At 64.4% G+C, this 48,345-nt stretch carries 45 protein-coding genes and 1 tRNA gene; 38 read left to right on the plus strand and 8 right to left on the minus strand.

What is annotated here, in order from left to right:
- The first annotated feature begins 528 nt into the window (after window positions 1-528).
- The 3 genes from ACZLZY_RS23380 (at window position 529) to ACZLZY_RS23390 (ending at window position 4,308) form a co-directional block, all read left to right on the plus strand.
- Window positions 529-2,292 (plus strand): sensor domain-containing phosphodiesterase, encoded by a 1,764-nt coding sequence (locus ACZLZY_RS23380; protein WP_472935177.1) that lies wholly within the window; start codon window positions 529-531, stop codon window positions 2,290-2,292.
- Between the two features lie 306 nt (window positions 2,293-2,598).
- Window positions 2,599-3,138: a hypothetical protein gene (locus ACZLZY_RS23385; protein ID WP_472935176.1), complete on the plus strand. Its 540-nt coding sequence runs from the start codon at window positions 2,599-2,601 to the stop codon at window positions 3,136-3,138.
- Window positions 3,139-3,594: 456 nt separating this feature from the next.
- On the plus strand, window positions 3,595-4,308 hold the full coding sequence (locus ACZLZY_RS23390) for a maleate cis-trans isomerase family protein (RefSeq protein WP_472935175.1): 714 nt from the start codon (window positions 3,595-3,597) through the stop codon (window positions 4,306-4,308).
- An 86-nt stretch (window positions 4,309-4,394) separates the two neighbouring features.
- Here ACZLZY_RS23390 and ACZLZY_RS23395 read toward each other — a convergent pair whose 3' ends face one another.
- From ACZLZY_RS23395 to ACZLZY_RS23405, 3 genes are read right to left on the minus strand one after another with little or no spacing between them, the layout of a single operon-like run.
- Window positions 4,395-5,087 (minus strand): aspartate/glutamate racemase family protein, encoded by a 693-nt coding sequence (locus tag ACZLZY_RS23395; RefSeq protein WP_472935174.1) that lies wholly within the window; start codon window positions 5,085-5,087, stop codon window positions 4,395-4,397.
- A 49-nt stretch (window positions 5,088-5,136) separates the two neighbouring features.
- Window positions 5,137-5,553: a DUF3830 family protein gene (locus ACZLZY_RS23400; protein WP_472935173.1), complete on the minus strand. Its 417-nt coding sequence runs from the start codon at window positions 5,551-5,553 to the stop codon at window positions 5,137-5,139.
- Window positions 5,462-6,289: a GntR family transcriptional regulator gene (locus ACZLZY_RS23405; protein WP_472935172.1), complete on the minus strand. Its 828-nt coding sequence runs from the start codon at window positions 6,287-6,289 to the stop codon at window positions 5,462-5,464. The genes ACZLZY_RS23400 and ACZLZY_RS23405 overlap by 92 nt, the downstream gene beginning before the upstream one ends.
- A 352-nt stretch (window positions 6,290-6,641) precedes the next feature.
- Between ACZLZY_RS23405 and ACZLZY_RS23410 the strand changes: the two genes are divergently transcribed.
- The 8 genes from ACZLZY_RS23410 to ACZLZY_RS23445 all read left to right on the plus strand — a co-directional run bounded on the left by ACZLZY_RS23410 (window position 6,642) and on the right by ACZLZY_RS23445 (window position 15,350).
- A complete protein-coding gene (locus ACZLZY_RS23410; RefSeq protein ID WP_472935171.1) occupies window positions 6,642-7,385 on the plus strand; it encodes an aspartate/glutamate racemase family protein in 744 nt (247 codons plus the stop codon).
- A complete protein-coding gene (locus ACZLZY_RS23415; protein WP_496253603.1) occupies window positions 7,378-8,739 on the plus strand; it encodes an amidase family protein in 1,362 nt (453 codons plus the stop codon). The genes ACZLZY_RS23410 and ACZLZY_RS23415 overlap by 8 nt, the downstream gene beginning before the upstream one ends.
- A gap of 142 nt (window positions 8,740-8,881) precedes the next feature.
- Window positions 8,882-9,931 carry an ABC transporter substrate-binding protein gene (locus ACZLZY_RS23420; RefSeq protein WP_472935169.1) on the plus strand — a complete coding sequence of 350 codons (1,050 nt, stop codon included), beginning with the start codon at window positions 8,882-8,884 and terminating at the stop codon, window positions 9,929-9,931.
- Window positions 9,932-10,008: 77 nt separating this feature from the next.
- Window positions 10,009-10,887: an ABC transporter permease gene (locus ACZLZY_RS23425; protein WP_472935168.1), complete on the plus strand. Its 879-nt coding sequence runs from the start codon at window positions 10,009-10,011 to the stop codon at window positions 10,885-10,887.
- On the plus strand, window positions 10,884-11,678 hold the full coding sequence (locus ACZLZY_RS23430; protein ID WP_472935167.1) for an ABC transporter ATP-binding protein: 795 nt from the start codon (window positions 10,884-10,886) through the stop codon (window positions 11,676-11,678). Before ACZLZY_RS23425 ends, ACZLZY_RS23430 begins: the two co-directional genes overlap by 4 nt.
- Complete coding sequence (locus tag ACZLZY_RS23435; RefSeq protein WP_472935166.1) at window positions 11,675-12,517, plus strand: carbon-nitrogen hydrolase family protein; 843 nt, start codon at window positions 11,675-11,677, stop codon at window positions 12,515-12,517. The genes ACZLZY_RS23430 and ACZLZY_RS23435 overlap by 4 nt, the downstream gene beginning before the upstream one ends.
- Window positions 12,514-14,055 carry an amidohydrolase family protein gene (locus tag ACZLZY_RS23440; RefSeq protein WP_472935165.1) on the plus strand — a complete coding sequence of 514 codons (1,542 nt, stop codon included), beginning with the start codon at window positions 12,514-12,516 and terminating at the stop codon, window positions 14,053-14,055. Before ACZLZY_RS23435 ends, ACZLZY_RS23440 begins: the two co-directional genes overlap by 4 nt.
- On the plus strand, window positions 14,052-15,350 hold the full coding sequence (locus tag ACZLZY_RS23445; RefSeq protein WP_472935164.1) for an allantoate amidohydrolase: 1,299 nt from the start codon (window positions 14,052-14,054) through the stop codon (window positions 15,348-15,350). The genes ACZLZY_RS23440 and ACZLZY_RS23445 overlap by 4 nt, the downstream gene beginning before the upstream one ends.
- A 73-nt stretch (window positions 15,351-15,423) precedes the next feature.
- On the opposite strand, the gene ACZLZY_RS23450 is transcribed toward ACZLZY_RS23445, so the two are convergent.
- A complete protein-coding gene (locus ACZLZY_RS23450) occupies window positions 15,424-16,218 on the minus strand; it encodes a BtpA/SgcQ family protein (RefSeq protein WP_472935163.1) in 795 nt (264 codons plus the stop codon).
- On the opposite strand from ACZLZY_RS23450, the gene ACZLZY_RS23455 reads away from it, so the two are divergent.
- The 11 genes from ACZLZY_RS23455 to ACZLZY_RS23505 all read left to right on the plus strand — a co-directional run bounded on the left by ACZLZY_RS23455 (window position 16,193) and on the right by ACZLZY_RS23505 (window position 28,475).
- Window positions 16,193-17,110, plus strand: coding sequence for a DeoR family transcriptional regulator (locus ACZLZY_RS23455; protein WP_496253602.1), 918 nt, complete (start codon window positions 16,193-16,195; stop codon window positions 17,108-17,110). The genes ACZLZY_RS23450 and ACZLZY_RS23455 overlap by 26 nt on opposite strands.
- 147 nt (window positions 17,111-17,257) lie before the next feature.
- Complete coding sequence (locus ACZLZY_RS23460) at window positions 17,258-18,346, plus strand: SIS domain-containing protein (protein WP_472935161.1); 1,089 nt, start codon at window positions 17,258-17,260, stop codon at window positions 18,344-18,346.
- 11 nt (window positions 18,347-18,357) lie between these two features.
- Window positions 18,358-19,191, plus strand: coding sequence for a carbohydrate kinase family protein (locus tag ACZLZY_RS23465; protein ID WP_472935160.1), 834 nt, complete (start codon window positions 18,358-18,360; stop codon window positions 19,189-19,191).
- A gap of 280 nt (window positions 19,192-19,471) precedes the next feature.
- Window positions 19,472-20,941 (plus strand): chlorohydrolase family protein, encoded by a 1,470-nt coding sequence (locus ACZLZY_RS23470; RefSeq protein ID WP_472935159.1) that lies wholly within the window; start codon window positions 19,472-19,474, stop codon window positions 20,939-20,941.
- A gap of 23 nt (window positions 20,942-20,964) precedes the next feature.
- Window positions 20,965-22,491: an ABC transporter substrate-binding protein gene (locus ACZLZY_RS23475; protein WP_472935158.1), complete on the plus strand. Its 1,527-nt coding sequence runs from the start codon at window positions 20,965-20,967 to the stop codon at window positions 22,489-22,491.
- Between the two features lie 64 nt (window positions 22,492-22,555).
- Window positions 22,556-23,473, plus strand: a complete 918-nt coding sequence (locus ACZLZY_RS23480; protein ID WP_472935157.1) for an ABC transporter permease — start codon at window positions 22,556-22,558, stop codon at window positions 23,471-23,473.
- On the plus strand, window positions 23,470-24,327 hold the full coding sequence (locus tag ACZLZY_RS23485; RefSeq protein WP_472935156.1) for an ABC transporter permease: 858 nt from the start codon (window positions 23,470-23,472) through the stop codon (window positions 24,325-24,327). Before ACZLZY_RS23480 ends, ACZLZY_RS23485 begins: the two co-directional genes overlap by 4 nt.
- Window positions 24,324-25,304 carry an ABC transporter ATP-binding protein gene (locus ACZLZY_RS23490; RefSeq protein WP_472935155.1) on the plus strand — a complete coding sequence of 327 codons (981 nt, stop codon included), beginning with the start codon at window positions 24,324-24,326 and terminating at the stop codon, window positions 25,302-25,304. Before ACZLZY_RS23485 ends, ACZLZY_RS23490 begins: the two co-directional genes overlap by 4 nt.
- Entirely contained in the window at window positions 25,301-26,329 is a 1,029-nt protein-coding gene (locus ACZLZY_RS23495) for an ABC transporter ATP-binding protein (RefSeq protein ID WP_472935154.1), read from the plus strand. The genes ACZLZY_RS23490 and ACZLZY_RS23495 overlap by 4 nt, the downstream gene beginning before the upstream one ends.
- A gap of 20 nt (window positions 26,330-26,349) precedes the next feature.
- On the plus strand, window positions 26,350-27,525 hold the full coding sequence (locus ACZLZY_RS23500) for an SIS domain-containing protein (RefSeq protein ID WP_472935153.1): 1,176 nt from the start codon (window positions 26,350-26,352) through the stop codon (window positions 27,523-27,525).
- Window positions 27,525-28,475 (plus strand): carbohydrate kinase family protein, encoded by a 951-nt coding sequence (locus ACZLZY_RS23505; RefSeq protein WP_472935152.1) that lies wholly within the window; start codon window positions 27,525-27,527, stop codon window positions 28,473-28,475. The genes ACZLZY_RS23500 and ACZLZY_RS23505 overlap by 1 nt, the downstream gene beginning before the upstream one ends.
- Here ACZLZY_RS23505 and ACZLZY_RS23510 read toward each other — a convergent pair.
- A complete protein-coding gene (locus ACZLZY_RS23510; RefSeq protein WP_472935151.1) occupies window positions 28,467-29,741 on the minus strand; it encodes a hypothetical protein in 1,275 nt (424 codons plus the stop codon). The two genes, ACZLZY_RS23505 and ACZLZY_RS23510, sit on opposite strands and share 9 nt — an antisense overlap.
- Here ACZLZY_RS23510 and ACZLZY_RS23515 point away from each other — a divergent pair.
- From ACZLZY_RS23515 to ACZLZY_RS23530, 4 genes are read left to right on the plus strand one after another with little or no spacing between them, the layout of a single operon-like run.
- Window positions 29,740-31,236 carry an amidohydrolase family protein gene (locus ACZLZY_RS23515; RefSeq protein ID WP_472935150.1) on the plus strand — a complete coding sequence of 499 codons (1,497 nt, stop codon included), beginning with the start codon at window positions 29,740-29,742 and terminating at the stop codon, window positions 31,234-31,236. The genes ACZLZY_RS23510 and ACZLZY_RS23515 overlap by 2 nt on opposite strands.
- The gene (locus ACZLZY_RS23520) at window positions 31,233-32,138 is read left to right on the plus strand and encodes a polysaccharide deacetylase family protein (RefSeq protein ID WP_472935149.1); all 906 of its coding nucleotides are present in this window, start codon (window positions 31,233-31,235) and stop codon (window positions 32,136-32,138) included. Before ACZLZY_RS23515 ends, ACZLZY_RS23520 begins: the two co-directional genes overlap by 4 nt.
- Window positions 32,139-32,166: 28 nt before the next feature.
- Window positions 32,167-32,919, plus strand: coding sequence for an aspartate/glutamate racemase family protein (locus tag ACZLZY_RS23525; protein WP_472935148.1), 753 nt, complete (start codon window positions 32,167-32,169; stop codon window positions 32,917-32,919).
- A gap of 11 nt (window positions 32,920-32,930) precedes the next feature.
- Window positions 32,931-33,812, plus strand: coding sequence for a polysaccharide deacetylase family protein (locus ACZLZY_RS23530; RefSeq protein WP_472935147.1), 882 nt, complete (start codon window positions 32,931-32,933; stop codon window positions 33,810-33,812).
- A gap of 527 nt (window positions 33,813-34,339) precedes the next feature.
- Here the strand turns inward: ACZLZY_RS23530 and ACZLZY_RS23535 are convergent.
- Entirely contained in the window at window positions 34,340-35,260 is a 921-nt protein-coding gene (locus ACZLZY_RS23535) for a LysR family transcriptional regulator (protein ID WP_472935146.1), read from the minus strand.
- Between the two features lie 144 nt (window positions 35,261-35,404).
- Here ACZLZY_RS23535 and ACZLZY_RS23540 point away from each other — a divergent pair, with 144 nt between their 5' ends.
- The 10 genes from ACZLZY_RS23540 to ACZLZY_RS23585 are packed head-to-tail and all read left to right on the plus strand — an operon-like array spanning window position 35,405 to window position 43,056.
- Window positions 35,405-36,379, plus strand: coding sequence for an agmatinase (locus tag ACZLZY_RS23540; RefSeq protein ID WP_472935145.1), 975 nt, complete (start codon window positions 35,405-35,407; stop codon window positions 36,377-36,379).
- 58 nt (window positions 36,380-36,437) lie between these two features.
- A complete protein-coding gene (locus tag ACZLZY_RS23545; RefSeq protein ID WP_472935144.1) occupies window positions 36,438-37,295 on the plus strand; it encodes a transporter substrate-binding domain-containing protein in 858 nt (285 codons plus the stop codon).
- Window positions 37,296-37,314: 19 nt separating this feature from the next.
- Window positions 37,315-37,974, plus strand: a complete 660-nt coding sequence (locus ACZLZY_RS23550; RefSeq protein ID WP_472935143.1) for an amino acid ABC transporter permease — start codon at window positions 37,315-37,317, stop codon at window positions 37,972-37,974.
- 5 nt (window positions 37,975-37,979) lie between these two features.
- The gene (locus tag ACZLZY_RS23555) at window positions 37,980-38,699 is read left to right on the plus strand and encodes an amino acid ABC transporter permease (protein WP_472935142.1); all 720 of its coding nucleotides are present in this window, start codon (window positions 37,980-37,982) and stop codon (window positions 38,697-38,699) included.
- Window positions 38,696-39,481: an amino acid ABC transporter ATP-binding protein gene (locus tag ACZLZY_RS23560; RefSeq protein WP_472935141.1), complete on the plus strand. Its 786-nt coding sequence runs from the start codon at window positions 38,696-38,698 to the stop codon at window positions 39,479-39,481. Before ACZLZY_RS23555 ends, ACZLZY_RS23560 begins: the two co-directional genes overlap by 4 nt.
- A gap of 42 nt (window positions 39,482-39,523) precedes the next feature.
- Window positions 39,524-40,474, plus strand: coding sequence for an arginase family protein (locus ACZLZY_RS23565; protein WP_472935140.1), 951 nt, complete (start codon window positions 39,524-39,526; stop codon window positions 40,472-40,474).
- Window positions 40,467-41,099 carry a DUF1989 domain-containing protein gene (locus ACZLZY_RS23570; protein WP_472935139.1) on the plus strand — a complete coding sequence of 211 codons (633 nt, stop codon included), beginning with the start codon at window positions 40,467-40,469 and terminating at the stop codon, window positions 41,097-41,099. Before ACZLZY_RS23565 ends, ACZLZY_RS23570 begins: the two co-directional genes overlap by 8 nt.
- Window positions 41,096-41,752 (plus strand): DUF1989 domain-containing protein, encoded by a 657-nt coding sequence (locus ACZLZY_RS23575; protein ID WP_472935138.1) that lies wholly within the window; start codon window positions 41,096-41,098, stop codon window positions 41,750-41,752. The genes ACZLZY_RS23570 and ACZLZY_RS23575 overlap by 4 nt, the downstream gene beginning before the upstream one ends.
- A gap of 3 nt (window positions 41,753-41,755) precedes the next feature.
- Entirely contained in the window at window positions 41,756-42,382 is a 627-nt protein-coding gene (locus ACZLZY_RS23580; protein WP_472935137.1) for an urea carboxylase-associated family protein, read from the plus strand.
- A 26-nt stretch (window positions 42,383-42,408) separates the two neighbouring features.
- Window positions 42,409-43,056: a DUF1989 domain-containing protein gene (locus ACZLZY_RS23585; RefSeq protein ID WP_472935136.1), complete on the plus strand. Its 648-nt coding sequence runs from the start codon at window positions 42,409-42,411 to the stop codon at window positions 43,054-43,056.
- A 1,554-nt stretch (window positions 43,057-44,610) separates the two neighbouring features.
- Here the strand turns inward: ACZLZY_RS23585 and ACZLZY_RS23590 are convergent.
- Together ACZLZY_RS23590 and ACZLZY_RS23595 are read right to left on the minus strand one after the other, a co-directional pair.
- Window positions 44,611-44,686: transfer RNA gene (locus ACZLZY_RS23590), tRNA-Trp, on the minus strand.
- 105 nt (window positions 44,687-44,791) lie between these two features.
- A complete protein-coding gene (locus tag ACZLZY_RS23595) occupies window positions 44,792-45,577 on the minus strand; it encodes a 3-deoxy-manno-octulosonate cytidylyltransferase (RefSeq protein ID WP_472935135.1) in 786 nt (261 codons plus the stop codon).
- 206 nt (window positions 45,578-45,783) lie between these two features.
- Here ACZLZY_RS23595 and ACZLZY_RS23600 point away from each other — a divergent pair, with 206 nt between their 5' ends.
- Together ACZLZY_RS23600 and ACZLZY_RS23605 are read left to right on the plus strand one after the other, a co-directional pair.
- Window positions 45,784-46,815, plus strand: a complete 1,032-nt coding sequence (locus tag ACZLZY_RS23600) for a glycosyltransferase family 2 protein (protein WP_472935134.1) — start codon at window positions 45,784-45,786, stop codon at window positions 46,813-46,815.
- Between the two features lie 152 nt (window positions 46,816-46,967).
- Window positions 46,968-48,116: a glycosyltransferase gene (locus ACZLZY_RS23605; protein ID WP_472935133.1), complete on the plus strand. Its 1,149-nt coding sequence runs from the start codon at window positions 46,968-46,970 to the stop codon at window positions 48,114-48,116.
- Window positions 48,117-48,345: the final 229 nt, after the last annotated feature.

Here is a 48,345-nt window from a genome sequence, read left to right on the forward strand (position 1 = left end):
AATCCCCGTCGGATCGAGCATGTAGATCGCGTAGTCCGTGACCGAGTCGACGAGAAGCTCGAAGCGGCCTTCCGCAGCCGAGCTGATTTCGTCGTTCATACAGAATTACCCCAGCTCACACTTAAGACATCGGAGTAACGAGTAACGGAGTTGTGCTCTCCGATCCATACTGTTGACGTACGAGGGCTCTCGCTTCTGGAGTGAGTCGTGTCACTTAAGGATTTCTATCAGGCATCCAGAAACGCAATAAAGCCCCGTCCCAGGTTAGGGCGTCCGTGTGCCGATTTCTCTGCGAACGATCGTCGACCACTCGGCAGGCAGCCCAAAGCTCAAAATCGGTCGCTCCTTCTTCATCGAAGCTCATGACCGACATCCGGCGCGACTACTGACGTTGACGGCAATGAGATAATGTTGTCGCCGGTGTCCGCCGAGCGGACGGCCGTCAGCTCTCGACGACAGACTTACAACATCTAGTCGACAAGCATGCAAGGCATCGTCATCATGGGCCCCACGTCGAAAGGAACATCCATGTCTTCATCGACGGAAAGCTCGCGCCTCGATGCGCTGCGGCAGCTCGATCTGCTCGATACGATGCCGAGCCGAGGCTTCGACCGCGTCACTCGCCTCGCTGCGCAGATCTTCGGTCTGCCGATGTCTCTAATCTCACTCACAGATGCGGACCGGCAGTGGTTCAAGTCTCGGGTCGGTGTCACCGCGGAGTCGGTTCCGAGAAGGGCTGCGCCGTGTGCCGACGTCGTCCGGACCGGGACCGTGATCGTCGTCGAGGATCTTCTGGAGAGCGAGGCGTATCGCGGCGGCGCCTTCGCCCGGACTGGTATCCGCTTCTATGCCGGCGCGCCGCTGGTGACGCCGCAAGGACATGGCATCGGTTCTCTCTGCGTCCTCGGCAACGAGCCTCGGACTGCATCCGAACAGGAAATCGGTGCTCTCCAAGACCTCGCGGAGATCGTGATGGCGCAGGCCGAGATGCTGCATGCGGTCGGCCGCGTCGACGCGATCAGCGGCATGCCGAACCGCAATCAATTCCTCGACGACCTGGCGGACCAGGCACTCGATCAGCCGGGAACTACCCGGATGGTCGTACTGGTGGAGATCGCGAGCAGTTTGGAAATGGATCAGGCGGCCCGCGTGATGGGGACAAGCTACTTCGACGAAGTCGTACAGGCCGCCGCGGCGACGATACAAGCCATCATCGGCCCGCATCGTCCGCTCTACCACGTGGGATCGACGCAGTTTGCGTTCATGGCGCCGATCGGCGTGGAGAAGGCGGGATATGCGACATTGCTTCGGAGCAGGACACAAGCGCAGCATCGTACACTGAGATCTGGGTTTCTGCTCAGTCCCCGTATTGGCGTAACCGAGTTCCGCCTTGGCGAAATCGAGCCCCGTGAGGTTCTTCGAACCGCACATGTCGCGTCCCAGGGTGCACGTATCGCAGGCGAGACAGTCAATTTCTATTCCAGGGACGTGGACCAGGCTGACACCCGCCGCTACTGGATCCTGAGTGAATTCAAGTCGGCGATAGCACTCGGACAGCTGCATCTGGTCTACCAGCCGCGGGTCGACCTCTGGAGCGGCGAATGCAAGGGCATCGAGGCCCTTGTCCGTTGGACACACCCCGAAGCCGGGGCCATCTCGCCGGCGGAGTTCGTCCCCATCGTCGAATCCACCGGCGACATCCGGACGCTAACGTCGTGGGTCGTCGATGCCAGTCTCGCGCAGATGGCCGAATGGCAACGCACGAAGACCACGGTTCGAATGTCGGTCAACATCTCGCCGAGCAATCTCGAAGACCCGGAATTCCTGCCCATGCTCGAAGCGAAGCTGTCAGGTCACGGGATTCCGTCGCATCGGATAGAGCTCGAGCTCACCGAAGGAGCCGTCATGCGCGAGGGGGGCAAGGGTCTCGACAAACTCGGGGCCATCTCGTCCATGGGCATGACACTCGCCATCGACGATTTCGGAACGGGCTACAGCAGCCTTTCGTATCTCCAGAAGCTGCCGGTGGACGTCGTGAAGATCGACCGGTCCTTCCTCTTGAACATCGCGAAGGACGAGAAGGCGCTAACGCTCGTCCGGGCGATGATCACGCTGTGTCACGACCTTGGATACCGCGTCGTCGCCGAAGGCATCGAGGACAAGGCTACCAGCGATCTGCTCGTCAGAGCCGGTTGCGACGAGGGACAGGGCTACTATTTTGGTAGGCCGATGCTGCCCGAGGCATTCGTCGAATGGCTCGGCGAGCGGCAGGAATTAATTGCGGTGGGCTAAGGTTCTTGGCGTTGATCTCCGGCCGACTTAAACACTCGGACCGAACACACGGCCCGCATTGCCATCCCCAAAGACTTCCCTAAAACTCCGACGAATATGGTCGCGACAAATTCCGAGACGCCGCTGAAGTGGTGCACGTCAGCATATGCTGAGGAAGTGCGGGTTCCTTGGCGCGTGAGAATACTTCAGGCCACTCTGACAGGTTTTCGTTCATTCGTTGCCTTGCCAGATATGTCAACTGGTTGGCATCGTCGAGCAGCTGATCTGAAGTCGTTTGCATCGTGGCTAGAGCCGCCCAATCATTTAATGTCCGCTTTTGAGGAGAAGCAAGAAGGACTTCGAATGGCCGGGGCGGGCGCAAAGCGGAAACCCTTTCCAATAAGCGGCCCTGCCCAAACGTGCGCCATCGCGATAAAGGGCGGAGGCTCGAAAAGGCCTCGCTGCTTCCGTCACCAACGAGGCAGTCACCGAAAATTTCTGCGCATCCTTCGTGTCGATGGAAGGCTAGAACATCTGGCTGCCTGTTCCGCCCTCGATCTACTCACACCACAACATACAGGCTTCGATGCCGCGATCCTCGCCATCTCCTACGACACCGGCGCATTTCCCGCCCGGACACTTCTGCTGCTCCCAGTCATCGGCATGACGGAAACGGCGGTCCATACCGCCTGCCTTCTGAAGTGCCGGTTCGGCCTGATCGTTCACGTCGGGGTAAGCCTTCCGCTCTACGAAATTTTTGATCGCGCGGATCGGCCTTACCGGTGGCTCGGCGGCATCGAGACCGTCGATGTGACGGCAGCAGCCGACTATCTCGAACGCTCGGCGACTGATCAGCGCATTGGGTAAGCGGTGCAAAGGCTTGACCATCGCGGGATCGACGTCGCGGTTGTCTCTGGCGCGGCGGTTGCCGTCATCGCACACCGTCTTTGCAGCCGTTCGCCGATCCTCGTCCTCGATGGGGTCGCACCGGCGATCGCGAAGGCGCGGGTCGTGGCTGGATTACGCGTGGGAGCGCCGCGTCGCGTGGCCCGGCTTGCGGCGGGTACGGACACGACCGAAATTGGCCCGGAACCTGCTAGGCTTCCGGAAGGCTGGTCCTGAGCCAACCTCTTCGCAATCGACCGTTCAAGAAGTTCGGAGCCCGTGTACCGCCATCCTTCTCTCGCCGCCGCCGCCGTTGCCCTGTCTTTCTTCCCGCAGCAGAGCAGTGTCAGCGTCGGATATTGGCACGCATCGGAAGCCCCACACGCAATCGTTTAAACTACGCACGGTAGGCATGTCGCAGACATAGGGACAGCAGGCATGGCGCGGATCGGAGTTCTCGTTCCCTCCTCCAACACGGCGCTGGAGCCACTGGTCCAGTCGATGCTAGCGGGTCTTCCTGACGTCTCCGCGCATTTCAGCCGTCTCCCCGTCACCCGCATCGACCTGTCGCCCTCTGGGCTCGAGCAGTTCAACGTGCAGCCCGTCGTCGATGCATCCAAAATGCTGGCGGACGCGCTGGTCGACGTCATCTGCTGGAACGGGACTTCTTCCGGCTGGCTCGGCTTCGACACCGACAGGGGCCTTGCCGAAGCGGTGACTGCGGAGACCGGCATTCCCTTCGTCACGTCCGTTCTGGGGCTGAACGAGGCGATGGTAAAGGCCGGGATCATTAACTTCGGCCTCGTCACGCCCTATACCGAAGACGTCCAGGAGAAGATCGTCGAGAACTATGCACGTGCCGGGTTCGAATGCCGCGCAGAGCGGCATATCGGCATTTCGCGCAACTTCGACTTCGCGACCGTTACGTCTTCCGATATCGAGAGACTGGTCGGGGAGGTTGCGGCAAGCCGGCCGGCGGCCATCACCACCTTCTGCACCAATCTGAGGGCCGCCCATCTCGCCGAGAAATTGGAAGCGGGCCACGGGATCCCGCTCTACGACAGCGTGTCTACTAGCGTCTGGAAATCGCTGTCGGTCGCCGGCGTGAATGCCAGGCGAGTCACCGGCTGGGGATCGCTCTTCAAATTATAAGGCAACCGGACCGGCGTGCGACCGTCAAGGCACTCACGACCTAGATCTTGCGTGCCGAGGCACGCCGTCCGCCCGTGGCCAAAGCTTTAGCCCTGTCGAGATCGATTTTCGCAACGCGCAATGGCCAGCATCATAGCCTCGGGAATTGGCTCGACCAGTAGCACGGGCAAGCGTTTGGCTAGGGCGCGTGCCGCAGCGGCGAGTGGGCCGCCGCCGATAACGATCGCCTCGACGCGATGGCGAGCAAGGACGGTTTCACAGGTTTGAAAGAGCTGATGCTCAAGATGTACGGGGTCGCGCATCAGGTTCGCCGGATTACCCGGCGTACAGAAGGTGCCAACGAAATTCGTCCCGTGCCCGTAGCGCCAAGCGGCTGCGGCAATTGTTTCGGCAAGAGCGGGCGTCGTCGTGACAACGCAGAAACGCCGGCCGTTCTCGGCCGCACGGGCCATGGAGGCCTCGGCGAGGCCCGTCACCGGGCAGCCGAGAACAGAGCGCAGCTCCTCAAGACCAGGATCACCAAAGGCAGATACCACGACGCCATCGCACGCCCTGTCCGCAAGGCTCGAAGCCAGCGATGCCACGGCCCGAGAGGCCACCGACAGGCCTTCCGCGTTTACAATCAGGCGGCTGCCGAAAGGCGCGGTCACGCCGTTGAGCGAGACATGAGCCGGAAGCTGGCTGCGTGCAATTGATAGCATCGTCGCGGTGACGACCGGATCAGTGTTCGGGTTGACGAGCACAAGCCGGATGGGCGTGGGGCAGGAGATCAAGGGCAAGCTCGCATCCACGCCGCGCGGTCGATCGACCAACGCGGCCCTCCGTCGGCTACGGACCCTTTCGAAACAAGACTGGCTTTGCGCCAGACCAAAGGGTGTCGCGCCCGAGTTCAGCCAACCGATCGAGTTTCCCGGTAATGGACATGAAATGATTTCCTGCAAGCGGACCGGCCTTGGAGGCAAAGGACGTCGGGCCGTACGCCAGAAGGATTTCGGTTTCCGACACACCACCGGGATAGAGGATCACCTCCCCTGGCGCCGGATGGCTGGTGGCGTTCTCGTACCCGACACCGAAATCCATGCTGCCGAGCGGTATCCAGCAGGCCTCGCCGCTCCACCGCACATGGATGATCCGCTCTGAGTAGGGCAGGACCTTAAGGAAGGCCGCCACCGTCCTCGGGGCCCGGGCGGTTTCCAGAATTGCGGGGAAGGCTTCCCCGTCGATCTCGATGACGAACTCGGTCATGACTGTCCTTTTCTTTGGAAGGCATGGGCTGCCCGATAGCGGGGCACAGTCCCGTTTCTGCGTCTTGTCGCTCGAGCTCGCCGCGGATCAACGAGTCGATGTCCACCGCCTCGCAGCGAGGACGCATGTGTAGCCGTGTTTCCACCAAAGACAGATGCGCGCACATCGCGTCGCGCACTTCTAGGGGATCACGAGTCAGCAAGGCGGCGATGATCGTGCCGTGCTCGCGGCAGCTGCAGGCGGGCCCATCATGGGGACCGAAGAAGGACAGAAGGGTCGACGTCCGATCCACCATCGAGCGAAGCATGCCGACGATCAGCGCGTTTCCGGTATGCTCCGCAAGCCGTATGTGCAGAGCGCCGCCGAGCACGAGCGCCGTATCCGTGTCGTCCCGGGCGATGGCTTCCCGCTCCCGCTCTTGCTGGTCGCAGAGGGTATCCAGTTCGCTACGTGTGAGGCCTCGCGTGACAGATAGCGCTATGCCGCCCTCCAGAACCCGTCGCGCCCCGTAGACGACGCGCGCATCGGCAAGTCCCGGATCGATCGTGCGCGCACCGCGATTTGGAACGAGTTCCAGTTTTCGCTCGTGGCCAAGGCGGTGAAGGATGCGCCGCATACGGTCGCGCGAAATGCCGAACAGTTCTGACAGTTGTCGCTCGCCGAGCTTTGTGCCGGGCTCCGCGATGCCGGAGGCAAGCACACGCGTCAGGATGGCGTGAACGTCTGTGTCATCCATAGTCGCTCGTGCGTCTCCGATCCCTCCCAACCATAAATCAGACAGGTGGGAACTTTCCAGCGCCGAGCCGCGAAAATTTTGTGCACAATTTCAGGTTTTTATGCACAATCTTCGGGCGCTTTGCAGCGGAGAGACGCTGCAACTGGCGGACTGCCGGTTTTTGGCGTTTGGCACACAGATTGCACCATGCCCCTTGAACACAGGGAAAAGTCCATGGCGCTCTCCGTCCGTGCTGCCTTCGCGAACCGCCGCGCGCCAATCAAAGCGCCATGCGTTGCGGCAGGCTTCTTCCTTAAGCGATCTAAGAGGGCTGGCATTTGCCGGCCGGCGCACTGAAAGCCAGGCCGACCGCATGCGCATCCTCCTGATCAATCCCAACGTCTCGGAAACGATCACTGACCGGCTTCGCGTGGTGGCGGAAACTTCGGCCCTGCCCGGCACCGTGATCACGGCGCTGACCGCGCCGCGCGGCGTTTCCTATATCTCGTGCCGGGCGGAAGCGCAGGTCGCGGGCGCCGTGGTGCTCGAAATGCTGGCCGAGCACGCGCAGGGTTACGATGCGGCTGTCATCGCAGCCTTCGGCGATCCGGGCCTGCTGGCGGCGCGCGAACTCTTCGATATTCCAGTGGTCGGCATGGCAGAGGCGGCCATGCACACCGCCTCGATGCTTGGGGAGCGCTTTTCCATCGTAACCTTCGCGCCAGCGCTCGCCCAATGGTACCGCGATTGCGTCCGCCAATACGGCCTGTCCTCACGGCTTGCCGCGATCCGCTCTCTAACGGAGAGCTTTGGCCCCGTCACCGACGTCGCCGACCAGAAAAGCGAGGCGCTTGCCGGGCTGTGCGATGCGACGGTGGCCGAGGACGGCGCCGATGTGGTCATTCTCGCCGGGGCTCCGCTTGCCGGTCTTGCCCAGCGGATCGCCCACAGGGTCTCGGTTCCTCTGGTCGAACAGGTGGCGGCGGGTATCGCACAGGCCGAGACGCTAGCTCGTCTTTCCATGGTGAAAGGCAATCCACCTCGTCGGCCCGCTCCAAAATTTTCCCAAGGCCTTCCCGCCGCCCTGGCAGCACGGATGGCGCATGCGAATGGTTGAGAGCGTCGCCCGGATCGCCAGCAGCGTCCGTTCTGGTCGCTCGAGCGCGCGCGCAGAATGCGAGGCCGCGTTCACCCGCATTGAAGCCGCGCGCGGACTGAACGCGATCGTCTCGATCGACCATGCGATCAGCCGTCAGGAGGCGGACGCCGTGGACCGGCGGATTGCTGACGGCGACGTGCTGCCGCTTGCCGGGGTTCCGATCGCGATAAAGGATCTTGTCTGGGTCGAGGGTCGGCGTGTGACACAGGGCTCACGCCTCTTCGCAGATTTTGTCGCCCCGCGCGACGCGACCGCTGTCGCGCGGCTGAAGAGGGCCGGTGCCGTCGTCATCGGCATGGCGAACAGTTCCGAGTTCGGCTGCAAGGGCGTTACTCAAAATCCGCTGCATGGCGCGACGCGCCATCCTCGCGACCCCGGCCTAACCCCCGGCGGGTCGTCGGGCGGCTGTGCGAGTGCGGTCGCCGCGGGGCTCGTCCCGGCTGCCCTCGGAACCGATGCCGGCGGCTCGGCCCGGCGACCGGCCGCTCATGTCGGCTGCGTGGGATTAAAGCCGAGCGTTGGAGCCGTGCCCAACGGCCCGGGATTCTTGACGCTGGATATCGGTCTCGACTGTCTGAGCCCCATGGCGGAAAGCGTTGTCGACGCGCGCATGCTGTTCGAGACCATGGCGGGACGCGTGGCGCGTCCCGGCGAAGCCGCGCCTGCCCGGCCGGTACTTATCTTCAGTCCCTGTTTCGGTATGGACGTGCCTGTCGATCTTGAGATCGCGGCATTGCTCGAGGCGGCAATCGAGCTCCTTTGCAAAGCAGGCTTTGCCATCGAGCGCCGGGATCCGATCTGGCCAGAGGGGGCGGAGCCGGCAGCGCTGATGCCGTTGCAGCACGCCATGCTAGCCGACCTCTACGGCGAGGCTTTCGAACGATCTCCCGACCTGTTCGACCCCGACATTGGCGTCCAGATCGAAGCGGGTCTTCGCCTCAATGCCCGCTCCGTCTCGCGTGCCCTTCGCCTCTCGGCTGATATCCGCGCCGCTTTGGACGCCGCCCTTGCCGGTTCCGACGCGCTGCTGACACCGACGGTGCCCTGCTTCCCATGGCCCCTGGACCAGCTGGGCCCGACTGAGATCGCCGGAAAAACCGTCGGTCCGCGGGCCCATGCGGTTTTCACGCCCTTCCTCAACCACGGGGGCCACCCGGCTATGTCGTTGCCGGTTGGCACCGGGGCCGCTGGCCTTCCCGCCGGAATCCAACTGTGCGGGGCCCGGCACGGCGATTTCGCCCTGCTCGATCTCGCCCGCCACATCGAGCAGGCCATTGCCTCTCTTCAAGGAGAAGGGGACGCGATGAACTGATGGAGAGCGAGCGGGCGCCGCGCGTCGGCGACCACGGATGACGAAGCGCAGAGCAGCGATGCTTTTCCGGGTTGGCGTGCCCGTCGCGAGTACGGTCCGAGAGAACCCTGTCGGCCGCCACCATCCAAGATTGGAGACGATCATGTGCGAACGTAATGGCCACTTCCATGCGAATTTCTCACGCCGGAACTTCCTGAAGACGACGGCGATCGGCGCGGCGACACTCGCTTTGCCGGCTCACCTCGCCGGACTCGTCGGCCAGGCACATGCGGCCGAGACGACCATCCAGGCCACCCATGGCACCGGCTTCTGCAACATGGGTATCTTCCTCGCCAAGGAGCGCGGTCTCGCGGCTGCGGAAGGCGTCGAACTCGAATTTGTCGTCACGCCGTCGAATGCCGAGATCACTACTATGTTCGGCGCCGGCCTCGTCGACATGTCGATGATCCCCTACTCCAACTTCATGACGCTCTACGACGCGGGTGCGCCGGTGAAGATCGTTGCCGGCGGCGGCGTGCAGGGCTGCATCATCGTGGCGCGCGAGGGGATCAAATCTGCGCAGGACCTGCGCGGCCTGACCTTCGGCACCTTCCAGGCCGATACGCTGGAAGTCCTCCCCTACGACTACCTCAAGGCCGCCGGCATGTCCTTTGCCGACGTCGATGTGCGCTACATGAACACCTCGCCAGAATTGGCACAGGCCTTCATGGCCGGCGCGATCGACGCGATCTGCCACATCGAACCCTACGCCACCCAGTGCGTGCAGGGCCGCCCCGGGGCGACTATCCTTTCGGACGGCACCGACATCTATGGACCTGGTTATTCGGATTGCGTGCTGGCTGCCCGAACGCCACTTCTGGAAAGCAATCCGGCAGCCGTGAAGGCGGTAATCAAATCGCTGATGCAGGCACAGTCGCAGGCGGAGGCCGATATTGAGGCCGCGCTGCGCGATACCGTCGGCAAATACTACAAGACGACCATGGAAGCTGCCCGCGACGCGTCTTCGAAGCAGCCCATCGTCGTGGATCAGCGCAACCAGACCCAGTTCATCATCGACCGCGGCACTTCGATGAAGGAACTCGGCTACGTCCAAAAATTGCCGGACAAGGCTGCCTTCGACTGGAGCTTCCTGGAAGCGGCGATTTCCGAAAACGCGGATCTCTATGCGTCGCTGAAGCGCAAGTCCGCCTGAACCAGCATCGCCCTCGTCTCCTGCATCCGGCTTTCGCGGCCGGGTGCCCTCATTCTCCTCGAGCGAAAGGCCTTGTCATGATCGCCCTTCCATCCGCCACCGCTCGCAGCGGCGAAGCGCGTACCCGGGGCGCTCCCGCCTTCGTCGTTTCGGCCGGCTGGACGATACTGTCGGTCGGCCTTTTCGCCGGCCTTTGGGAACTGGCCTGGGCCGTCGGCTGGGCCAATCCGCTGCTGCTGCCCCCGCCCCATCTGTTTCTCAGCAATCTGGACAGGACCCTTTCTTACTTCAGCAACGCCAACCGCATCGGCGCGAACGCATCGAGCAGCGGGTTCGTCGGACTCCTCATGACGACGCTGTTCACGACATTGCGGGTCACGGTTGGCCTTGCCATCGGCTTCGTCGCCGGCGTCGCGGTGGGTGCGCTCGTCCATTATGTGAAGTTCGCGCGCAACATCCTGATGCCGACCCTGCTTCTCCTCACGCCGATATCGCCGGTCGCCTGGCTGCCGGTCGCCATTTTTCTCTTCGGAATCGGCAACACCCCGGCGATCTTCCTGGTGTTCATCACGATCTTCTTCGCCATCGTCCTGTCGACGGCCACGCAGCTCGAAGGAGTCAACAAATCCTACCTGAACGTCGGGCGCATAATGGGCGCGAACGGGCACCAGATGTTCTGGCGCGTGGTCTTCCCGGCAATCCTTCCCGGGCTCTTCATGACGCTGCGCCTGAACCTCTTTGCTGCGTGGATGGTGGTGCTGATCGCAGAGGCCGTGGGTGTCGGGTCGGGGCTCGGACAGATCACCTCCGTTGCCCGGTCGACCTTTAACGCGCAGCTGACCTTCTTCACCATGGCGCTCATCGGTGTCCTCGGCTTCAGCTTCGACTGGACCCTCCGGCAGGTGCAGCGCCGGACTCTCTGGTGGACGACCGGCGGCGCGGGAGGTGGCCGATGAAGGTCCCTTCCCTGTCGCTCAAATCTGTCTCGAAGGTCTGGCAGAGCGAGGGACGCGAGCCCGTCCGGGCACTCGCCGACTTTGATCTCGACATCGCCGCCGAGGAGTTCGTGGTCTTCCTCGGCCCTTCCGGCTGCGGCAAGTCCACGCTTCTTTACATGATGGCGGGGCTCGAAGAAGTCAGCGGCGGCGTCATTCTGGATGATGGGCTGCCGATCGAAGGCCCTTCCTCGGACCGGGGCCTGATCTTCCAGGACGCGTCGCTCTTCCCGTGGCTGACGATCGCCGAGAACGTGGCTTTCGGCCTGTCGATCCGTGGCGTCTCGCTGCCGGAGCGCAGGCGGATCGCCGAGCAGCTCCTGCATTCGGTGGGTCTTGCCGACATGGGCGACAAGAAGCCGGACGAGCTGTCCGGCGGCATGCGCCAGCGGGCGGCATGCGCACGAGCGCTCGCGATGCGCCCGAAGGTCCTGATGATGGATGAACCTTTCGCCGCGCTCGACGTGCAGACCCGCACCAAGATGCAGGACTTTCTCCTGACGCTGTGGAGGGAAAGTCGCGCCTCGATCATCCTCGTCACGCACTCGATCGACGAGGCGATCGCACTCGCCGACCGGGTCGTGGTGTTCACGGCGCGTCCGGGAAAGGTCAAGGCGATCGTGAAGATCGAGATGGAGCGGCCGCGGCCGGCAAGAGATCCCCGCTTCCACGAATACCGCGATCTCTTCACCGAGCTTCTGGCCGACGAAGTCGACCGCGCCTTTGCCGAACAGGAAGGCGGCCGACATTGAGCTCGGTCTTGCGCGTGGGAGCGCTCGGCATCGGTCCGTTCACCGAAGACAGCGACCTATGCCGGGAGGCGGAAGGGGGAATAAAATCCCTGGCGTCGCGCGGTGCCGCGCTCGTCCTGCTTCCCGAGCTCTTTGGCGCGCCCTTCTTTGCAGGCGACAATCCGGTTCACTGGCAGCATGTCGTCGAGGACCTCAAGGGCTCGACCTGCCGCTGGGCCAGACGCGTCTCAACCGAGACAGGGTCAGCCATCGTGTTCGGCATGGCGCTGCTGGCGCCAGATGGAGTCACGACGTCAAACGCGGTGATCCTTGCTGTCCCCGGAGAGGCTCCTCGCCTAGTCCAACGCAAGGTGCATCTTGCGCCACGAGGGGGTGAGGCATTCGGTGAGGAGGATCATTTTGCCGCGGGTCCGGCCGAGATCTGCTCGTTCGAGTTTCGAGGCACCCGGTTCAGCGCCCTCGTTTGCTACGATCGACGCTTTCCGGAATGCTGGCGGGCGGCCGGTCGCCAAGGGGCCGATGTGGTGCTCGTCCTCGTTGGTGGACCAGCCAGCGATCCCGCCGGGCTGTTCGAGGCCGAGATCCGGACGCATGCCCGGGCGAACGCCGTCTATGCCCTCGCATCCTCCCGCTTCGGTTGCGAAACGGTAACTGGCCGGCGACACCGCCATGATGGCGCAACGCTGGCGGCAGATCCGGACGGAGCCCTGCTGCCGGCTGGCGAACACGACGTCCTTCTTGAGATCGCGCCCGCGCTGCTCGAGCGCGCGCGCGCCAACAATCCCACCCACCGAAAACTGCGCCTGGATGACCGGGCCCATGAAAGAACATTCGCATGAGCGACTTGATCACGAGCGCACGCTGGATCGTCACCGGCATCGAGGACCGCAACACACCGTCAATCGTCGAGAATGGTGCCGTTCTTTCGCGCGACGGCGGCATCGTCGCCGTCGGTTCCCTGGATGAGATGCGTCGCCTATCGCCTGGTGCCGCGGAAAAGACGTATGGCGACCACGTCATGCTGCCGGGGTTCGTCAACGCCCATCATCACGTCGGCATGACGCCGTTGCAGCTCGGCTCGCCGGACTACGCGCTGGAGCTCTGGTTCGCCAGCCGTATCCCAGGCCGGAAGCTCGATCTCTACCTCGACACCCTTTACTCGGCCTTCGAAATGATCGCGTCGGGCATAACCACCGTCGCCCATATCCACGGATGGATGACCGGCGGTTACGACGAGATCTACAGCGGTGCGTCGAAGGTGCTCGATGCCTATCGCAAGATCGGCATGCGCTCGTCCTATTCGTATGCCGTCCGCGAGCAGAATCGTCTCGTCTACGAGGCGGACGAGGATTTCTGCGCGCGGCTGCCGCAACCGCTGGCGGGCCAGGTGGCCGCCTATCTCGGCTCTCAGGTTCTCTCCTTCCGCGAGTACATGCAGCTGTTCGACCAGCTGACGGCCGAGAATGCCGGACAGACGCTCACGCGCATCCAGCTCGCCCCGGCCAATCTCCACTGGGTCACTGACGAAAGCCTCGTCGAAATGAACGCCCGTTCCGCACGACATGGCGTCCCGATGCACATGCATCTCCTGGAGACCGCCTATCAGAAGGAATACGCCAGGCGCCGGAGCGGCAAGACCGCCGTGCGCCACCTACATGACCTCGGCGTTCTTTCCCCCCGCATGACCCTTGGCCATGGGGTTTGGCTGAATCAGGAGGACATCGAGATCGCGGCCGATACCGGCACGTGCATCTGCCACAACTGCTCGTCCAACTTCCGTCTACGCTCGGGCGTCGCGCCCCTCAACGCCTTTGCAAAGAACGGGCTGAACGTCGGTATCGGGCTCGACGAGGCCGGCATCAACGAGGATCGCGACATGCTCCAGGAGATGCGCCTGGTCCTGCGGGCGCATCGCGTGCCGGGCATGGACGAGGAGGACGTGCCGAGCTGCCCGCAGGTGCTCCGCATGGCGACCGAAGGCGGCGCCAACACGACGGCCTTCGGGCGCGAGATTGGGCGTCTCGACGCCGGCCGGCGCATGGATGCCGTCCTCATCAACTGGAAGACCGCGACCTACCCGTTCCAGGATCCGGACGTGCCCATGCTCGACGCGGTCATGCAGCGGGCCAAGCAGAACGCCGTGGACGCCGTGATCGTCGACGGGGAGACCATCTTCGAGAATGGCCGCTTCACCCATGTCGACCGCGATGCCGTCATGGAACAGATCGCGCGGCACTACTCCGCCGACCGCACTGCGGAGGAAGTTGCCCAAAGGCAGATGGGGATCGACGTGTTTCCGCACGTCAAGGCCTTCTACAAAGACTACCTCGACGGGGAGACGCGCACGCCCTTCTACGCGCCGTCGTCCTCGCGATGAGCGTCTGGCCCGGGCCAAACGCCGCCATCGGGGAGAGCACGCGCGCTCTCCTCGACCGGATCGCGGCGCTCGCAGTCATCTCCGACGAAACAGCGACGCTCACGCGGCTGTTTCTGTCTCCCTCGCATCGTCGGGCGGCAGACCTCGTCCGGGAATGGATGAGAGAAGCCGGCATGGCGGCCGAGATCGACGACGCCGGGACCGTTTCGGGCCGCTACGAGGGGAGTGAGCCGGGCCTGCCGGCGCTGCTTCTTGGTTCTCACATCGATACGGTCCGCAATGCGGGTCGTTTCGACGGAACGCTGGGTGTCCTCGTCGCCATTGCGGCGGTCGGCCTGCTCTTTCGGCAGGGTCGGCGCTTGCCGTTCGCCATTGAAGTTCTGGCGTTCGGTGACGAGGAAGGCGTTCGCTTTCCGACGACCTTTGCCGGATCACGGGCCGTTTCCGGCGGTTTCGACGAGGCCTCTCTGGCGGGATGCGACGCGGATGGAATAACGCTCCGCCAGGCGCTGACCGACTTTGGATGTGACCCGCTGAAGATCCCGGACATTGCCCGGCGACCGAACGATGTCCTCGGCTACATCGAGGTTCATATCGAACAGGGAACCGTGTTGCAGGATGCGGGACAGGCTCTCGGCCTGGTGAGCGGCATCAGCGGCGCGATGCGCGTCCTGCTGCACCTGGAAGGCGAGAGCGGCCATGCTGGAACCCTGCCGATGAAGGAACGTCGCGACGCTCTCTGCGGGGCCGCCGAGATGATCCTGGCGATCGAGACGATCGCGACGCAGTCAGCCGTATTCGCGACGGTTGGCACGGTTTTGGCGTCACCCGGCGCCGTAAACGTCGTGCCCGGCGCATCCAGTTTCAGCCTGGACCTCCGGGCCGAGGACGATGAGTTGCGACGTGCCGTCTTGGCCGACATCCTCCGCCAATGCGCCGCGATCTCGGAACGGCGCGGGCTGACCCTGCGCACCGAGGTTCTCTACGATGAGCAGACGACCTTCTGCGATCGCGGGCTCATGGCGCAGCTGCGCGTCGCGATGGTTCGTCAGCACATTCCGCCGATCGAGATCGCCAGCGGGGCCGGACATGATGGCTTGGCCGTTGCTGAACTGTGCCCGATTGCGATGCTCTTCGTCCGCTGCAAGGACGGCCTTAGCCACCGGCCCGAGGAACATGTCAGCCCCGAAGATATCGAGACGGCAACCTCGGTCCTATTCGATACGCTGATCGACTTCCGTCCCATCGCCAGCGGCGCCGGGCTTTCTGTAGACGATGGGCCACTAGGTGCCTGACAGAGGGGCGGAGGATCGACTTAGCCGAGGATGCCTCCCCCCCCCCTCGCCGGTGGTCTCGAACTAAGCGAGGTTACCGGGAAGTGTCCGTGTGCTGCGCCTGGTGCACTGAGGCCATCAGGCGCAGGACGGCCTCACGCTCCCATCGCACCATGTCCTTCTCGCCGGCGTCCTTGCACAGAAGCGACGAACTGACGACGACGTGGTCGGCATGGGAGAGCGCTTCGGCAATGTTCGAGGCGTCGATGCTGCCGCCGATGATCATCGGACGCTTCACCCCGGACGCACGCGCCTGGCCGATGCGCTGCAGGCTGTCGGCAAAGGTGGCGCCGGTGACCACGATCGCATCGGCACCCATGTTCTGGGCCCAGAGCGCGGCCGTCTCATTGCCGACGGGAGCCAGCGGATGGCTGGTGCGGTCGTGCACGTCGGCGAGGATCCGGATGTCGTGCCGCCCGAGCCGGCTGCGATAATCGGTCGCCTCGACGGACAGCGCCTGGCGAAGGCCCTCGGCGTTCAGCGAAGCGCCGACGAACACCTTCAACCGCACGAAATCGGCATCCACCGCATCGGCGATCGCCAGCGGCGCGATCGCATCATGCGCCTGGACGATGATGCCGAGAGCGATGTCGGGAAAGGCCTGCCGGAACACCCGGCCGAGCGCCGACATGCGGGCGATGGTCTGAGCGGTCGCCGGGCCGGTTTCGCGCGTCTCGTCCTGGATCTTGATCGCCTTGATCCCGCCGGAGACGAAGACCTCCGCATTCTGCAGGAGAAAGTCCTCGTACCAGGACATCGACAGCCGCTCGCCGCCCCGGAACGGGGGGAACTGCAGAGCGGCGATGACGGGCGGCAAGGGCTGGCGCATGACGGGCACTCCGCCGCCGGTGCGGCTTTCGAAACAAAGGGAATTCGGGCGTCGACGCAGGAATTACGCTAGCGTGATGGCAGATTCGAGCGCAGAAGTCGACGGAGGATTTTTCTATATGCCATCATTGAAAGCGACGGAAAGACATCGGCACATCATCGACGTACTGTCCTTGCAAGGGCGCGTCGACGTGACCGCGCTGTGCGAAGCGCTCGGCGTATCGTCCGTCACCGCCCGTGCCGATCTCCTCTATCTGGAGAAGGCGCAGGTGCTCCGGCGCATTCGCGGCGGCGCGATCGCCGTCCAGCCCAGCCGCTACGAACGCCCGATCGACCTCAACGCCTCGCTGCATGGCCCAGAGAAGAATGCCATCGCCGCGGTGGCGGCAGCGATGATCCGCGATGGCGAGACGGTGATCATCGACACCGGATCGACCATGGCCGCGCTCGCCAAGGCCTTTCCCCGCCACCTGACGGATGTCGCGGTGGTGACCAATGCGCTCAACGTCGCCACCGAACTCTCCTTGCACCCCGGCGTCACGGTCATCGTCACGGGCGGGACGGTGCGGCCACGCCTCAACTCGCTCGTTTCCCCCTTCGGCGCGCTGCTGCTGGCCGAGATCAACGCGGACGTCGCCTTCATGAGCTGCGCCGGGGTGGAAACGGAGAAGGGCTTCACCAACAGCAACTGGCAGGAGGCCGAGATCAAGAAGGCGATGATCAAAGCGGCGAGCCGGGTCATTTTCCTGGCCGATCATTCCAAGCTGAAGCATGTTGCGACCGCGCGGATCGCCGCACTCAGCGACGCGGATCTCCTGATCACCGACAAGCAGGCGTCCGCCGAGACGATCAGGGAGCTGCGGTCGGCTGGGCTCGAAGTTGCGATCGCCTGATTTCGTTCGATGGCAGATCGCAAGTTATCGAAAGCATATTTTTCGAAGATTTTCCTTGTGGCCTTCGGCATCGAGAACGACACTGGTGCGACCTGAGCTCTCGCGGCCGGCGTCAAGCCGCCGCCCTCGCGACGATCGGAATTCCAGATGACCATTCCCCTCCCCGCCACCGCCGCCGCCGAGCAGGCGATGCTGGCGGATATTCTGCGCCAGCCGGAGACGCTCGCCGAGATCCTGTCGCGCCGGGCGGAAATCCAGGACTTTGGCGCCGCGCAGACCACCCCGCTGGACGGCGGCAGCCTATACGCCGTGGGCAGCGGCGATGGCTGGTTCGCGGCGCGAACCGCCTTCGCCGGCTCCCGGGCTCAGGCCGCGAGCGGGCTCGACTTCCTTCTCAACGTCGCCCCGCAGCTCAGAGAGCGCGACCGGGTGCTGGCAATCTCAATGTCGGGCAATGTCGACCGCACGCTCGAAGGGGCGCAGGCAAGCCTTGAACGGGGCGCCGGACTTGCCGTCCTGACCAACGGCAAGGGCGGGCGGCTCGGCGCGCTGGGAGCACCTTACCTGTCGCTGGACCTGCCGGATGTCGCGCCGTTTCTCTGTGGAACGGCGAGCTATACGGCGACCACGGCAGTCCTTTCGCTGCTTGTCGATCCGAACAGCGGCGACCGCCTGGCAGCAACGCTGCCCGCCTTGCCGGACTTCATCGGGCTCGCCAGCCAGCTCGTCCGCGATCTCGCCTTCGAAGCCGGCGCCGGCGCGCCGGGCCTGCGTTTCCTTGGCGTCGGCCAAAGCGTCGCCACCGCCGATTACGGCGCTGCCAAATGCGTGGAGGTGACCACGGTGCCGGCCTGGAGCGACGACATCGAGGAGTTCGCCCACCGGCAATACTGGTCGATGAAGCGCAACGAGATCGTCGTGCTGCTGCCGGTCGACGCCAGATCCGCCCATTATGCCGACGCCACGGCAGCAGCCCTCTCGCTGCTCGGCACCCCGACGTTGGCCCTCGAGCCCGAGGATGCACCGGTGCCGAGCGCGCGCTACCGGCTGCCCGTCCCTGGCAAGGCATCGATCACCTGGCTCGGGCAGAGCATCGGGCTGCAGCTCTTCGCCTACTGGATGGGCCTTGCCAACGGCACGGATCCGAACCGCCGCCTGCATCTCAAGCGAGATACCGAGCGCTTTGCCGTCAGCCGCCGGCTGACCCGGCTGAGCCTCGTCGGCAGCGGCCAGTAACGGCCGCGCGCGTGCCGACCCTTGCCGTTGTCGGCTATGCGTCGATCGACACTATCACTTTGCCGGGACGCGCCCCGGCGGAGACGATCGGCGGGGGCGCCGTCTATGCCGCTCTGTCCGCCGCACGGCTCGGGGTCGGCGTCACGCTGCATATTGCCGTCGGCAATGATTTTCCGGCCGCGTGGATCGCGCAACTCGGCGCGCTTGGCATCGACATCTCGGCCGTCGCACGCCGGCCGGGACCGACGCGGCGGGTGCAATTGACCTATGGTGCCGACGAGCAGCGGCTTGCCAGCGCTGTCCGCGACGCCGCGTGGTGGGAGCGCACGCACGCGCTGGCGCCGCCGCTGCCACGGCGCGGCTATGCCGGCTACCTCGCCTGCCCCATTCCGCTCGACCTCGTCCGGCAGCTATCGTCCATCGCGGCGGGAAGCGTCTTCGTCGCCGACACGAGCGAAGCCTTCGCCGCGGCTGGAGCGGAGGCTCTGGCGGCCTTTGCCGGCGTCGGAATTTTCGCGCCCAGTCTCGACGAAATTCGCCTGCTTTCCGGCGAGCCGGATGACGCCGCAGCCATCCGGCGCATCGCCGAGTCCGTCCCCATCCTCGTCGCCAAGCGCGGGCGGGAAGGCCTGTCGCGAATCGATCATCACGGCACGCTCCACTACCCGATCACCCCGGTCGAGGCCACCGACCCCACCGGCGCCGGCGATGCGACGGTGGGCGGGCTGGCCGCAGCAGTGCTCCTTGGCGAAAGCCCGGCAGCGCAGCTGGCCTTCGCCGCCAACGCAGGTCGTGAGGTGGTCGGCGGGATAGGGCCCGCAGCCCTCGGCTGGCGGGAAGGCTAATCGAAAGAAAGTTGATTTCTGCAAAACTTTCTCCGCAGAGCCATCCATCTGCGAGCAGCAGGCCGTCGCCCAATGATAAGGCAATGCAGATGTGCCAAAGCACCAAATAAGCCGATAAATGCAGAACATTCTGAACCTCGCCCGCCTCATTTTAAGGCAGGTGGCGGAAGCTTCCCGTTTCTTTCGTAACCTTTCTTTTTGAATGACTTTGAAATTTTTGTTGCGCCTTTGGCGAAGATCGATCTAGCCTCAGCGCAACGGAATTGAACATGGTGAAACCTTGCTCAGGAAATTATCAGCACGCTGGGTCCTGAGCTTCGACGGGACGGATCATGTCCTGATCGAGGATGGCGAGGTGCTGTTCCAGGGCGACACGATCCTCCATGCGGGACCGGCGAGCGATGCTACGGCGGACGAGACCGTCGACTGCGGCCAGGCGCTGATCGCACCAGGCTTCGTCGATTTGAACGCCCTTGCCGACATCGACACCACGATCCTCGGCTTCGGCGGCGGGAGTGACGGGGGCGCCAAGGGCTGGAGCCGTAAATATGCCGAGGGAGCGCGCCGGGACGTGCTGAGCCTGTCGCAGCAGGTCAGCTCCGCGCGTTTCGCCTTTGCGCAGCTGCTCCTCTCGGGGACCACCACCGCCTTGCCGGTGACGTCGCTCTTGTTTCGGCGCTGGGCCGAATCCGCCGACGAATTTGACGCCATTGCCGGGCTCGCCGAGGAACTGGGCATTCGACTCGTTCTCGGACCGAGCTTCCGCTCAGCGATCAACGTCTTGGAGAAGGATGGCAGCGCCGGTCAGTATGTCGACGATGCACTCGGATGGGCCGGGCTGGAAGACGCGATCGGTTTCGTCTCCCGCTGTGCCGCGCACGGCCCGCTCGTCTCCGGCCTGCTCGTGCCGTCGACGATCGAGACATGCTCGGACGATCTCCTGCGCCGCACCGCGGACGCTGCCAGCGACCTCGACGTCCCGTTCCGGTTGCATTGCTGCCAGTCGCTGGCGGAAGCTGAGATGATCTGGCAGCGCTCGGGCAAGACATCGGTCGGACATCTTGCAGAGCTCGGCGTCCTTGGCAAACGGGCGCTGCTCCCGCACGCCGTCGATCTCGGAGGCCCGTCACGGGACAGCGCCTTGGTCGAGAACGACATCGCCCTCCTTGCGGGCTCGGGCGCGACGGTGTTGCACTGCCCGCTGGTGATCGGCCGAAACGGCCGGCGGCTGGAATCCTTTGCCAAGCTGCGCGCGAAGGGTATCCGGATCGGACTCGGCACCGACACGGCACCGCCCGATATGCTGATGAACCTGCAGATCGGCCTTGCCATGGCGAGGTCCCTTGATGGTGCGCAGACAGGCCCCACCGAGCTGTTCCGGGCGGGGACGACCGAGGCTGCCAATGCCATCGGCCGACGGGACCTCGGTCGCCTGACCAAGGGCGCGCGCGCCGACATCGTCGTCTGGGACCTTGCGGCGCCGGGCGTCCTACCGGTCTTCGACCCGCTCGCCGCGCTGTTCCTCATGCCGCCGGGCGGCAGGGCGCGCGATGTCTGGGTGCACGGGCGACGCGCGGTCCGGGATCACGCCTTGGTCGCATTCGATCCGGCGAGCGCCATTGCGGACATTGCAGGGATCACCGCCCTGCTTCTCGACAGCTTTGCAGAACGCCACGCGGCAAACCTGCCCTGGCAAGACCTTTTCCCACCCGCCTTCAAGTCAGTTTCCACCGGAAAGCCGGCAGCTTGAAGGTCCAGCAAAGGCGACGAGCGATGAAAACAATTCATGGTGCCTGGACCAGACGTCTCATTCTGTTCACCGGGCTGACGCTCGGGCTCGCGACGGCGGCCCCGATGCCGAGCTGGGCGCAGAGTGTTGCACCAGTGGTGATCGCCTCGTCGGAGGACGTGATCAGCCTCGACCCGCACATGCTGGATTCCAATAACCCTACCGGTTCGGTGATCTGGTCGATCTTCGACAGCCTGGTGCGCCGGGCGCCGGACGGCACGCCGCAGCCGCGCCTTGCCCTGTCCTGGGAGCGGACCAACGACGTCACCTGGCGCTTCAAGCTGCGCGAGGGCGTGACCTTCTCGAACGGCGAGAAGTTCGATGCCAACGCAGTAAAGGTCAACTTCGCCCGCATGGCCACTGCCCCCTTCAACACGCTGCAGCAGCTGCACGACCAGACCGGCCTGAAGGAAGTCAACATAGTCGACGACTACACGATCGACCTCGTGACCGGGGCGCCGACCGTCAACATGCTCTATTGGCTGGCGGAGGCATTCATCGCTGCACCAAAGTACATCACCGATACGCCGCCCGACGAAGTGGCCCAGAAGCCGGTCGGCTCCGGCCCCTATAAGCTCAGTTCCTGGCAGCGCGGCGACCGGCTGACCCTCGTCGCCAACGACACCTATTGGGGCGAACAGCCTAGCGCCAAGGAAGTCGTCTTCCGTGCCATCCCGGAAATGTCGTCGCGCATCAACGAGTTGAAGGCAGGCACCGTCGACATGGTCGTTGGCATCACGCCGGACGTCGCCGAAGAGGTAAAATCCGACGTCAGCGACGTCGTGATGAACGAGGGCCTGCGCAAGATGCACATGGGCTACTCGCTGAAGGGCGAGCAGCCGGCGCTCAAGGATCCGAAGGTTCGGCTGGCGCTGAACTACGCGGTCGACGTGCCAACGATGATCAGCACCATGCTCGGCGGCGCGACCTCGCAGCTGACCAGCATCGTCAACCCGCCGAACAACAACCCGGCCCTGAAACCCTTCCCCTACGACCTGGAAAAAGCCAAGGCATTGATGTCCAAGGCCGGGTTCGCCGACGGTTTTCCGCTGACCATCCAGTATTCGACCCGTTTTGCCGGCGGCAAGGAAGTGTCGGAAGTCGTCGCTTCCTTCCTCGAGCCGCTCGGCATCAAGTCGACGATCGAAGCCGTCGAGCTCGGCCAGTTCCGCAAGGGCCTATCCTCGGCAAGCCTCAAGGGCATCTACTTCCAGGGCTGGGCTGCGCTGATCAACCCGTCCGTCGAACTGGTGATCCTGACCTGCGGCCATGTCGACAATTCCAGCGGCTACTGCAATCCCGACTATGACAAGCTGGTCAAGGAAGCCGCCCAGACGCTGGACGATACCAAGCGTCAGGCCCTCGAGTTCCAGGCTCAGGAGATCATCTGGAACGATGCACCCTGGCTCTACCTGTGGCGTCTGCCGAACGTCTTCGGGCTGTCGAAGCGCGTTGCCTACGACTTCCGCGCCGACAACTACATCGAGCCCTACCTGATCACGGTCAAGTAAGCGTCTCTTGCAATGCAGGCTCCCGGCTTGGTCCGGGGCCTGCCCCCCTCCAGCAGAGCAACCGATGTCGCGCTACCTCGTCAAACGCCTCTTCATGGCCGTGCTGGTGCTGATCGGCGTCTCCTTCACGACGTTCATCGTCGGGCATCTGACGGGCGACCCGGTCGCGCTGATGGCGCCCGAGAATGCCTCGCAGGAGGCCAAGGACGAGTTGCGCCGGCATCTCGGCCTCGACAAGCCGCTGCTTGCGCAATACGCGGCCTTCGTCGGACGGGCGCTGACCGGGGATCTCGGCCATTCGTTCGTCCAAGGCACCAGCGTCGCTGGTCTCGTCGCCGAGCGGCTGCCGGCAACCCTGGAACTGGCGGTCGCGGGTTTCTTGCTGTCGCTGTTGATCGCCATCCCGCTCGGCATCATCATTGCGGTGAAGCGCAACACCGTGTGGGACGTCGTCGTCACCGCTCTCGCCATGGTTGGCCAATCGGCCCCGGGCTTCTGGATCGGCCTGATGTTGATCGCCGTGTTAGCCGTCGAGCTACGCCTGCTACCGGTGTCCGGTTATGGCGGCGTCGCCTACCTCATCCTCCCGGCCGTGACCCTCGCTTTGCAATCGGCGGCGCGCCTGACCCGTCTTGTCCGGGCCAGCATGCTCGAGGTGCTGGAGTCCGACTATGTCCGCACCGCACGCTCCAAAGGCCTGCGCGAGCGCGCCGTGCTCTGGGTCCACACCTTCCGCAACGCGATGATCCCGGTGGTTACGATGGCGGGTCTCGAATTTGCCGAGCTCGTCTCCGGCGCCTTCATCACCGAGACGATCTTCGCCTGGCCGGGCGTCGGGCGGCTGGCGGTAACCGCGGTCTACCAGCGCGACTTTCCCCTGGTGCAAGGCGTCGTGCTGTTCGCCGCCTTTGCCTTCGTGCTGATCAATCTCCTCGTCGACCTCCTGTATGTCGTCATCGACCCGCGCGTGAAACTGGCATGAGATCCCCGCTTCGCCTGCGGCGCGTTCTGTCGCGCAACACGCTCGGCATTGTCGGGTTGACGATCCTCGGCCTGGCCGTCGCCTGCGCCCTCGCCGCGCCGCATATCGTGCCTTACTCGCCGACCGCCATCAGCCTGCTGGCGCGCATGAAGCCGCCGGCCTGGATCGAGGGCGGCTCGCTTGCGCATATTCTCGGCACCGACAATCTCGGCCGCGACATCCTTTCGCGCGTGATCTACGGCTCTCGGGTCTCGCTTGCGGTGGGTTTTGCGGCCGTCATGCTCGGGGCGCTGATCGGTTCGACGATCGGGATCCTGGCGGGCTACTTCGGTGGCTGGGTCGACTCGGGCTTGTCCTTTCTGATCGACGTTCAGCTATCGTTTCCCTTCACACTGCTCGCCATCTTCCTGCTCGCGACCTTCGGCGGCGGCTTCTGGCCGGTGGTGCTGGTGCTGGCGCTGGCCACCTGGGTGAACTATGCCCGCGTCGTCCGCGGCCGGGTGATGAGCGTCAAGGGACAGGATTACGTGCACGCGGCGCGGACCGTCGGCGTGCCGACGCCACGCATCCTGTGGAGCCATATTCTTCCCAACACGGTGTCCCCGATCATCGTCGTCGCCAGCTTTTCGATGGCCCAGGCGATCCTGACCGAGGCAGCGCTGTCCTTCCTCGGCGTCGGCGTCGACGGGTCGAACCCCTCCTGGGGCACGATGCTGAACGATGGCCGGGCCTATCTGCAGAGCGCGTGGTGGCTGACGGCGATGCCGGGCATCGCCATCGCCCTCACCGTTCTCGGGGGCAATCTTTGCGGCGACTGGCTGCAGGACCGCTTTGACCCGAGGCTGTCGCGATGACCCCGGTGCTCGATATCGAGAAGCTGTCGGTCACGTTCCGGCGGGGCGATGCCACCGTGCGGGCGGTGCGGGACGTCTCGCTCCGGCTGATGCCCGGCGAAGTCGTCGGCCTCGTCGGCGAAAGCGGATCCGGCAAGTCGGTGACGATGATGTCGGCGATGCGCCTGCTGGATCCGCGGCGGGCGACGATCTCAGCACAGCGCCTCGACGTCGACGGCCAGCCGGTGACGGCCCTCGATCGCCGCGGCCTCGAGGCGTTCCGGGGTCCGGTGGTCTCCTACATCTTCCAGGATCCGGCAACGGCCCTGAACCCGCTCTTGACCATCGGCCGCCAGATCACCGAGGGCCTGCGCCGCCATCGCGGCCTGTCGCGCGGGGATTCCCGCGAGGCGGCCATCGAGATGCTGCGCAAGGTCGGCATTCCAGCGCCCGAGGTTCGCGTCGGGCAGTTTCCGCACCACCTGTCGGGCGGCATGCGCCAGCGCGCCATGATAGCGATGGCGCTTTCCCTCAAACCGAAACTGCTGATCGCCGACGAACCGACGACGGCGCTCGACGTGACGGTCCAGGCCGAGATCGTGCGGCTGGTTCAGCGCATCCAGCGCGAAGAGGGAATGGCGATGGTCTGGGTGACGCACGACCTCGCCCTGCTGGCCCGCCTCGCGAAGCGGATCGTGGTGATGTATGGCGGCCGCATCGTCGAGGATGCGCCGAGCGACCGGCTCTATGCGGCGCCCGCGCACCCCTATACGGCCGGTCTTCTCGCCTCGACGTCGCGGCTCGACATCCCCTTTGCTGAGCAGCAGCCGATCCCCGGCTCGCCACCGGACCCGACCGACGACATCCGGGCCTGCGCCTTCGCGCCGCGCTGCAGCCGCGCCACCGAGCGCTGCCGAACCGAGCTGCCACCGCTGGTTTTCCTCGCCGACGGACGGCGCGCGGCCTGCTTCCACCCGATGGCAGGAGCGGCGGCATGACGGTTCCGGTGATCGAAGCGCGCAGCCTGTCGGTGGAATTTGCACTGGGGCGCCGGCTGCTGTCGCGGCGCCCAGCGCTCACCGTGCAGGCGGTGAAGAACGTCGACCTCGCCATCCCGGCGGGCGAGACGCTGGCGCTGGTCGGCGAAAGCGGTTGCGGCAAGTCGACACTCGGGCGCGCCCTGATCCGCGCCCTGCCGATCGCCGAGGGCCGCGTCCTTTTCAAGGGCCGCGATATCACGGATGTCTCCGGAGAAGCGTTGCGCCAGGAGCGCTCCGCCTTCCAGATGATCTTCCAGGATCCCTATGCCTCGCTGAACCCGAAGATGAAGATCTTCGACACGCTGGCCGAGCCCTTGCGCGTCCATGGCGGCGGCGACCGTACCACGATCCGCGCCGCGGTCGAGGAGATGCTGGATGCCGTCGGCCTCGATCGAAGCTTTGCCGGGCGCTATCCGCACGAATTCTCCGGCGGCCAGCGGCAGCGCATCGCCATCGCCCGCGCGGTGATCCTGAAGCCGGATTTCATCGTCGCCGACGAGCCGCTGTCGGCGCTCGACGTGTCGCTGCAATTGCAGGTGCTGAAGCTGTTCGACGATCTGCGCAAGCGGTTCGGGCTGACCTATCTCTTCGTCTCGCACGATCTCGCCCGGGTCTTCGGCTTCGCCGACCGTGTGGCGGTGATGTATCTCGGCAAGATCGTCGAGATCGGGGCGGCCGCCGATATAGTCCGCGCCGCGGCGCATCCCTATACCCGGGCGCTGCTCGCCGCGGCGCCGTCGCCCGATCCGGTGTTCGAGGCCTCGCGCGAGGTGCCGAGCCTGATGGGCGACGTACCAAGCCCGGCCAACCCGCCTTCCGGCTGCCGTTTCCACACCCGCTGCCCGCATGTGATGCCGCTGTGTCGCGACGTCGAGCCGCTGATGCAGCCGGTGGACGGAAGGCAGCAAGCCGCTTGCCACCTGATCGGTGCCACGCCCACCGCACCTGCGATGGCCGAGACCATCCTTCAACCCACCCTATGATCATGACCGGAGTGCCCCCCTTGTCCACCGTCCAGCCGTCCGAAGCCTTTCCGCCCCATGCCGACGAGATCGCCACTGCCATGGCGACGGCGCTGAACTATGATGACCTTTCCGCCGAAGTCGACCGGACGGTGGCAGCGGCCCTTGAAGTCGCCGGCATTGCCGGAGCCAAGCGGCTGTTCCTCGCCGGCTCAGGCGACAGCTATTTCGCCGTCCTGTCCGCGGCGCCCGCGCTGGCGCGCTGGACCGGCCTTCCGGTACAGGCCATGACCGCGATGGAGCTTGCCCGCTACCAGATCCCGGTTCTCGGCGAAGGCGACGTCGTGGTCAGTGTCTCGAATTCGGGATCCTCGTCACGGGCCCGCGAATGCGTCGCTCTTGCGAAGAGCCAGGGCCTTGCCACCCTCGGCATCACCGGCACGCTGGACGGTCCGCTGGCCAAGAACGCGGACGCGGTGATTCACCGACCCGTCGGCGATATTGCCAGCATTCCCGAGCGCTATGGCCGCTGCTACCTGAACTTCGCTGAGTATGTCGCCGTGCTGCAAGCGCTCTACGTGTTCGGCATCGAGCTCGGACTGAAGCGCGGCACGCTCGACAAGACCATGGCGACGAAGCTGCGGGCCGACCTCGAAGCCGCGGTTGCCGTTCTCCCGGCGACGGCGGCGGCAATCGATGCGACGGCACGACGCGTCGCGAAGGACATCACCGGGACCGAAACCGTGTTCGCCATCGGCGCCGGGCCGAGCCGCGGAACCGCCGCCTATTCCGCCGCCAAGTTCCATGAACAGATGCCGATCAACGGCGTCCACCAGGACCTCGAGGAATGGGCGCATCTCGAATACTTCCTGACCTATTTCTCCTGGCGCGAGCGCTCGGTGGCGCTGGTCATCGCCCCGCCCGGCAACAGCGCCGATCGGGCGCGCGAAATCGTCGAAGGCATGGCAGGCGCCGGCGGCCGCGCGCTTCTTGTTGCACCCGCCTCGGCCGCGATCGAGGGCGCCTTCGCGCATTTCGAGATGCCGGAGGCTGTCGACGACTTCCTGTCGCCCATGGTCTACCATCTGCCGGCACAGTTGCTGGTCCTCTACATGGCCCATCTCGCCGGCATCCAGAACATCCCGCTGCGCCGCACCGACGGCTTCCGCCTGATCGCCGCCAGCGGAATCCGCGACGACGTGGCAACGCTGGCCTGATGAGTAAGCCCGATCTCCTGATCCTCGGCCAGATCACCGTCGACCATGTCGTGCCGGCGGCGCCAGGGCCGTGGGTGGAGCGTGTAGGGGGCAATGCGCTCTATGCCGCGGCCGGCGCGCGGCTGTGGCTGGACCCGGCGCGGATCGGGCTGGTGTTCCGCCGGGGTCCGGACTTTCCGGTCGACGTCGAGGCGGTGCTCGGCGCGGCAGGGATCCAGCACATCCGCCGCCGGGACGTCGCCCTCCCCCATCTGACAGAGTGGATCGTCTACGAGACCGGCGGTTCGCGCCGCTGCCTGCCGAAGAACGCACCGCTGCAGCACATCGGTGCCGAGGGCGAAGTGGGTGATGTCGATGTCTATCTTGACTATCTCCTCCAGTTCTCGCCGGAGGCGCGCGATCTGCCGGCCGAATGGCTGCCGGCGAAAGCCGTGCATCTCGCGCCGCAGGTACGCAACCGGCATCCCGACAGCCTGGCTTTCCTCAAGGGGCAGTCGGATTTCATCTCCGTCGATCCCTCGCCCTTCACCGCCAAGCGTCATGATGCGCGGGGCCTGGCAGGCGCCCTTGCCGGCGCCGACGCGATCCTGCCGAGCGAACTGGAAAGCGGACATCTCGCCGGCGGCGGTTGGGATCAGGCGGTTCGCGACCTGCGGGCTGCAGGCTTTGCCGAAGTGGTGATCAAGCGCGGCGCCGACAGTGTCCTCCTCGGCGCGGGGGACATTGTCTCCCACGTGCCGGTCTCGCCAGTGGTGCTGGCCGATCCGACAGGAGCCGGCGACAGTTTCGGGGGTGCCTACGCCGCCTGTCGCATGCTCGGCTTTACGCCCTTCGAAGCCGTGCGTCGCGCCATTGTCGCCTCGGGCATGGTCGTCGGCACCGAGGGTGCGGAAGCTGCGCTGGCGCTCGATCCCGGCGAAGCGCACCGCCGCCTCGCGGCCTCAAGCTGAGGCAAGACGCCGATGATCCGCGTCCAATCCCGCCCAGAGGTCGAGAATGCTTCGAGCGGTAGCCGCTGGGCAAAGACGGCGATGACGCAGCAATTCCTCGCGGACAAGGGCATCGGTCCCCGCCGACCAGGCCAGCATGAAGGGCTGATGGCTGATCGGGGATATCACGGCCTCGTCGCGGATCGCCACGAGCCGCTCGACACAGGACGCAGCCTCTCCCTCAGGGAAGAATTGCCGGATCTCTCTGCGGGCGGCAGGATCGTTTCCGAGTTCGCGATAGGGTACGGCGAACAGACTCGTCTCGAGCCAGCGACGGTGAACGGCAAGGCTCCCATCGGCCGCGGTCCCGCCAAGGAAGGCCGCGAGGCGAAGGGCGCGGTCGGCGCGCTCACCCTCAAGGGCGGCGCGCAGACAGATGAGCGCGTGTCCCGGCATCAGCGGTGTGCCCGTCTTTCCCGGCAGGCGGGAAACCGGCAGGCTGACCGGACGACTCGCAAGACCGGCGGCATCCGCGGCGAGATAGTCGGTCGTGAACGTCATGGTGTGTCGACCCCGCGCCCAACGCTTCAAGGCCGGGACGTCGCCGGCATCATCGAGACTTTCCGGCGGGACGAGTTCCTCGGCGAGGAGAGCGAGAAGGAAGCGGAGGCCTTCCGTGAGCACGGCCTCAGTCTTGGGATCGGAGAAACAAGTGACCCCTTCGGTCGCGAGGTGACAAAGCAGCGACCAGACGAGTCCGGTCTGCGTCCGGTGCCATCGTGGAACGAAGGGATGCTCTGCCTCGCCGTCGCGTTTGGTCCTGCGGCAGACGTCCAGCGCCCCCTCCCAGCTGTCGATCTCCATGTCCCGACCGGGCCTTTGGAAGAGTTGGAACGGGCCTCCATTGTAGTAGGTCAGGCCGAGCAAGTGGCCGGCGGCATCCCGTGCGCCGGCGACAAGGCGCGCATCCATGCGCGTCAGCAGCGGCGCGATCGCCGGATGGGCCTCCTCGATCGGCGCGATCAGCTCGCGGTCGGCCCAGAGCGACGCCTCCGCACGCTGTGCATAGAAGACGTCGGGGCCGGTTCCCGCCGTCAGCGCCGCCTCGATCTCCAGGTCGTATCGCCCCGCCACGCAGTCGGCGATCACCGCATCGCCGCACTCCCTGCAGTAGCGGTCCAGATTATCGCGGACGATATCCGCGCGAACATCCCAGAACGCGAAGGCAAGCGGTCCGCCGCTTCCTGCCGCCTCCCCGCCGTGCAAGCCCACCGGAGTCCCCACCATGTCTGATCTCCTCATCCGCGGCGGCAACCTACTCGCTTCCGCCGATTGCGAAAGGCTTGACGTCGCCGATGTGCTTATCCGCAGCGGCGTCATCGCGGCAGTGGGGCCCGATCTCGATGCCGGGGACGCCGATGTGCTCGACGCGACGGGAAGGCTCGTGATCCCGGGCCTAATCAATGCGCACCTGCACTCGCCCGGCAATCTGATGCGCGGGACGCTCGACGGGATGCCCCTCGAAGTCTTCATGCTCTACGAGGTCCCGCAGACCGACGGCGACACGGAGGATCCGGCACTGGTCCGCCTGCGCACGCTGATGGGTGCTGCGGAAATGCTGAAGCTCGGCATTACCAGCGTGGCCGACGACGCCTTCTTTGTGCCGCTGGCCTCGACCGCGGCGATCGACGCCCTGTGCGGCGCCTATGCCGAGAGCGGAATGCGGGCGACCATCGGGCTCGATCAGCCGATCGTCGTCGAGTACGAGAAATTCCCGTTTCTCGCCGATCTCCTGCCAACTCATCTCAAGGACAGAATGGACGCGCTGCCGCGCGAGACGGCCGCAGGGATGCTTGTCCATTACGACCATCTGCTCGCACGCTGGCACGGTGCAGCCGACGGCAGGATCGGCGCTGCCGTCTCCTGCTCAGCGCCGCAGCGGGCGACGCCCGACTATCTCGCCGCCCTGTCAGCGCTGTCGAAGGAACATGACCTCCCCTTCTTCTGCCACATCCTGGAGACGAAGCTCCAGCGCGTGCTCGGCGAGGAGAAATACGGACACTCTCTGGTGCGCTATGCCGACGATCTCGGCATCCTCGACGAGCGCATGCAGGTCATACACGCGATCTGGGTAGACGAGGGCGATATTGCTATCCTGGCGCGCCGCGGCGTCACCGTCGCGCACAATCCGGTCTGCAACATGCGGCTCGGCAGCGGGGTCATGCCCTTCCGCGCCCTTCGGGACGCCGGTGTGTCGCTCTGTCTTGGCACGGACGAGGCGGTGAGCGACGACAGCCACAACCTCTGGGGCGCAATCAAGGCGGCGGGCATCGTGCATGCACTGTCCGATCCCGATTTCGACCGATGGCCGAAGGCGCCGGAAATCCTGTCCGCCGTCTGGGAAGGCGGCAACCGGATGATGCGGCGCCCCGTCCCGCTGGGCAGGATCGAGCCCGGCTACGTCGGCGACCTTGCGATCCTCGATCTCGACAAGCCGGCCTATTGGCCCTTGCACGATATCCGCCGTCAGCTCGTCCTCAACGAAACCGGCGCATCGGTCATCCATACGGTAGTCGGCGGCACGGTGGTCATGCGCGATCGATGGCTGACGACGATCGACGAAGTGGCGCTCCTTGCCGATATTCGAAAACTGGAACCAGGTCTGAGGGCCCAGGCCGCGGCGCTGCGGGAAAGCGCAACCGAGGTGGAGCCCTTCTATCGCAAAATGGTTCGGATGGCCGCCGGCCGCGACGTCGGCTTCACCCGCTGGATCGGCCGATGAGCGCGTCGGCCCCCGCCGACGGCCGCGACTTCCGCGGCTATGGCGAGCATCCGCCGCGCGTCGTCTGGCCTAACGGCGCCCGTGTCGCGGTCTCCCTTGTCCTGAATGTCGAGGAGGGTGCGGAACGGACGCTTTCCTCCGGCGACGAGAGAAACGAGGCAATGTACGAGGTCCAGGAGGAACTCGTCGGCGAGCGGGACTTCTGCATGGAGAGCCATTTTGAATATGGCAGCCGCGCGGGCTACTGGCGGATCATGCGCGTGCTGGCCGAGGCCGGTGTCGTGTCCACCTTAAACCTATGCGCCCGTGCACTCGTCCGCACACCCTGGCTCGGCCAGCATGCTGTGGCGAACGGCCACGAGCTGATGTGCCATGGCTGGCGCTGGGAGCATCACAACGCAATGGCCGAGGACGAAGAGCGCGAAACCATCGCGCGCTCGGTCGAGGCGATCCGCAAGATAACGGGCATCCGTCCCGTTGGCTGGCACGTCAAGAGCCACCCGTCAGTCAACACCCGCCGCCTGCTGATGGAAGAGGGTGGATTCCTCTATGATTCCAACAGCTACAACGACGACCTGCCGGTGACGTTGCGCGCGGGCGAAAAACCCTATGTCGTCCTGCCCTATGCCTTCGATACCAACGATATGAACTTCTTCGGCACCCGCCGTTTCGTCCATGCGGAGGATTTCTCGAGCTACTGCCGGGACGCCTTCGACTGGCTGCACGAGGAAGGCGCGACGACACCGAAAATGATGACGATCGGTCTGCATAACCGGATTCTCGGCCGCCCAGGCCGTATTGCGGGCCTCCGGGATTTTCTCGCACATCTAAAGTTCCGCGGCGGTGCCTGGATTGCTCGGCGCGACGAGATCGCGGCCGAATGGCTGAAACAGACGACATGATACGACCTTCCCCTTCAAAGGCCTCCTGATGCACATCCACATCATCAACCCCAACACCACGGCGGCCTTTACCGCCGCCGACCAGCGGGCGGGGACCGCGGCCGCCGGCATCGGCACCCGCGTCACTGCCAGCGAGCCGCGGGATGGCACGCCGTCGATCGAGAGCCATTTCGAGGAGGCGGTCGCCACCATTGGCGTCATCGAGGAAATCCGACGGCTGGAAGCCGAGCGCGTGGACGCCTTCGTGATCGCCTGCTTCGGCGATACGGGCATAGGCGCGGCGCGCGAGGTTGCCAGCGTCCCGGTCGTCGGGATGACGGAAGCTGCCCTGTTCGCGGCAGCACTGATCGCCGATACCTTCTCGATCGTCACGCTGCCGGCGCGCACCCGGATCCATTCCCACCGTGTCGTCGCCTCGCTTGGTCTCGGCCTTGCGGGACGCTGCCTTCCCATCCGCGCCGTCGATGTGCCCGTGCTTTACGACGAGACTGAAGAGGAAGCGGTGCTGAAGGCCATCCTGGCGGAAGGACGGCTGGCGATCGACGCGGACGGAGCAGAGGCGATCGTGCTCGGCTGCGCCGGGATCGGGCATCTCGCCGGCCCGATTGCCGCCACGCTGGGTATCCCGGTGATTGACGGGGTCGCGGTCGCCGTTGGCATGGCCGAGACACTAGTGCGCTGCGAGCTATCCACCTCGAAACACGCGAGCTATGCCGCGCCGCCAGCGAAGTCTCTTTCGCCCCGCTTTGCCGCGCTGCTTCCGCGCAGTGATAATTCCTGAAGGAGCACGCCATGCTGCAGAGTCAGAACCGATACAGCTTTTCTCCGATCACGCAGCGCCCGGACTATGTCTGGCCGAACGGCAAGCGGCTCGCTCTCTATTTCTCCCTCGGTATCGAGGAATATGTCTTTGGCGAGGGCATGACCGAGGATCTGTTTCCAGGCGCCCCGAAGCCCGACGACGTCAACACGTCGTGGCGCGACTATGGCAACCGCGTCGGCGGGTTCCGGCTGATCGAGCGGTTCACTCAGTTCGACATGCCACTAACGATCCTCCTCAACACTGCGGTCTACGACCACTCGCCGGACCTCATGGATTTCGCCCGCGCGAAAGGATGCGAGATCATCGGACACGGCATTACCAATTCCGACACGCTCGTAGGCCGAACGCCGCAGGACGAGGCGGCCTACCTCACGTCCGTCGCCGACCGTATCGAGGGCAAGGAAGGCTATCGGCCCGGTGGCTGGTCCAGCCCTTGGCTCGCCCATACCGAGGCAACCATCGATCTTCTGAAGGAGGCCGGTTATCGCTACCTCATGGACCTGAGAATGGACGACCAGCCAGTCTGGCTCACAACCCGCTCGGGTCCGCTGCTATCGATCCCCTACGCGCTCGAACTGAACGATTCCTCGACCATCATCGGGCGGCAAGCGAGCGCCACAGATTTCGAGCGTATGATCATCGACGAGTTCGACGAGATGCTGGAGGCCTCGAAGGATCAGCCGCTGGTGATGTCTGTCGTTGTTCATTCGTTCATCTCCGGCCAGCCCTTTCGCCTGCGCGCGCTGACGCGTGCCCTTCAACACATCGCGTCGCGGCGGGACGAGGTCTGGATCACCCAGCCCGGCGAGATAGCTGCGTTTATCGAAACCGCTCCCGAGCGCGCGGTCTGATACGGCACCCACGTCCCGCAGTGGGAAAAGGGTATGAGGTCGGTATCATGCTGGATCCTACACCGGCTCCGCCAAAGCATCGTTGCAAGACAACCTCGTTTGACGACATCAGAGGTAATCGTACGGCGCTTCCCGGGCGTATCGTAAGGGTACAAGCTGATCACAATCGGTGCTGGGAGACAAAATTTCAAACGTCGGGGCTGAGCCGAAAGCTGACTGTCAGCTCATCGTGCAAATTCGCGAACAGCCACTGTTCTGCACAAGGATCGCGGGCATAATGTCCCTTCTCGCGCTTCTGGCGAAAACTGCTAATGGCAATTTTGAGAGGACGGTTACCGAAAGCGTAATGCATTTCTCATGGAGGCCGAGGTGGCGGGCAGGCCCAATTTGAACGTCGCCAGTCGCCGCCCTGTGGCCGTCTACAGCGGAGTATAGCAACTTAGATTCGCCGGGACCCTGCGTTCTGACAAGGACATACGAAGCTTCAGGCATACCAGAGGCTGAGCACTTTCCCTGCCGCGCCGCCCCTATGCCGAGACGCCGTGGCACTGCCGGACGATGTCGCGAAATCGCCGGCCCGCCGCAGTCAGCGGGCGGCTTCGCTCGTAGCGCAGGTGAAACTTGATGCCATAGCGAAGGGGCACGGACCCCTCCACTTCGACGAGTTCGAACTGGGAACGCAGCGTCGCCGCATAGTGGTCGGGCAGATAGCCGACATGGCGGCCGCCTGCGATGAGGATGGCCGCAGCCTCGAGCCCTGAGGCAACTGCAGCGTGTTCCAGCCGCAGCGCGGCCAGCAAACCGGCGCTGTGCGGATCGGCAAAGCGCGTTACCACGGAGTAGCGGAGTGGCGAGAGGTCGTCGACCGTCGGCACCTCCTCCCCCCCGCGGACATAGAGCCTGAACTCCTCGTCGAAAAGCTCGTGCCGGACTGAATCCTGATCCTGCGGCGCGGCACCATTGATGCTGAGATGCAAACGCCGGGCGTGCAGTTCGCGCACCAGATCGGCCGGCGGACGCACCACGACCTGGAGGCGGACCGCCGGGGCCTCTGCCCCTAGCAACGCCAGCGCCTCTGCGACGCGGCAGGCGGGATTGCTGAGACAGTTATCGGCAATGCCTACGATCAGCTCCCCGGTGAGGATGTTGCGCGCTTGGTTCAGGTCATCACGGACCGCGTCGAGTGTGTCGCAGGCGGCGATGGCGGCCGAGAGGACCGTCTCTCCAAGCTCGGTCAACTCGAAGCCGGCGGGGCCTCGTAGGCAAAGGCAGCCGCCGAGCCGGAGCTCCAGCGCCTTGATGTGGCGGCTGATGGTCGAGCGGTCCATGTGCAGGCTGAATTCCGCCGCAGAAAGTCCGCCGCTGGACGCGACGACCCGGAAGATCCGCATCAGTCGAAGGTCACTCTCAGTCAAAGTCGCGATCGGCATTGGTGAGGCATAGTTCATGTTGCAGATCATACAAGCATGGTTTCCGCATTAGCAATTGCGATACTGCTTCAATACAGGCATCGTAATGAAGAGATTAAACATTGTGCGAATGCATGTTCAATAATCGTTCAGACTGCAGCAGAAATGACCATTGAGGAAGCCATGTCCCAGCCGCTGACCGTCGCTCCTGCCGAGCGCCACAAAACGTTTCTCTACGCGCCCTACGTCAGCGACCTCGACAGCCTCGACGCCGATATCGTCTTCATCGGCATGCCCTACGGCAACGCCTACGAGCCGCACGCCGTCTCAAACGACCAGACCCGGGCGCCCGACGCCGTGCGCGCCGTGACCGATCGGATCTCCCGCGGTCTCGAGCGCTACGACTTCGACGTCGGCGGGACAATCTACGACGACCGGGCGGTGAAAACCGTGGACGTCGGCAACGTCCCCTTCGACATCGCCGATCACCGCGGCCACTTCGCCCGCGCCGAGGCGGCGATGCGCAAGATCCTGAAGGCCGGCGCCATGCCGATCACAGTAGGCGGCGACCACGGCATCCCGATTCCAATTTTTCGGGCGCTCGAGGATGCCGACGGCGAAGGGCCAATCACACTGATCCAGGTCGACGCCCACATTGACTGGCGCGACCACGTCAACGGCGTCTCCGACGGCCTCTCCAGCCCCATCCGCCGCGCTTCCGAGATGGACCACATCGGCGACATCTACCAGATCGGTATCCGCTCGGCCGGCAGCGCACGGCCCGAGGAAGTGGCAGCGGCCAAATCCTACGGCGCCAACATCATCCCGGCCTTCGAGGTGCATGACCTCGGCATCGACGCGATCATCGACCGTATTCCCAATGGCGGGCGCTACTACATCACCATCGACGCCGATGGCCTCGATCCCTCAGTGATGCCTGCGGTCGAAGGCCCGGCGCCGGGCGGACTGACATTCCACCAGGTGCGCAAGCTTATCCACGCGCTGGTCCGTAAGGGCCGGGTACTGGGCATGGACATCGTCGAAATCACGCCCTCGATCGACCTCAACAACATCACCAGCGTCGTGGCCGGCAGGCTGATCGTCAACCTGATCGGCGCGGCCGTGCGCGCCGACTACTTCGAGCCCGCCGCCGCCTAAAAGTAACCTGCCTCCCCCGAGCCGAACCCGCGACCTTTCCTCAACCAGGAGCCTTCCCATGCCGCCTATCACCCGCAGGCACTTCGGACTCATCGCCGGGGGCGCTGCACTGACCACCACGCTGTCGACGCGGCTCGCCTTCGCCGAAACGACGCTCGAGAGGATTAAACGTACCGGCACGGTCACCGTCGGCACGGAAGCGGCTTATCCGCCGTTCGAATTCGTCAAGGACGGTAAGATCGTCGGCTACGGCAGCGACATACTTGTGGAGGTGGTCAAAGCCCTCGGTGTCAAAGTCGAGCAGCTGGACCTGCCCTGGCAGGGCATCCTGCCGGGCGTCCTCGCCGGCAAGTTCGACTTCGTCGCGACCACCGTCGGCATCAACGAGGAGCGTGCGAAGCGCTACGCCTACACGCTCCCGATCGCCGACGGTCAGCCATATGCGGCCAAGCGCAAGGGTGATCCGATGACCAAAGCCGAGGACCTGAACGGCAAGGTCGTCGCCACCCAACTCGCCTCCTCGACCGAGCCGACAACGCGCGACTTCGACGCAAAGCTGAAGGCCGCCGGCGGCAGCGGCTATGCCGATCTGAAGCTCTTCACTGCCTTCCCCGAAGCCTACCTGGCGCTCGCCAACGGCGAGGTGGACTCGGTGATTCAGTCGCTACCGACACTTGCCGTCCTGGTCAAGGAACGCCCGGAGACCTTCGAGCTTCTCGGGCCGGTCGATGTCGAAGGAGGCTACACCTATCTCGCCTGGGTGACCCGTCCGGAGGACACTGACCTCCGCGACTTCATCAGCGGCGTCATCAAGACGATGCGCGACGACGGCCGCCTCGGCGAGCTGCAGGAGAAATGGTTCGGCTTCAAGATGGAAATCCCCGACACGGGCTACCTTCCGCCGAACGCCCTTTGACCTCAAGCGGAGATCGGGCTTGTCCTTCCAGTTCGACTACCTGCTTTCCGTCATGCCGGCGCTGGCGACGGCGGCGCTGATCAATGCCCGGCTCGCGGCGATCATCATCGTGATCGCGGTGATCGGCGGGACGGGGCTCACCATCCTGCGCTCGCTGAAGATTACCGCGGTCAACGCGGCGCTTGCCGGCCTTATCTCGTTCATTCGCGGCACCCCGCTACTGATCCAGATTTTCCTGTTCTACTACGTCATTCCCGTGTTCGGCATCGACCTGAGGCCTGAGGCGGCGGGCGTTGCGGCCATCGCGCTGAACAGCGCCATCTTCATTACCGAGATGATGCGCGGGGGCCTGCAGACCATCGACCCCGGACAGATCGAAGCGGCGAGCGCACTGGCCCTGTCGCGCCGGGCGATCTGGCAGAAGGTCATCCTGCCGCAGCTGTTCCGGAAGATTCTGCCGGTGCTGGTCAACGAGATCACCATCGTCGTCAAGGGTACGGCACTTCTTTCCGTCATCACCGTCGTCGACGTTCTGCGCACCGCCCAGCCGATTTCCAGCGCCAGTTACCGCCCGTTCGAGACGCTGGTCGGCGCGGCCCTTTGCTTCCTTGTCCTCAATCTCGCGGTCATAGCGGTCGGCACCGTCCTTGAACGCGGCACCGCCGATGCGAGGGCATAGCGAGCATGACATTCGATACCGGCATTCTTCTTCAGTACTGGCCGCTGTTTCTAGAGGGCGCTTGGCTGACCATCCGTATCACCGCTGCCGCCTTCGTCATCGGCTACGCCATCGGCATCGTCCTCGCCCTCCTGTCGCTGGTGCCGAGCCCCGTGACACGCGGTTTCGTCAAGACCTATGTGATCGTGCTGCGGGCGATCCCCTTCATCATCATCGTCTTCCTCGTCTATTACGGCCTGCCCTTCTCCGGCATCCGTCTTCCTGCGGTCATCACCGGCACGATCGCTCTGTCGCTGTTCGCCAGCGCCTACTACGCCGAGATCGTGCGCGCAGCGATCCTCGCGCTGCCGAGGGGCCAGTTTGAGTCGGCGCGAGTGATCGGCATGTCGCCCCTGCAGTCGATGCGCCATGTCGTCTTCCCGCAGATCGTGCGGGGGCTTATTCCGCCCTCAACCAACATGACACTCACGATGATTAAGGAATCAGCGGTGCTGAGCTCGATCACCGTCGGCGAGCTGACCTTCCAGAGTCTGATCGTCCAGGGCAACACCTTTGCGCCTTTCGAGGCCTTCGCTGCGGTGACACTACTCTACTGGCTGATCAGCCTGGTGGTTGCGCAGGCCGCCGCTTGGCTGGAACGCCGATTCGGCCAGGCGGAGCGCGAGAACGTCTCCCGCAGCAGGCTGGCAGCAAGCTTCCTGTCGTTCGACCGGAGGGATGCATGAAGCCCGACCTCGCCCTCAGCGTCAGCGCCCTTAGCAAGAGTTTTCGAGGCGTGCGGGCCCTCAACGAAGTGTATCTCGATGTTTCAAAGGGCGAGGTTGTCGCCCTAATCGGCCCAAGCGGTTGCGGCAAGAGCACGCTGCTTCGCTGCCTGACTTGGCTCGAGCAGCCAAGCGATGGCTTCATCCTCGTTGACGGCAAGCCCTTGGGCCGAGAGCGGGTCGGCGACACGATCCGTCGCCAGACCCGGCAGGAGATCGACTCCATGCGGCCGCGTATCGGCATGGTGTTCCAGCAGCTGAACCTCTGGCCACATGTCTCGGCCCGCGAGAACATTATCTTGCCACAGATGGTGGTGCTGGGCCGCTCGCGCGCCGAAGCGACGGCCCGCGCCGACGAGCTCCTGGGAAGCCTCGGCCTCGGCAGCAAGGCCGAGCGTTTCCCCTACGCGCTTTCCGGCGGCCAGAAGCAGCGGGTGGCGATAGCCCGAGCGCTGGCCATGGATCCGACGCTCATGCTGTTCGACGAGCCGACGTCTGCGCTCGATCCGGAACTCGTCGGCGAGGTGCTGACGTTGCTACGCGATCTCGCCGCCACGGGCATGACCATGGTGGTCGTCACCCACGAGATCGGCTTCGCCGCGCATGTCGCCGACCGCATTGCCTTCATGGAGGCCGGCCGGATCATCGAGGACGGCAAGGCGAGCCAAGTGATGACCGCCCCGAAGGATCCGCGCGTCGCTGCCTTCCTCGCGCTCATCCATGCCGGCGGCGACGCCTTCTAACGGTGTTGCCGCGGGAGGCTTTCCGCCAGACAAGGAGTGAAGATGCCCCGTATCGACCGACCCTATGTGGGCATCCCTTCGTTCCTGCGGGCGCCGATCTGCCAGGACATCGCGACGCTCGATGCCGCCATCGCCGTCTACGGTGTTCCCTTCGACGAAGGCTCCCCGTTCCTGCCGGGAACGCGCATGGGGCCGCGGGCCATCCGCGAGCATTCGCTGCGGTTCACCGGCGGCGTCTACGATCCGGCGACGCGCCGCAGCCTGCTCGTCGAGGAGCTGGAACAAGGCCTCATCGCCGACGTTGGTGACGTCGACATCGCGCCGACCAATGTCGTCCGGAGCTTCGAGAATATCACCGCGACGGTGCGCGGCATCCTTGACCGCGGCGCGCTGCCGGTCGGCCTCGGGGGCGACCATTCGATCGCCTATCCAATTTTCCGCGCCTTCGATCGCCCCGTGCACATCCTGCATTTCGACGCCCACATGGACTATGCCGAGGACGCCGATGGACTGCGGTTCACCAACGGCCACGCCTTCCGCCACATGACCCGTCTGGAGACGGCGCTGAGCCTGACGCAGATCGGCATCCGGAGCCTGCGCAGCTCGCGCCAGCAGCACGACGACATCGAGGCCGGCGGCAACCGTGTCGTTACCATGCCCGAATTCCACCGCCTCGGCCCCGCCGGCATCGCCGCGCTCCTGCCGGAAGGTGCGCCGGTCTATGTCAGCATCGATATTGACGCGCTCGACCTGTCGCTGGTGCCGGGCTGCGTCTCCGGCGAGCCGGACGGCCTCACCTATGCGGAGCTGCGCGACTCGCTGAAACTCGTTGCTGAACGCAACGAGGTCGTCGGCTTCGACCTCGTCGAGGTCAACCCGCCACTCGACGTCGGCACGGGAGCCACCGCTTATCTCGCCGCGACGGTCATCATCGGTTTTCTTGGCGAGATCTGCGCCCAGCCGCGCTGGCAGCACAAGCGACATATTGCCTGAAACCCACGAGGAGGACATCGTGCACACCGACCATCCCGTTACTATTCCCGCTCGCAGCGGCAAGGCGGCGCTCGTCAGGAAGGGCCAGATCGTTAGGGTCATCAATACCCATGGCGATCAGGTCGTCGACACTTGGGCCTTCAATGCCGAGGACCGCAGCGAGTTCATGTCGATGGAGCACAGCCGTGCCCACATCCTGAAGATCATTCCGATCGTTGGCGACACCATGCTGACCAACCGTCGCCGGCCAATCCTTACCCTCATCGAGGATACCTCGGGCGGCATCCACGACACCCTCGTGGCGGCCTGCGACAAGCATCGCTACGCTTTCCTTGGCGTCGAGGGCTATCATGACAACTGCGAGGACAACCTGCACGCCGCCATGCAGGAGATCGCTCTCGACGCACCGGAAACGCCGAGCCCGCTGAACCTCTTCATGAACATCCCGGTGAAGCCGGACCGCACGATCTCGTTCGAAGCGCCAGTGTCGACCCCGGGCAGCTTCGTCGCCCTGAGGGCGGAGATGGACCTCGTCATCGCCTTCAGCGCCTGCCCGCAGGACATCCTGCCGATCAACGGCGTCGGCCATCCGCCAACGGAAGCCCATTTCACGGTCGGCGAATGATCGGCGGCTGCGCCTGCGCGCCGCTATCCTTCGCCGCCACCGCCTGCGACGAGACCGTCCCCGGCGGCTTCGGCTGGAGCTTTGAGGTCAATGCCGGCCAATACATCACCCTCATCGACGTGGAGGGCCGGCAGGCCGCCGATTTCGTCGCGCTCCGCCGCGACGATCTTTCCGAGGTGCTCTCACCAGTCCACACCCGCAGGCGCAACCTGTCGCTGTTCGTCGAAGTCGGCGAGTTCCTCGCCTCCTCGCGCGGTCGACCGATGTTCGAGCTTGTGGCCGACACGGTGGGGAACCATGATTCCAACGTGCCGGCATGCGACCCGACCCGCTATGCCGTCGACTTCGGCGTGCCCGGCCACCGCAACTGTTTGGAGAACATGGCCGAGCCGCTGGCGCCCTACGGCATCGACGTTCTGCACGTTCCCGAGCCGTTCAACTTCTTCCAGAACGGGCCGGTGACCCCCGATGGCCGGATGACGGTGACCGATCCGGTTAGCCGGCCGGGCGACCATCTCGTGCTCAGGGCACTGATGGACGTCGTCTGCGCCGTATCGCCCTGCCCGCAGGACATCATCCCCGGCAACGGTTTGGTGGTCACGGACATCCGCATCGTCGTTTCCGACACGCCGCCGACGCCCGGAAAGGACTGAGCCATGCCACTTTTGATGAAGAACCCCGACGTGGCACCGCTGCCGCCGGAATGCTGCCGCGAGATCGTCCACGGAACCGCGGCCGACCTTGCCGTCGGCCGCGGGCAGCTGCTGACCATCGAGGATGTCGCGGGCGACCGCACGGCGCAGCTCTTCGCCTTCACCGACGCCGAACGCGACGAGTTCCTGTCGCCTCACCACACGCGGGTGTTCAGCAATTCCTACCGGCTGACCCTAGGCATGCGCCTCGTGACGAACCGGCGGCGGCCGCTTATGGTGCTCGGACGCGACAGTGCGGGGACGAACGACCTCCTGATGCCGGCCTCGACGGGCGCCTCGCTCGAAGCTGTCGGACTCTCGGGACCGGGTTGCGTCGAACTTCTCGCCGGTGCCATCGCGGCCAGCGGCGTTGCCGCACGCAAGCATCCCGATCCGGTGAACCTTTTCATGAATGTCGCCGTCGAGCAGACCGGGCGTCTCAGTCCGACGCCTTCGGCGCCCGCCCCGGGGCGACTCGTCACCTTCCGCGTCCTGATCGACTGCCGCGTCGTCGTCGTCGCCGCGCCGAACGATCTTGGCATCTCTGACGGACAGGGCGCCCTGCTTGTCCGCGTCCACAACGAGCTCTGAGGGTCGACCCGATGTCCGACAGACCAATGACCACAATCCCCGCCGGACACGGCAAAGCGCTATTCCTAACGGCGGGACAGACCGTGCGCCTGGTCAACACATACGGCACTCAGGTCGTCGACTGCTGGGCCTGGAATGCCGAGGATCTCGGAGAGCACATGTCGATGGAGGCGAGCCGCGTCTGGAACCAACGGCTGAACCCCGTCGTCGGCGACAGCTTCGTCACGACGCTCCGGCGGTCGATACTGACGCTCGTCGAAGATACCTCCCCGGGCGTGCACGACAGCTTCATGGCGGCCTGCGACTGTCACCGCTACCGGCTGCTCGGCGTCGAGACCTATCATCGCAACTGCCTCGACAACATGTTCGAGGCCGTGACCGAGGCCGGCAAGGTCGCGCCGGTGCCGATCCTCGCCTCGTTCAACATCTTCATGAACATCGCCGTCGCCGCCGACGGGCGCAGCCTGCTGACCGGCCCTACACCGGGGCGTCCCGGTGACCATGTCTGCCTGCGCGCCGAGATGGACTGTCTCGTCGCCTTCAGCGCCTGCCCTCAGGACATCGTCCCGATCCAGGGCGGCGCGACGAACACGCCACGGGACGCGCATTTCGAAGTCCTCGACGATGCCTTCGCATTGATTCCGCCGTCCGCCAGCTGGCGACCATCGCCCTAGGCATGTGTTTCGCCCAAAGCCATCGGCTCGCAGCTGCATCGGATCTGCGGCGCTGCGTTGATTATTTTGGGCGCTCGGCTTCCTAACGGCTGCCGGATGTGTCTCTCACGTTACCAAGACGATCATTTTTTGCAGTTCAAAATGCGCACGTAAGTCCACCTTAAGGACGCGTCGATGACCCGCGCTGTTCGACTAGCGATCGAAGTTTCCTTCTCGCGGTCATCTCCCCCGACCAAACAATGGTGGAGCAAAGGCGATCTCTTTCGGCCGCGCCTTCACTCCACAAGGCAAGGACGTCCCGTACCCAATAAATCGTGTTTGCTCTTAAACAAACGATGCCTTTGGTCTCGCTGACAATGTGCGGGAGTGTGAGAGATGGCCACCAAGCTGCATGGAAGCGGATTTCTCGCTTCTTTCGAAATCACAGATTGAACATAGAAGCTCCCCAACTCCGCCCCCCTACCGGGGCTCAGGCAAAATTTCGCCGTTTGGGTACCGGACCGGTTCGGGTAGTAAAATTTTACGGTCGGCTTTCTCTCCCAATTTGGTGAAAGGCTACGGGATTGCTAACAACCGGTCTAAACCCGAAGCAACAATCAGCACCTCCTGGTTATTTTGCACCACGTCACCCCGGACCCAGCCGCCAGCTATTCCGTGTTCACAACACCGATTAGCGACCTGCTGGTTTTGTTCCGCATAATCACAGCCCGGGACCCCACTAACATCCGGGAGTCACCCTCAGCATCGACTAGCGACCTGCTGGTTTTATCCCACATAATTAAAGCCCGGGACCCAGCTAACATCCGGGAGTCACCCACCGCATCGGATGGCGACCTGCTGGTTTTATTCCGCAGCATCACAGCCCGGGACCCAGCTAACATCCGGGAGTCACCCACCGCATCGGATGGCGACCTGCTGGTTTTGTTCCGCATAATCACAGCCCGGGACCCCGCTAACATCCGGGAGTCACCCTCAGCATCGACTAGCGACCTGCTGGTTTTATTCCGCAGCATCACAGCCCGGGACCCAGCTAACATCCGGGAGTCACCCACCGCATCGGATGGCGACCTGCTGGTTTGATTCCGCATAATCACAGCCCGGGACCCCGCTAACATCCGGGAGTCACCCTCAGCATCGTCTAGCGACTTGTTGGTTTTATTCCGCAGCATCACAGCCCGGGACCCAGCTAACGTCCGGTAGTCGCCCACGACAGCAATACGCAGCCTGCTGCTTTTACCTACAGCGTGGCAGGCACAGATCTGTTTTGAAGCCGGTTTCGTACAACAGCCCCGAACGGGAGCTTCCTATTTTTTTGCGTGATGTGGGCTGAGAAGTTAGTGTCCATCACCAAAAATACCGCTCCAAGATCGTGCGCCTAGAGTCCGCGAGAATAGTTTCATCAACCATTTGCTTACGCAGTCAGCGTTTTCGAGATCCTGAAAATCGACCCGATAACGCGAAGACCTTCGATCGGTTCTGTTACCCTATGCGTTACCCGAGCGCTTCAGTAGAAAACGAGAAGAGAACCGAAACAAACTAAGTCTTTGAAAATTCTGGCAGGGGCAGCCGGGCTCGAACCGACGACCTGCGGTTTTGGAGACCGCCGCTCTACCAACTGAGCTATGCCCCTTTAGAACGATCCCCGATTAGTCGCTGGCCGCCGGCTTGGCAAGCCCTTTCGGTCGGATCGGTACAGGAATCATGGCAGTTCTCGCCGACCGTGTCGGACGAATTCCTAGCGCCAGAAGGTCAGCAGCTTGCGGCCAAGGCGGCTAAAGCGGGTCAGCGACCAGAGCTTGTCGACGAAACGGTTGGTATGCTCGAGCCGCTCGGCGAGGACTTCGGCGTGCACGGCGAGCAACGCCGACACATCGGCGCCGGGAAACTGGGCTTGCAGGGCGGTCACGGCATCAGGACCCGCGCGCGGGGTGCCCTCGATCTCGAGGGAGCCGAGGCGGGTGGCGAGGCGCAAGGCCGTCTGCTCGAACGCCCAGTCGTGAATGTCGAACACTTTCCAGTTCTCCGACCGCAGGGCATTGAAACCGCAGAGAACGACGCGGGCGTCCGGCAGCATGGCGCTGATCCAGACCGCCATGGCGTAGCCGCTGCTCGGAATCTTGCCGCCGGTATAGCGATCGGCAAAATAGCCGGTCAGATCCAGCGGGACCACCGGGCAACCCTCGTGTTCGCGCAGGCTGGCCGGTGCTTCAGTCTCGGCGACCACGAGGTTGAGGATCCCCTTCAGCCGCCCCGGTGCGAAACAGGCTGCGACCGGGCCGAGGCGGTTGCGCCGGATGACGCTTGGCCCCTCGCGACCACTGCGCAGCACCAGAAGCGCATCGCGGTCGAACCGCTCGGCGACCACACGGCGTGCATCGTTGAAGAAGACAAACAGCGTTCTACTCGGCCAGCGCGCACCGAGATCGACAGCCAGCGCCTCCTCGCTGTTGGCCACCAGGACGATCTTGTCATAAGTCGACAAGAGCGAGCGCCAGAACTCGGTGCCGGTGTCATCTACCACTGCGGATATCCATGCTGAATGATCGGTCGAGCCGGGCGGGTGCGCAAAGGTTGCGCTGCCGGCAGATAACGTTGCGGCGACGTCGCCACAAGGAGCACCGAATGTCGAGGGCATCCCGCGCGCGCCTTGCCCGGCGGCGCTTCGGCGTTGCCACGGATGGACGCATATGTCACGAGCGGGTCGACGATAAACGAGGCCCCCGTGCCATGCAGTATCCCGTGAAACACCCCGACGACTGGCGCCAGATCGGCAAGCCCGGCCTGTTCGAGCGGTTGCAGCTGCCCTTCCGCAACCGGCGTTTCCGCCAGCGGGCCAAGAGCCGCGACGGCATCGAGCTGACGCGCGTGCACCACGCCTCGGGCGATCTCGGGCGCTCCGATGTCGTGCTGATCTGCATCATGAAGAATGCCGAGAAGTACCTGCCCTCCTTCCTCGCGCACTACCGTCGGCTGGGGGTGAAACGCTTCGCCTTCGTCGACGATCGCTCGAGCGACGGCACGCGCCCTCTCCTCCTCGCCGCCAGGGATGTCGATCTCTACGAATCGAATGTCGGTTTCAGCGATGCCGGCGGGGGGCTCGCCTGGCGGGACATGCTGGTCGATCTCTATGGCCGCGGCCGCTGGTACGTCTCGATCGACAGCGACGAATACCTGATCTTTCCGGGCTGCGAGACGCGGCCGCTCTCCGCCTTCATCGCCGACCTCGAGCGGATCGGCGCCAAGCGCTCGCTGGCCTCGATGATCGACATCTATCCTGATGGGGCGCTGGGTGCCGCCCAGCAGGCGGAGGCCGCCGACGCCCTGCCGACGGCGATCTGCCCGCTCTATGACGGCGACGGCTACGGCATCGGCAACGACAAGTTCTGCACGGCCATCCGCGGCGGCCCGCGCCGCCGCCTGTTCGGCACCAACATGCGGCTGACCAAGTTCCCGGTGATCTTCGCCGACGACGCCACCCAGTTCAACGGCGGCAGCCATCATGGCCCGCTGCCGATCGCGCGGAACTTCTCGCCCGTCCAGGCCGTGCTGCTGCACTACAAATTCTCGCCGGGCGCCGTCGAGGAATTCACCGAGATCGCGGCACGCGGCACCCACTACAACGGGGCCAGCTACTACAAGTCGATCGTCGGCCATGCCGGATTCAACGCCGAGGCCGACTTCCGCTATGCCGGGTCGCTGCGTTTCGAGGGGTCCGAGGCCATGCTGCGACAAGGTTTCATGCAGGACATCCGGCACTAACGGTCGGGCACCCCTTCCATCAGGCGTGAACACGGCATCGTCGCCGATGTCACAGCGCATCACTTTGTCAGCCAACGCCAAGGCTTTGGTTGAGTGAGCCGGCAATCTTTTGTAACGATCACGCGGAGAAGTATTTCCCGAAAGGAAGAGTCATGTCAGCTTTGGTCGCCGATTGGGGTGCAGGGCAGGATTCGGAGCAGCATCCGCCCGTTCTGAAGCGGGACGGAACCCCGCTGAAGGTGCTCTACGCACTGGATAGCTTCCCGCAGTTGTCCGAATCTTACATCAATGCCGAGATCCAGCGCATGCAGGGCTGGGGCGTGCACATCGAGGTCTGGTCGCGCGGCGAGCCGAAGTCTCAGGCGCAGTGCGACGTCGTCGTCCACCGCGGAACGCTGCTCGAGACCATCGAGCGCGTGAAGCCGGACGTCGTCCACACGCACTGGACCCAGACCGCGCTGAAGTACAAGGATGCCGCCAAGCGCATGGGCATCCCACTGACGGCGCGCGGCCACTGGCACTTCGTGCCGAAGCAGATCGCCCGCGTCGAGCGCGAGCCGACGATCGAGCGGCTCTACATGTTCCCGCACCTCGCGAACAAATGGGGCTCGGCGACCAGCAAGATCCTGCCAATGGTCTCCTGCTTCCATCCGGAGTGGCTCGCGCCGCGGGTCGAGAAGAACCGCAAGATGATCGTGCGGACGGCCGCCTGCAAGCAGCCGAAGGACCTTGCCACCTTCATCCGCATCGCCAGCCGCCTGCCGGAATACCGTGCGGTGCTGATCCTCTGCAGCCTCGGGCCGAACGATCACTACCGCGAGCTCGAGCAGATTAACCGCGATCTCGGCAGCCCGGTCGAGATGGTGCACGACATCACCTATGAGGAGGTCGCGGCCTATCTCAGCGAAGCCGGCATCTACGTCCACACCTACGACCCGACCGTCTCCTTCGGCATGCCCGTGTCGATCGCCGAGGCCATGGCGGCCGGCTGTACTGTCGTCGCCCGCAATGTCGAGGGCGCCGACGAGTACATCGGCGAGGCCGGCCGGCTCTATGCGTCCGAGGACGAGGCGGTGGCGCTGATCAAGGCCTGCGAAGGCTGGAGCGACGCGGAATGGGCGAAGGCGGACGAAATCTCGCGCGAGCGCGCCTTCCGCCTGTTCGACGACCGCAAGGTTCTTCTGCCGCTGCTGGAGACCTGGAAGCAGATCGCCGGCGAGCAGGCGGAGGCCGCCAACAGCAACGTGTCGCTGCTGACGAAATTCCGGCGCTGGTCGGGCATCGGCTACCGCCGGATCTGATCCCGCTCAGAGCGCCGTGCCGTCCTAAGGCGGTACGGCATTCCGGCTTCTAGAACCACTGCCTTAAAAGGCTCGGAGATCGTGATCGATTTCCGGGCCTTTTCCATTCCGGCAGACCGATCGACGCATCCCTGCCCGTTGCTGCCGGGAGCCGTCGCGGCACTTAGGGACTGACACAAAAAAAAGCAGGCCCTTTCGGACCTGCTTTTTCATTTGCAGACGTTCGACG

Source organism: Mesocryomonas lacus (assembly GCF_055730135.2).

What these genes read in the sequence shown, in the direction of transcription:
- ACZLZY_RS23380 (WP_472935177.1), top strand. Translation starts at nt 529, where the DNA reads ATGTCTTCATCGACGGAAAGCTCGCGCCTCGATGCGCTGCGGCAGCTC.
- ACZLZY_RS23385 (WP_472935176.1), top strand. Translation starts at nt 2,599, where the DNA reads ATGTCCGCTTTTGAGGAGAAGCAAGAAGGACTTCGAATGGCCGGGGCG.
- ACZLZY_RS23390 (WP_472935175.1), top strand. Translation starts at nt 3,595, where the DNA reads ATGGCGCGGATCGGAGTTCTCGTTCCCTCCTCCAACACGGCGCTGGAG.
- ACZLZY_RS23400 (WP_472935173.1), bottom strand. Translation starts at nt 5,553, where the DNA reads ATGACCGAGTTCGTCATCGAGATCGACGGGGAAGCCTTCCCCGCAATT.
- ACZLZY_RS23405 (WP_472935172.1), bottom strand. Translation starts at nt 6,289, where the DNA reads ATGGATGACACAGACGTTCACGCCATCCTGACGCGTGTGCTTGCCTCC.
- ACZLZY_RS23410 (WP_472935171.1), top strand. Translation starts at nt 6,642, where the DNA reads ATGCGCATCCTCCTGATCAATCCCAACGTCTCGGAAACGATCACTGAC.
- ACZLZY_RS23415 (WP_496253603.1), top strand. Translation starts at nt 7,378, where the DNA reads ATGGTTGAGAGCGTCGCCCGGATCGCCAGCAGCGTCCGTTCTGGTCGC.
- ACZLZY_RS23420 (WP_472935169.1), top strand. Translation starts at nt 8,882, where the DNA reads ATGTGCGAACGTAATGGCCACTTCCATGCGAATTTCTCACGCCGGAAC.
- ACZLZY_RS23425 (WP_472935168.1), top strand. Translation starts at nt 10,009, where the DNA reads ATGATCGCCCTTCCATCCGCCACCGCTCGCAGCGGCGAAGCGCGTACC.
- ACZLZY_RS23430 (WP_472935167.1), top strand. Translation starts at nt 10,884, where the DNA reads ATGAAGGTCCCTTCCCTGTCGCTCAAATCTGTCTCGAAGGTCTGGCAG.
- ACZLZY_RS23440 (WP_472935165.1), top strand. Translation starts at nt 12,514, where the DNA reads ATGAGCGACTTGATCACGAGCGCACGCTGGATCGTCACCGGCATCGAG.
- ACZLZY_RS23445 (WP_472935164.1), top strand. Translation starts at nt 14,052, where the DNA reads ATGAGCGTCTGGCCCGGGCCAAACGCCGCCATCGGGGAGAGCACGCGC.
- ACZLZY_RS23455 (WP_496253602.1), top strand. Translation starts at nt 16,193, where the DNA reads ATGACGGGCGGCAAGGGCTGGCGCATGACGGGCACTCCGCCGCCGGTG.
- ACZLZY_RS23450 (WP_472935163.1), bottom strand. Translation starts at nt 16,218, where the DNA reads ATGCGCCAGCCCTTGCCGCCCGTCATCGCCGCTCTGCAGTTCCCCCCG.
- ACZLZY_RS23460 (WP_472935161.1), top strand. Translation starts at nt 17,258, where the DNA reads ATGACCATTCCCCTCCCCGCCACCGCCGCCGCCGAGCAGGCGATGCTG.
- ACZLZY_RS23475 (WP_472935158.1), top strand. Translation starts at nt 20,965, where the DNA reads ATGAAAACAATTCATGGTGCCTGGACCAGACGTCTCATTCTGTTCACC.
- ACZLZY_RS23480 (WP_472935157.1), top strand. Translation starts at nt 22,556, where the DNA reads ATGTCGCGCTACCTCGTCAAACGCCTCTTCATGGCCGTGCTGGTGCTG.
- ACZLZY_RS23485 (WP_472935156.1), top strand. Translation starts at nt 23,470, where the DNA reads ATGAGATCCCCGCTTCGCCTGCGGCGCGTTCTGTCGCGCAACACGCTC.
- ACZLZY_RS23490 (WP_472935155.1), top strand. Translation starts at nt 24,324, where the DNA reads ATGACCCCGGTGCTCGATATCGAGAAGCTGTCGGTCACGTTCCGGCGG.
- ACZLZY_RS23495 (WP_472935154.1), top strand. Translation starts at nt 25,301, where the DNA reads ATGACGGTTCCGGTGATCGAAGCGCGCAGCCTGTCGGTGGAATTTGCA.
- ACZLZY_RS23505 (WP_472935152.1), top strand. Translation starts at nt 27,525, where the DNA reads ATGAGTAAGCCCGATCTCCTGATCCTCGGCCAGATCACCGTCGACCAT.
- ACZLZY_RS23515 (WP_472935150.1), top strand. Translation starts at nt 29,740, where the DNA reads ATGTCTGATCTCCTCATCCGCGGCGGCAACCTACTCGCTTCCGCCGAT.
- ACZLZY_RS23510 (WP_472935151.1), bottom strand. Translation starts at nt 29,741, where the DNA reads ATGGTGGGGACTCCGGTGGGCTTGCACGGCGGGGAGGCGGCAGGAAGC.
- ACZLZY_RS23520 (WP_472935149.1), top strand. Translation starts at nt 31,233, where the DNA reads ATGAGCGCGTCGGCCCCCGCCGACGGCCGCGACTTCCGCGGCTATGGC.
- ACZLZY_RS23525 (WP_472935148.1), top strand. Translation starts at nt 32,167, where the DNA reads ATGCACATCCACATCATCAACCCCAACACCACGGCGGCCTTTACCGCC.
- ACZLZY_RS23530 (WP_472935147.1), top strand. Translation starts at nt 32,931, where the DNA reads ATGCTGCAGAGTCAGAACCGATACAGCTTTTCTCCGATCACGCAGCGC.
- ACZLZY_RS23535 (WP_472935146.1), bottom strand. Translation starts at nt 35,260, where the DNA reads ATGAACTATGCCTCACCAATGCCGATCGCGACTTTGACTGAGAGTGAC.
- ACZLZY_RS23540 (WP_472935145.1), top strand. Translation starts at nt 35,405, where the DNA reads ATGTCCCAGCCGCTGACCGTCGCTCCTGCCGAGCGCCACAAAACGTTT.
- ACZLZY_RS23545 (WP_472935144.1), top strand. Translation starts at nt 36,438, where the DNA reads ATGCCGCCTATCACCCGCAGGCACTTCGGACTCATCGCCGGGGGCGCT.
- ACZLZY_RS23555 (WP_472935142.1), top strand. Translation starts at nt 37,980, where the DNA reads ATGACATTCGATACCGGCATTCTTCTTCAGTACTGGCCGCTGTTTCTA.
- ACZLZY_RS23560 (WP_472935141.1), top strand. Translation starts at nt 38,696, where the DNA reads ATGAAGCCCGACCTCGCCCTCAGCGTCAGCGCCCTTAGCAAGAGTTTT.
- ACZLZY_RS23565 (WP_472935140.1), top strand. Translation starts at nt 39,524, where the DNA reads ATGCCCCGTATCGACCGACCCTATGTGGGCATCCCTTCGTTCCTGCGG.
- ACZLZY_RS23575 (WP_472935138.1), top strand. Translation starts at nt 41,096, where the DNA reads ATGATCGGCGGCTGCGCCTGCGCGCCGCTATCCTTCGCCGCCACCGCC.
- ACZLZY_RS23580 (WP_472935137.1), top strand. Translation starts at nt 41,756, where the DNA reads ATGCCACTTTTGATGAAGAACCCCGACGTGGCACCGCTGCCGCCGGAA.
- ACZLZY_RS23585 (WP_472935136.1), top strand. Translation starts at nt 42,409, where the DNA reads ATGACCACAATCCCCGCCGGACACGGCAAAGCGCTATTCCTAACGGCG.
- ACZLZY_RS23600 (WP_472935134.1), top strand. Translation starts at nt 45,784, where the DNA reads ATGCAGTATCCCGTGAAACACCCCGACGACTGGCGCCAGATCGGCAAG.
- ACZLZY_RS23605 (WP_472935133.1), top strand. Translation starts at nt 46,968, where the DNA reads ATGTCAGCTTTGGTCGCCGATTGGGGTGCAGGGCAGGATTCGGAGCAG.